This is a genomic window from Labrenzia sp. OB1, from assembly GCF_001624695.1.
GTDB lineage: Bacteria > Pseudomonadota > Alphaproteobacteria > Rhizobiales > Stappiaceae > Roseibium.
This window is the reverse complement of the sequence record NZ_JSEP01000004.1, coordinates 173,014-230,684: the sequence shown is the minus strand read 5'-3', so window position 1 is coordinate 230,684 and position 57,671 is coordinate 173,014. Positions and strand designations below refer to the sequence as shown.

The following is a 57,671-nucleotide window of genomic DNA, read 5'->3' as shown; positions in this document are numbered from 1 at the left end:
TCCGCTGCCGCACGGATGAAGTGCAGCAGTTCCCCCAGCGCTTCGCGCGGCCTGGAGTTGGCCAGATAGGTATCGGTGGTCACCAGAGCGCCGGCATTGATGAAGGGATTGCGGGGAATGCCCTTTTCCCGCTCCAGGAGAAGAACCGAATCGAAGGACAGTCCGGAGGGTTCCCGGCCGACACGCCGCCAGAGTTGCTCACCGACCCTGCCGAGCGCGAGGGCGAGCGCGAAAACCTTGGAAACCGACTGGATCGAAAACGGCACATCGGCCTCCCCGGCTGAAAACAGCTTTCCATCCACAGTGGCGACCGCGATTCCAAATTGGCCGGGGTCTATTCCGGCAAGTTCGGGAATATAGGTGGCGACCTTTCCCTTGTCCGCTTCGGCTGCCGCAGCCTCGGCTATTTCGTTCAACAACGCCTGCATGTGGCTCTCCGTTTGGGAGACCTTTGCAGAAAGAGGAGCGAAAAAGCTAGAGCCGGGAGACAATCAGGTCCCGGAACCACCAAACTGCCGGGCTGCCAGACGCTTGAAGAGGTGCATCATGAAGATGGTCGCGAAGATCGGTGTGATCAGGTTGAGGATCGGCACAGCCAGCAAGGCGGCAATCACCAGCCCGCCCAGAAACACGGTGCCGCCGCGCGCCTTGCGGAACGCCTTGGCCTCGGCGGGGGGCATGAAACGCATGGCGGCAAATTCGAAGAACTCACGGCCGAGCAGATAGCCGTTCACCAGAAAGAAGGCGATCAGGTTGACGCCCGGGACCAGAAGCAGCAGCAGGGCAAACAGGTTGCCGAGCACCACCACGCCCGTGAACTTGATCGTCTGACCGACAGACTGCGCCAAAGGCAGGGCTGTTCCGGGCCCGTCACCCGGATAGTCGCGGGTTTCTACGATGCCGGCAATCTCGTCCTGAAAGAAACCGGCGAAAAGAGCGGAAATCGGTGCGATCAGGAAGCCCAGCACAAAGATCGCGCCGATGCCGGTGAGAACCGACAGGGCCGTATCCATCCAGCCATAGGGAAGCTCGACGAAATTCGCGACCAGCCCCTGAAGGGCAATCCAGATCACCAGCAGAACGCCGAGGGTGAAACCGAGCAGCTTCCAGAAGATCGCCCGGAAGGGCGGCTCGAAAACCTGGGACATGGCACGGGAGGCAGCCTGGAACATGGAACCTTCAACGATCTGTGAATGACCGTGTCGACATAAGTGCGCAGCGATGGCGATGCAAGGCCGGAGCCTGCGGCGGCGAGGATCATATCGGCGTTGTCTGCCTCTTTATCCCGACGCGTGTTGTTCTGTCTCGGCTCTTATTTTGCAATTCGATCAGTCAATCGAACCGCGTCCGCGCCTTCAGCGCCTGTGTGAGCGTGCCTTCGTCGAGGTAATCGAGCTCACCGCCGACGGGAACGCCATGTGCCAGCCGGGAAACCCGGACATCAAGATGCGAGAGCTGGTCCATGATGTAGTGGGCCGTGGTCTGCCCCTCCACGGTGGCGTTGATCGCCAGGATGATCTCGTTGAAGCCCTCGGCAGCACAGCGGTCGATGAGGGAAGCCAGATTGAGGTCGTCGGGGCCGATGCCGTCGAGCGGCGACAGCGTGCCGCCGAGAACATGATAGCGGGCGTTGACCGCTCCGGCCCGTTCCAGCGCCCACAGATCGGCGACATCCTCGACCACCACCAGGACGTCCTGCTCGCGCCTGGGGTCAGAGCAGATGGTGCAAGGGTCCGAGGTATCGACCGTGCCGCAGGTGGTGCAGATACCGATCTCGGCCACAGCGACGCCCATGGCGTCCGCCAGCGGAACCAGGAGCTGGTCCTTTTTCTTGATGAGATGCAGGGCGGCGCGGCGGGCGGAGCGCGGGCCAAGACCCGGCAGCTTTGCCAGAAGCTGGATCAGCCGCTCGATTTCCGGACCAGCAACACTTTTCTGCGCCATGATGTTCTCTTCAACGAAGGTTTCAACGGCCCCGAGAGGCCTCTCCCCTCATCCCGCCTCACTGGCTCTTTCTCCCCGTGAGAGAAGGAAACGCGGCAGCTGCCGGCAAGAACCGTCAGAACGGCAGTTTCATGCCTTCAGGCAGGCCAAGTCCGCCCATGAGTTCCTGGGTTTTTTCCTGGATCGCCAGATCGATTTTCACCCGGCCATCGGCGTGGGCCGCGATGATCAGATCCTCCAGAATTTCAACCTCGTCCTCCTTCAGGAGCGAAGGGTCGATATTCAGGCTCTTCAGATCGCCCTTGCCGTTGAGACTGAGCTTCACCAGCCCGCCACCGGAAGTTCCCTCGGCCTCGATCTCGACGATCTGGTCCTGCAGGGAGCCCATCTGGGACTGCATTTCCTTGGCCTGCTTCATCATCTTCAGGAAATCCACGGAACTTCTCCTTTTAACACCTGATCTCGCCAGCACCCGCCGCATGCCGTTTGTCTTGGGGTCAGCATTTAGAAGAACAATGATCGCAGATCAATCGTCTTCGTCATCACCGAGCGCTTCGTTCAGCAGTGGATCGTTCAAAAGCGGGTCCGCAAGGGCCGCTTCATCTTCCTCGCTGGCCTGCACCTTCACGTCGACGACCTTCGCTCCGGGAAACTGGCTGAGCAATGCGGCGACAGTCGGATGAGATCTGGCATCGGACAGAAGCTGCTGCTGGTTGGCTTCCTGTTCCTCGTGAATGGTCGGGCGCCCCTGGGTGCGTGAAACCGCCACGAACCAGCGCTGGCCCGTCCATTCCGTCAGCTTGCGGCCGAACTCTCCGGCGATATCGGCCGGCGCGTCCTCGGTCGGCTGGATCTCGATCTTGCCGGGCTCGAATTTCACCAGCCGCATCTGCCGCTGGATTTTGACCTTGAGCGGAATGTCGCCCTTTTCAGAGGCAAGAGCGACGCAATCCTGAAGGCTTCGCAGAGTATGGGCCGGTGGCGCACTCTCCTGCGGTTGCGGCACGGCCTGTTGTTGCGGCATCCCGCCCTGAATGGTCGAGAGCTGAGGTCTTGCCCCACGCTCCTGCGAATCTGCCCCTTGCATGGTGGGGCCGTCGCCCTGCATGCCGGAACCGCGTGGCATGCCGACGGCGATGGCCTGCGCCCCGCCGCCATGGGGCGCTCCTCCGCCTGCCGGAGCGCCGGATGACGGAGCGCCGCCCTGGGGCGCGCCTCCCTCAAGCGGATTCCTGCCATTGCGGATCTGCTCCATCAGATCGCCCGGGTCGGGCAGATCGGCGGCATAGGCAAGCCGGACCAGAACCATGTCGGCGGCGGCCAGAGGCTTGGCGGCGGCGTGAACTTCCTGCACGCCTTTCAGAAGGATCTGCCAGGCACGGGAGAGCAGCCGGACGGAGAGCTTTTCGGCAAATTCCCGGCCACGGCTGCGTTCCGCCTCGGTCACGGACGCCTCGTCCGCCGATTTCGGCGCCACCTTCATGCGCGTCACAAGGTGGGTGAAATCCGCCAGATCGGTCAGCACGATGGCGGGATCGGCCCCGACCTCGTACTGTGCCTGCAGTTCGCCCAGCGCCTCGTCGATACGGCCGGCCATCAGATGCCCGAACAGATCGATCACCCGGGCGCGGTCGGCAAGACCCAGCATCTGGCGCAGGTCTTCCGCCTCGATCGCGCCGCCCCCGTGCGCCATCGCCTGGTCGAGAAGGGAGAGCGAATCGCGCGCCGAGCCTTCGCCTGCACGGGCGATCAGCATCAGGGCGTCGTCGGAGATCCGGATGTTTTCCGCATCCGAGATGCGGCGCAGCAGTGAAATCAGCTTCGATTGCTCTATCCGGCGCAGATCGAAGCGCTGGCAACGGGAGAGAACCGTGATCGGAACCTTGCGGATTTCCGTTGTGGCGAAAATGAACTTCACATGTTCGGGCGGCTCTTCCAGCGTCTTCAGGAGACCGTTGAAGGCAGCATTGGAGAGCATGTGCACTTCGTCGATGATATAGACCTTGTAACGCGCTGTCGCCGGGCGGTAGCGCGCCGCATCGATGATCTCGCGGATGTCGCCGATGCCTGTGTGGGAGGCGGCGTCCATCTCGATGACATCGACATGGCGGCCTTCCATGATCGCCCGGCAGTGCGTGCCTTCCTGCTCGAGCCTGACGGTCGGCTTGTCGGCCGTGCCGGGAACCTCGTAGTTGAGGCCGCGGGCGAGGATACGGGCGGTTGTGGTCTTGCCGACCCCGCGCACACCGGTCAGCATCCACGCCTGGGCGATGCGTCCGGTGTCGAACGCGTTTTCCAGCGTTTGCACCATCGGTTCCTGGCCAACCAGATCCTCGAAGGTTTTCGGGCGGTACTTGCGCGCAAGAACGCGGTAAGCTCCATCCTTCGAAGCCGGTTTGGCAGTGTCGTGATCGCTCATCGGACCGGGCGCTGCTGCGGCGCCGTCCTGCGGAAAGCCTGTGTCATCCATGGGCTGCACCATAGCGATTTTTTTGCAAAGTGGGACGGGCCTGCGAAAGTTTTTCTGTGAATCGCGGCACGGGTTCTCCACAATGCAACCGGTTATGCAGCGTTCTTTTAACCCAGTCCTTATTTTCTCAAGGCACACGGCCATATGTAGAGTATTCTTTATAACTTTACCGCATCATGCGGGCCGTGGTGGTTCCCGTTTATCGCCGCCAGGCATTCCTCTCACGGAGACACCGTCATAACCAGAAAATCAAGTCTTGCGAACGACATGTTCAGCCTGTGGTTTCACGCGCCGATGGTCATCGCAAAACGCTGCGAATCCATGGCGGCATCCGCTTTTGCGGGTGAGGCCCACGATGTCACCGAGATGAACCGCATGGTGTTTGAAAAAGCCGAGGCTTCCATCGAAAGCGCCCTGGCCATCAACAGCACCATGGCGCTCCAGGGGCTGGCCTTCCTGAAAACCATGAGCATCGGCGGACAGCCGGACTTTTCCAGCCGGCATGGCGAAGCCATCGCGGCGGCGGCCGTCAAACCCTATGCAAAGCGTGTGCGTTCCAACGAACGCCGTCTGAATGGCGGCAAGGTCTGAAACACACGATTCAGACCGCAGAAGGCCCAAACAAAAAAAGCACCGCTGGTTTCCGGCGGTGCTTCGACAATCAGAAACCGGGTGCATCCGGTTTTTGGGTGGGAGGCTGGCACGGCGACCCGTGCCGAGGCTCGTTAGGGCTGCTTCCTTCCGGACCTGACCCGGTTGGCGAGTGGCTCGTCCACCACCAACCTCCCGAGCGCCTTATATCAGAAGCCCCATGGGGTTTGGCAAGAGGCAGCGCGGTTTTTTATTTACCGGTGGACCCGCCGTCCGCGGCAACCGCCTCCGGCCTTCCATTCGAATGACGGCAAGAGGTGTGAAAACCATTTCACTTCGCGTGCTATCTCCACCTATGCTGGGTTGAACTGACCGGGAAACCTTGACCCGGTTGTCCCGTACCGCTTTTCCTGAACGCCCTGGATCAAAGAGACATGTCCTTTTTCAATATCAATCCGCGCCTTGAGGGCGACAGCTATTTCGTCATGGATCTGCCGCTTTGCGCCGTGCGCCTGATGAAGGATGCCACCTACCCCTGGCTGATGCTCATCCCGCGCAAGCAGGATCTCGTCGAAATCATCGATCTCGACGACCAGGACCAACTGCAGCTCATCAGAGAAATCGCTCACGCCAGCAAGGTGCTGCGCTCCGTGATCAACTGCGAAAAACTGAATGTCGCCGCGCTTGGCAACCAGGTGTCCCAGTTGCATGTGCATGTCATCGCCCGTCTCCGCGACGACGCGGCCTGGCCGGGACCCGTCTGGGGTGCGGTTCCCGCACAGCCATACGAGCCGGAGAAGGCGGACGACCTGATAGAGCAACTGCGGGACGCCTTCTCATCGGAGGACGATTAGCAACTGCGCTCTGGCTTGCCGGGGAGGGCCGTCTGGACACCCTCCCCCTGTCGCCCTAGGTTAAGTCTTTGCCGTATTCGATGCACAGCCAGCACACCTCCTTTCAGAAACTCTCCAAGGATCAGAACATGCAAGCCAGCGCCGCCGGTCTCCTGCCGATGGAGATGAGCTTTCTCGGCAACACCCTCGACCGGCAATCGACGCGGCGCGGCGACCGGAGCTACCTCTCCGGACTTTTAAACAAGCCGGACACGCAAGTGGTGCTGTCAACCGACACGACTCTGGTCTTTCAAGCCGCCGAGACGCCTGGTATCGGACATGAACTTTCCGCTGCCAAGGCGCTGGGAGCCGACCCTGACGAACTGGTTTTCCTGGGAGTGCGCCCTGAAACCGGCCAGGCACTCTTCGCGGCAACGCTGCCGCACACCGATGAGAATCTGGAGACGCGGCCGGATCTGCGGCTGGTCAACCTGAGGACGCTGGCGCTGCAACACCTGTTTCCACCGCAGGATCTGGGGCCGCTGGCCCAGGCCCGCGCGTTGGTGCACTGGCACCGGACCCACCAATTCTGCTCGCGCTGCGGCGAAAAATCCGTCATGGCCGAAGCCGGCTACCGGCGCGACTGCCCTGTCTGCGGCGGTCAGCATTTCCCGCGCACGGACCCTTGTGTGATCATGCTGATCACCGATGGCGACCGCGCGCTGCTGGGCCGGCCGGCGCGGTTGCCGGAAGGCATTTACACGACGCTTGCCGGTTTCATGGAGCCTGGAGAAACCGTTGAACAGGCCGTGCGCCGCGAAACCCTGGAGGAATCGGGTATCAGGGTCGGAGATGTCCGGCTCATCGCCAACCAGCCCTGGCCGTTTCCGGCCAATCTGATGATAGGCTGCACCGGCACGGCGATATCTTCGGACATCGAGATCGAGGACGACGAACTGGAGGCGTGCAAATGGTGTGACCGGGAGGAGGTCCGCCAGATGATGTCCGACACGCATCCGGAAGATCACAGGATCCCGCCGTCGATCTCCATCGCCTATGAACTGATCACTGGCTGGCTGGACGAGCGGATTTAGAACCCGGCCGAAAAAACGAGGAGGAAACGGCATGACTTGGTGCGTGTATCTGACCCATCCGGAGGTCGTGATCGACCCCGAAGTGCCTGTACCGGAATGGGGGCTGTCGGATGCCGGCAGGCAGCGGGCCGCGAAGGCAGCCTTCCTGCCGTTTGCCGTGGAAATCCGCAACGTGATTTCGAGCGGTGAAACCAAGGCGGTGGAAACCGCGCAGACCTTTGCCGCGCGCCTGAATGTCTCTCAGCGAACCCTGCCTTTCCTTCACGAGAACGACCGCAGCGCGACGGGCTTTCTCCCGCCCGAGGAGTTCGAGGAAACCGCCGACGCGTTTTTCGCGAACCCTCACAAGTCGGTCCGTGGCTGGGAGCGGGCGATCGATGCGCAGAACCGGATCGTCACAGGTATCAGGAGTGCCATGCGCCACGTTCCGGAAGCGGACCACGTCCTCTTTACCGGACATGGCGGCGTCGGCACGCTGTTGATGTGCCACCTTATGGGCGTGCCGATCGCCAGAGCGCACGACCAGAAGCGTTGCGGAAGCTGGTTCCGTTTCGAAAAGACCTGGCTGACGGACCAGACGGGCCGCAATTTGAGCTGGACAGAGCTTTAGGTGAGCTCCAACTCAGGCTTCTGACGTGTTAGGCTCACCGCAGAGAGTCAACTTCCGGAGCCTGTCTTGATCCGCCGATTTGCAACACTTTGCTCAGCCGTCCTCGCCGCTTTCGTCTTTTCCGGATTTCAGCTTCAGGCCGGTCAGTACGACGCGCAGTTCCGGCAGTTCCTGAAGACCGAAATCACACCCGCCGCACGGCAGGCGGGGATTTCCCAGGCAACGCTCGACCGGGAGCTTGCCGGCCTCACGCCGGACACCTCCCTGCCCGGCCTCGTCGGCCCGGGCGGCAAGGGCGCGCCGCCGAAAATCAACTTTCAGGCCGAGTTCAAGTCACCCGCCCGCTATTTCCGTGACAGCCAGTTCAACGCGCTGGTGCCGCGCGGACGCAGCCTGATGCAAAAGCATGCCGGAGCGCTTCAAAAGATCGAGGCCCGCTATGGTGTTCCGAAGCGTATTATCCTGGCTATCTGGGCCCGGGAGAGCGGCTATGGCGGGGCCAAGATCCCCCATGACGCATTGCGCGTTGTCGCGACACAGGCCTTCATGGGACAGCGGCCGGAATTCTTCAAAGGCGAAGTGATCGCCGCGCTGAAAATCCTGCAGAACGGTGACGTCTCGCGGCAGGCGATGAAAAGTTCCTGGGGCGGGGCGATGGGCCAGCCGCAATTCCTGCCCTCGTCCTACCTGAAATATGCCGTCGATTTCGACGGCGACGGCAAGCGCAACATCTGGACATCGGAGGTCGACACCATGGCCTCGATCGCGCACTACCTGTCCGAACATGGCTGGGTCAAGGACCGGGACTGGGGCTATGAGGTGATTTTGCCCGACGCCGTTTCATGCACCCGCGAAGGGCCGGACAATCGCCAGAAGATCTCCGCCTTTGCCCGCGAAGGCGTCAGGCGGGTCAGCGGCAAACCTTTTCCGGCTCACGAACAGAACCGGCCGGGCAACATTCTCCTGCCCGCCGGCCGGTATGGCCCGGCCTTCGTCGCCACGGAAAATTTCTACGTGATCAAGGACTACAACGAAAGCGACACCTATGCGCTCTTCATCGGCCATCTGGCCGACCGCTACGGCAGCAACAAGCGCTTTGCCGGAGAGTGGAAACCGATGAAGGAAACCACGCGCGGCGCGGTGCGCAACCTGCAGCAGCGGCTTGAAGGCCTCGGCCATGACGTCGGCGGCGCGGACGGGCTGATCGGCTTCAAGACCCGGCGCTCCATCGGCAAGGACCAGGAAAAGAACGGCTTCTTCGCCACCTGCTGGGTGGGGTAAAGCAGCATTTCGCGCGGATCTCTGCGTATCGACTTTTCGGCAATTCCATAAACGCCGCGATTACTGATCCGGTCGCGTTTCGTCTTCGGTCCTGAGCTGGCGCAGCGCCGCTTCAATCGTTGCCTTGTAGCGCACCTTGGGCGGGCGGACATTGTGCGTGACCAGCATGCGGCGCGTCTGCTCGGAGGCGCCGGTTATAAAGAAACGCACCCCGGCGCGATGGGCCTTGCGGACGGTGCCCTCGATGACGCTGGCGGCGGTTGAATCCAGAAAGGGAACCGCCGAACAGTCGAGGATGAAGTTGCGCCTCTGGTCGGCGATCCGGTCCAGCACCGAGCCGACAGTGGCGGCGGCGCCGAAGAAAAACGCTCCCGAGATCCGGTAGATGACCGTATGAGGATCGCTGGCGCTCTCCGCACGATAGGCATAGCGGTCGCCATTCGTCCTGTCGGTTACATCGTCGAGCGGTACCGGAATGTGTGCTTCAACGGCAATCGTCTTCGACATCCGGTTGATGAAGAGAACAGCACCCAGCGCGAAGCCGACGACGATGCCTTCCGTCAGATCTCGGAGGACGACCAGCAGAAAGGTGACGAGCAGAACAAGCGCGTCGCCGCGCGACGAGCGGATGAGGGCAGTGAACGCCTGCTTTTCGACCATGTTCCAGGCAACGACCGCCAGAACGCCGGCAAGAGCGGCCAGCGGGATGTAGCTGGCCAGCGGCGCGGCCACCAGCATGAAGCCAAGCAGGAACAGCGCATGCAACATACCGGCGACCGGGCCGTGTGCACCTGCGCGCACATTGGTCGCCGTGCGCGCGATGGTGCCGGTCGCGCAGATGCCTCCGAACAGCGCCGAGACAATATTGGCAACGCCCTGGGCGACAAGCTCGCAATTGGACCGATGGCGGCGCCCGGTCATGCCGTCGGCGACGACGGCGGACAGCAGGGATTCAATCGACCCCAGCAAGGCGAAGGCAATCGCATCCGGCAGGACGGCAAGCATGAGTTCGCCATCGAATACCGGCAGCGAGGGCAGCGGCAGGCTGCGGGGAATGCCGCCGAAGCGAGTGCCGATTGTCTCCACCGGCAGCGCGAACAGCGTTGCCGCCAGAGACGCGGCGGCCACCGCGATCAGCATGCCCGGCCAGCCCGGCCGCAGGCGTTTCAGGATCAGGATCGCACCGATCGTGAGCGCGGCCACCGTCACGGCAGCCGCATTGACCGTTGGCGCCGCAGCCGAAAACATAGCCAGTTTCTCGAAGAACTCGCCGGGCTCCGCACCCTCCAGGGACAGCCCGAACAGTTCCTTGAGCTGGCTGGCGAAGATGATCACGGCGATGCCGGCGGTAAAGCCGACGGTCACCGGATAGGGAATGAACTTGATATAGGTGCCGAGCCGCAGGTAACCGCCGACAAGCATGAAGACGCCGGACATCATGGTGGCCAGCAGCAGGCCCTCGATGCCGTGGAGGTGCGCTGTCGCGGCGACCAGCACAATGAAAGCACCCGCCGGTCCGCCGATCTGGAAGCGGCTGCCGCCAAGGGCGGAAATCAGGAAACCGCCGATGATGGCGGTGAACAGACCCCGTTCCGGCGAGACACCGGACGCGATGGCAATCGCCATCGACAGGGGCAAGGCGACAATGGCAACGGTCAGCCCGGCAATTGCATCGGCGCGGAACTGTGGCCCGTGGTAGCCTTCCCGGAAAACGGTCACCAGCTTGGGCGTGAAGAGTTCGAGAAAGGTCGGCCTGGGAAAACGATCCCTCCCCGGTCCGCCGGCTATCGACCCGGTTTGCACCTGCCGAGAAGCGTCCATCCTGTCGGTCCAGTCTACTTGAATGCGACGGGACCGCCCCTGCTAACGCGAGGGATCGCCGTCACCTGGAAAATTTCCGCACATCACTTTGCCGGAGTGCCGGTGGAGCCCGGCTGCATCAGCCGGACGCCACGCCCGCCGCCGGTGCTTGGCTGATTGTCGCCGAGGATTTCGACCCCACAGGCATTGAGCGCATCGATAACCTTCGTCAGTGTCTCGATGACCCCGCGCACATTGCCTTCGCTCGCTTCCATGCGCTGGATCGTCGGCACCGAGACACCGGCCTTTTCGGCGAGTGTCTTCTGGTCGATACCGGCAAGGGCGCGGGCGGCGCGCATTTGTGCGGCTGTGATCATTCGAACTTATCCTTTTCCCCTTAGGTTGACTATCTTGCATATCTATAGTCATGTTTCAAATATTAATTCTATGGCTCGAAACACATAGCCGGTCCTTTGTAAAATGGAAAACCGGCAATGCGCCGCGATACCCCGGCCTGGCGTGGAGTTCGAGTCTCACGGAGGATCCCGGTTCAAGACCGGGATCGCGTGGTCCGTACGGATGGCGACCGAAAAAGAGAAAGAGTCGATAGATGACCAGCCCCGGCAGGCGGCGGCAGCCATTGTTGCGAGTCACACGCTGACGATGCCTTCCGGCGCTGCCTCGAGACGGAACGCCGCCGCCATCAGGGCCCTGGTGTAATCGGTCCGCGGGGCGTCGAAAATCTGTTCCGAGGATCCGGATTCCACCACTTTGCCCTGACGCATGACAACGACCTCGTTGGCGAGCGCCCGCACAACCTTCAGGTCGTGGGAAATGAACAGATAGGCCAGACCATGGGCTTTTTGCAGGTCGCGCAGCAGGTCGACCACCTGGGCCTGCACGCTCATGTCGAGCGCGGACGTCGGCTCATCCAGCATGACGAATTTCGGCTCAAGCACCATAGCGCGTGCAATGGAGATCCGCTGACGCTGGCCGCCGGAAAACTCGTGCGGATAGCGGTGCCGGGTCGCGGCATCGAGCCCGACCTCCTCCAGCGCCTTCGCCACCTTGCGGTCGCGCTCCTGCGCAGTGATCCCGGGGAAATGCACCTTCAGACCCTCGCCGATGATTTCGGCGACCGACATGCGCGGACTGAGCGCACCGAAAGGATCCTGGAAAACGATCTGCATGTCCCGCCGCAGAGGACGCATTTCCTTCCAGGAATGAGTCTGGATTTCCTGTCCGTTAAAGGCGATGCGTCCGGTGGAGGAAATCATCCGCAGGATCGCGAGACCGAGCGTCGTCTTGCCAGACCCACTCTCGCCGACGATGCCGAGCGTCTGACCCTGGCGGACGGTGACGTCGATACCATCGACCGCCTTTATGTGATCGACGGTCTTGCGCAGGAAGCCCCGTTTGACCGGGAACCAGACCTTGAGGTCGTCGGCCTGCACCACGATGGGTTTGCGCGTGTCGGTCGCGGGCGGCTGGCCCTTGGGTGCCGCGGCAAGCAGATGTCTGGTGTACTCATGTTGCGGATTGTCGAAGATCTCGGCGACAGGCCCTTGCTCTACGATCTTGCCGTCCGTCATCACGCAGACCCTGTCTGCGAATTTTCGCACGATACCGAGATCGTGGGTGATGAACAGCATGGCCATGCCGTGCTTGCGCTTCAGATCCTTCAACAGTTCCAGAATCTGCGCCTGCACCGTCACATCCAGAGCCGTGGTCGGTTCGTCCGCGATCAGAAGGTCAGGCTCGTTGGCAAGCGCCATCGCGATCATAACCCGCTGGCGCTGCCCGCCGGACAACTGATGAGGATAGGAGTTCAACCGTTGCTCCGGGTCGTGGATGCCGACCCGATTGAGCAATTCCAGGACGCGCGCCCTTGCCTGGGTTTCACCCATGCCCCGATGGATCTTGAGGATTTCCGCAATCTGCTTTTCCACCGGATGCAGCGGATTGAGCGAGGTCATCGGTTCCTGAAAGATCATCGAGACATCGTTGCCGCGCACTTTGCGGATCTCGCTGTCATCGGCCTGCAGGAGATCGCGGCCGTTCATGAGGATCCGCCCGGAAGGATGCGACGCGGTGGGATAAGGCAGCAGCTTGAGGACCGACAGCGCAGAAACGGACTTGCCGGAGCCGCTCTCACCCACCAGGGCAACGGTCTCCCCCTTGCGGACGTCGAAGGAAATCCTGTCGACGGCAAGGGTTTCTCGGCCGCTCTGCGTGAAGGCGACAGACAGGTCTTCAACAGACAGGAGAGGCTCTTTCGTCATGGTGTTTTCACTCATGTTGCCCGCCTCACAAGAAGCTCTTGCGCGGATCGAAGGCGTCGCGCACGGCCTCGCCGATGAAGATCAGAAGACTCAGCATCAGCGAGATGACGATGAAGCCGGTGATGCCGAGCCAGGGCGCCTCGATATTGTTCTTGCCCTGCGCCAGCAACTCGCCAAGCGAGGCGGAGCCGGGAGGCATACCGAAGCCGAGAAAATCCAGGGCAGTCAGCGTCGAGATGGAACCGTTCAGAATGAACGGCATGAAGGTAAGCGTCGCGACCATCGCATTGGGCAGCAGGTGCCGCCACATGATGACCGGGTTGGAGACGCCGAGCGCACGTGCCGCCGAAATATATTCGAAATTCCGGCCGCGCAGGAATTCCGCCCGCACCACCCCCACCAGCGCCACCCACGAAAAGGCGAGCAGGATCGTGAACAGGGTCCAGAAACCCGGCACCAGAAACGAGGAGACGATCAGAATCAGATACAGCGTCGGTATCGCCGTCCAGACCTCGATGAAGCGCTGGAACAGCAGATCCACCCAGCCGCCGTAGTAACCCTGCACGGCGCCCGCGGCGATGCCGATGACGGAAGAAGCCAATGTCAGCGCCAGGCCGAACAGCACCGAAATCCGGAAGCCGTAGACAAGGCGGGCCAGCACGTCCCGGCCCTGATCGTCCGTGCCGAGCCAGTTCCAGTTCCCCATGTTGCAATTGGGGTCCTCCGCGCCGAGCGGATAGCGCTGGCAGCGTTTCTCCTTGTCCATCGTCCAGGATGGCGGGGCCGGGGCCGGGATCGGAATGTCGTGGTTCACGGAGCGGTACGAATAGCGGACCGGCGGCCACAGCATCCAGCCGTTGGCGGCAATCTCTTCCTGTATGAAGGGGTCGCGATAGTCGGTCACCGCCAGGAAGCCGCCGAATTTTTCTTCCGGGTAATCGACGAACACCGGCGCCAGCAATTCACCGTTGTAAACCGCGATGATCGGCCGGTCGTTGGTGACGAACTCGGCGAGCATTGCCAGAACGAACAGCACCAGAAATATCCAGAGCGCCCAGAAACCGCGTCTGTTGGCCTTGAAATTCGTCAGCCTGCGCTGGTTGATCGGCGAAAGGCGCATCTTCCGTGGCGGCGGGGCGGTTTCTTCCGCCAGGGGATTGAGCACGTCGTAGCCCGCGTCTTCCATATCCTTGGTGAGCCGTGAATCCATCGTTCAGACCTCCCTGCTCTCGAAATCGATGCGCGGATCGATCCAGGTGTAGGTGAGGTCGGAAATCAGGTTCACCAGAAGCCCCATCAGCGAGAAGATATAGAGTGTTGCAAAGACCACGGCATAATCGCGGTTGATGACAGATTCAAAGCTGAGCAGGCCCAGCCCGTCGAGATTGAAGATCGTTTCGATCAGAAGAGATCCCGCGAAGAAGGATGAGATGAACGCCCCCGGAAATCCGGCGACGACAATCAGCATGGCGTTGCGGAAAACATGCCCGTAAAGCACCTGGCGTTCGGTCAGGCCCTTGGCCCGCGCCGTGGTCACATACTGTTTCCGGATCTCGTCGAGGAAGGAGTTCTTCGTCAGCAAGGTGGTGGTGGCGAAGGCGGAGAGCACCATCGCGGTGAGCGGCAAGGCAAGGTGCCAGAAATAATCGGCGATACGTTCGGGCCAGGAGAGCTGCTCCCAGTTTTCCGACACGAGGCCGACCAGCGGGAAGAAGTCCCAGAAGGACCCGCCTGCAAACAGCACAATCAGCAACACCGCGAACAGGAACCCGGGAATGGCGTATGCCACCACGATCACGCCGGAAGTCCATACGTCGAACCGGGAGCCGTCGGTCACCGCCTTGCGGATGCCGAGCGGGATGGACACCAGATAGGAGATCAGGGTCATCCATAACCCCAGAGAAATCGAGACGGGAAGCTTTTCGGCGATCAGATCCAGGATGCGGATGTCGCGGAAATAGCTTTCGCCGAAATCGAACCTTGCATAGTTCCAGAGCATGTTCAGAAAGCGTTCCAGCGGCGGTTTGTCAAAGCCGAACTGGACTTCGAGTTCCTTGATGAACTCCGGATCGAGGCCCCGCGCCCCGCGGTACTTCGAAGTGACGCTGTCCGCTCCGCCGCCACTTCCGCCCGAGGCATCGTTGCCGGCGCCCATCATGTCGCTGCTGCCGCCGCTTATGCGCGCTGTTGCCGATACATCGGTACCGGAAAGCTGGGCAATGACCCGCTCGACCGGCCCGCCCGGCGCAAACTGAATGATGAAGAAGTTGATGGCCATGATCCCGACCAGCGTCGGTATCATCAGCAGCAAACGGCGAAGGATATAAGCGCCCATGGAAGCTGTGCAGTCCCTTTATCAACCGGCCTTCTGAAGCGGGCCCGAGGTGTCACTTGTCGAGCTTAACCGGCTTTGCCGAGTTTTGCGGCCTTTTCCTGGTCTATCCACCAGAGTTCCTCGACGGGGAAAAAATATCGTGGCGTCTTTTCCGGATGGCCGTAGACATCCCACATGGCAACAGTGTGGGTGTTCTTGTACCACTGAGGTATCCAGTAAAATCCGGAGCGCAGAACCCGGTCCAGCGCCCGGGCAGCGGTGTCCATCTCCTCACGGCTCCGCGACGCGATGACCTTGTCGATCAAGGCATCGACCACGGGGTCGGCAACGCCGGCAATGTTGTAGGCGCCCGGTATTTCCGCCGCGCGCGCCCCCCACAGATCGCGCACGTCATCGGATAGCGTCGCAGAGGAAGAGACCCTTTGACTGGCGACGTCGAAATCGAAGTCGTTGAGGCGGGACTGGTACTGAGCCGGATCGACGACGCGCAGGCTGGCCTTGATGCCCAGCCTTTGCATATTGTTGATCATCGGGTTTGTGATCCGCTCGAATGCGGTGGTGTTGTTCAGGAACTCGATTTCCAGCGGTTTGCCATCCGGTCCGACAAGTTCTGTCCCGTCGCGCGTGTAGCCCGCTTCGCTCAGCAGATCGCTCGCCCTGCGCAACAGGGACCGGTCGTTGCCGGAACCGTCGCTCACAGGCGGGACGACCGCTTCGCCAAAGACCGCTTCGGGCAGTTGATCACGGAACGGTTCGAGCAGGGCGAGTTCTTCAGCAGACGGAAGACCCTCGGCCTTCATTTCGGAATTCTCGAAATACGACACGGTCCGGTCGTAAAGTCCGTAGAAGAGGTTCTTGTTGGACCATTCGAAATCAAAGGCATATCCAAGCGCCTGGCGAACCCTCGGATCCCTGAACTTTTCGCGGCGCGTGTTGAAATACCAGCCCTGCGCTCCCGAAGGCCGTCCGTCGGGAAATTCCTTCCGGATCACTTCGCCGTTCTTAATCGCCGGAAAATTATATTCCGTCGCCCAGTTCTTGGAGGTGAACTCCTCGCGATAGAGGAGATTGCCTTTCTTGAACGCCTCGAAAGCGATTTGCCGTTCGCGAAAAAACTCAAGCCGGATGATCGCAAAATTGGACTGGCCCGTCATCACCGGCAGGTCCCGGCCCCAGTAGTTTTCTACCCTGTGATACTCGACATACCGGCCAACCGCATGCTTGCCGACCTTGTATGGGCCGGAGGAAAGCGGTGGTGTCAGCGTGGACTGCTTGAAGTCGTAGGCGGTGTAATAGCGCTTGGAAAAGATAGGATAGTCGGTGGCGATAAGCAGTGCCAGCTGCAGGGCCTGGGTCCCGTCGAATTGCAGGGCCACCCGGTTCTCGCTCAGGATCTCGGCATCCTTCAGGGCGGCCAGGGGCTGGCTCAGAAGCGGATGCCCGTCCGCCTTCAGCAACAACAACGAGAATGCGACATCTTCCGCCGTCAGCTTTGAACCGTCATGGAACTTCGCTTCGGGACGCAGATTGAAGAAATAGCGGTTTCCGTCTTCCGATACCTCGACCGTTTCCGCCACCAGACCGTAGACCGCATCCGGTTCGTCGTGAGCGCGGACCATGAGCGTGTCGAAACACAGTTCCATGCGCGGCGGCGCGTCCCCCTTCAGGATGAAGGAATTGAAGGTGTTGTAGGTCTGCGGGTTCTGGTTGAAGTACCAGTAAGGGGCGGTAAAGGAGAACGTGCCCCCCTTGGGCGCATTCGGATTGACATAGTCGAAATGGGTGAAACCGGGCCCGTATTTGAGATCCCCGAACACGGACAGGCCATGCTGGGGACCCTTTCCGGCCGCACTCGGCGCGGCAGCACCGCTACCTGCGGACCACGGCCCCAGGCCCGCCACAGCCGCGGCACCGGTCAGTTGCAGCAGCCGCCGGCGCGACGGGCAGGACAACCCGATCATCTTGCCGCTCCAGTCTCTTCCGCCAGCTCCGCATCATACCACCAGATGGACGGGAAACCGGTGCTGTATTCGGGCATCCGGTCCGGATGCCCGAACCGGTTCCAGCGGGCGGTCCTGGTTTCGTCGGAATAGAACTGCGGCACCACATAGTGGTTCCACAGGAGCACCCGGTCGAGCGCATGGGTCGCCGCGACAAGCGTTTCCCGGTCCTGCGCGAAAATCACCTTGTCGATCAGGTGATCGATCGCCGGGTTCTTGATGCCGCTGTAGTTCGCCGAACTCGGATTGTCGGCCGACTCAGATCCCCAGTATTCGCGCTGTTCGTTGCCCGGCGACAGCGACTGGCCGATCGCCAGCACGACGGTGTCGAAGTCCCTGCTGCGAACCCGGTTGACGAACTGGGACACGTCCACCAGGCGCAGGACAGGCTTGATGCCGATACTTTCCAGGTTCTTGGCATAAGGCAGCAACGTGCGTTCGCTGGCCTTGTCCCGGTAGAGGAACTCCACAGCAAACTGCTCGCCGGTCGCCGGATCGATCATCTTCCTGTCCTTGAGCTCGAAACCGGCCCCGCGGAGCAGCTTCACGGCCTCGCGAAGGTTGGCCCGCACATTTTGCGGGTTCCCGCCGACAGGATTGGTGTATTCCTCGGTGAACACCTCGGGCGGCACCTGATCGCGCACTTCCTCGAGAATTTCCAGTTCCTTGCCCTTCGGCAATCCTGAGGAAGCAAGCTCGGTTCCCGCGAAGTAGGAATTGACCCGCTTCAGCAGGTTTGCCGAGACGATCTCGTTGGTCGTTTCGAAATCATAAGCGTAGTTGAGCGCCCTGCGCACATCCGGATTCTGGAATTTTTCCCGGCGCAGGTTCAAAAAGAATCCCTGCATGACGCCGACGGACTTGTCCTGGAATATTTCCTTCACGACCCTGCCGTCCCTGACAGCCGGAAAATCATACCTTTTCGCCCATTGGCTGGAACTGCGCTCGACGTGAAAGTCGTATTGGTCTCCCTTGAACGCCTCGAACTGGACGGAGTCGTCAAGGAAGGCGATGTAGCGGATCTCGTCGAAATTGTTGGTGCCTACCCGGAACGGCAGATCCTTGCCCCAATAGTCCTCGACACGCTCGTAGATCACCTGACGGCTTGGCGAGAAGTCCCTGATCCGGTAAGGGCCCGACCCGAGCGGCGGTTCCAGGGTCGCCCTGGTAATGTCACGGGCCTCGCCCTTGGCGTTTTTGCCTTCCCACCAGTGTTTCGGCAGAATGGTAAGCTGTCCCATGATTTTCGGCAGCTCGCGGTTGCCCGCTGAATCGAAGGTGAACCGGACAGTGTTGTCCGCGACAATCTCGGTCGACACGACGTTCTGGTAGTAGAATTTCCGGCGTGGATCGAGTTCGATCGCCTTTTCGAAGGACCAGACCACATCTTCCGCGGTTACCGGCTCGCCATCGTGCCATCTTGCATTCGGGTCGATCCTGTATTCGACCCAGGAATAGTCATCGGGGAACCGGACGGCATTCGCAAGAACGGCATATTGCGCGCTGATGTCGTCTTCATCCAGCGACGGTTCCATGAGGCTTTCATACACCTCCAGAATACCCGGCGCGATATTGCCCTTCTGGGCAAGGATATTGAACGTGTCGAAGCTGCTGCTGCTCGCCAGTCTGACAACGCCGCCTTTCGGTGCATCCGGATTGACATAATCGAAATGGGAAACGTCCGGGCCGTATTTCGGTGTCCCGTTGAGCGCGGATGCATGGTGCCACTCGGGCTCATCGGCAATTGCCGTCCCGCTTGCAAGGCTCCCGATCGTCACGCCGGCCAATGTGAGGCCTGTAACGGACATCGCACCTGCAAACGCGATCCGCGCCGCGGCCATCTTCAAAACACGCCATGTGACCACCATCAGCTTCTGTGTCCCTCTCCCGTTTCTGAGCCCGGATGAATTGGGCTGACATGAACCAGTTTAGGGATCAGCCGGCAAAACGTCACCTGCCAGATGGCCAAATGACAGAAATTTAACCTGTCTGGGGAACGCCCTTTCCGGATAGCGTCGCTTCGTTCTGCTTGGATTTCGCCTTTTGGGCATACATGCGCCCGTCGGCAACCCTGAGAAGATCGTCGACCGACGCCGCATCTCCCGGGTAACTCGCACTGCCGATACTGGCTTTGACGTCAATCCTGATACTGGCGAAGGTGAAGGCCTGTTCGACACGGTCCGACAAGCGGTTCAGAAAGGCATCCTTTTCCTGAAAACGCATATTCCCGGGGGTCAGGACAATGAATTCATCGCCGCCGACACGGGCGACCGTATCACTCTGGCGGGTCTGGTGCTGCAGCCTCTGGCCGATTTCGATCAGCAACTGATCCCCGACCGAATGGCCGTAATTGTCATTGACCGGCTTGAAGGCATCGAGGTCCACGTAGAAAATCTCAAAACCGGCTCCCGAGCGCTCGCACATGGTGGCAAGCTGATACATGCGCTCTTCCAGAAGACGCCGGTTCGCCAGCCCGGTCAGGGCATCGTGCAGCGCCATCGAGCGCACCTTGTAGACCTCGTTGATCAGAAGAAAAGCCATGGTGCCGAAGACGAGGGAGATCAGGCTGCCGATCAGCTGGGTCATCCAGACTTCATCGCCGTAGTTCGACCAGCCGTCGCGCGGAAAGCCGAGCAACTGCCAATTCAGACCGCCCGGAAGGTGGACAGGAAGAGCGACGAAGTCGGCTTCCAGCACGGACTGACTGCCGAAGATGACGCTGTTTGCCGTGCCGGCGGAATTTTTGTTGACCACGGCGGTGTTGATACCGTTCACGACATCCTTCATGCCTGCAGCCGCCATCATGCCCGCCTCGTCGACAACAAGCGTCACGACGCCCCAGTATGACCGGTCTTTCAGGGGCTGGCTGGAAAAGGCGGGCGGGAAAACCGGTATCCTTACCACCAGCGACCGACCTCCCTGAACGAGTTCAAGCGGACCTGCGATCACCACCTCACGGCTTATCATCGCATCGCGGATCGCCGGCCATTGAGCGCTGCTCATCCGATAGTTCAGTCCGATAGCCGGCTGGTTGGGCTCCAGGGGGTACACGGCGCGCAGGACGTTGTTGGGAGCAAACCCGATTGACCGTATTGCAGGGTTTTCCCCGATCAGATCGCTGGAGATCTCCCGATAGCGCTCCATCTCGAACGGTTGGTCGGCGAATTGTGTCACATAGGCCCGGATACCGAATCCATGGGCCACCGTCCGGCTGATCTCACCTTCAAGGCGCGCGCGCGCCTCCGACAGGTCAGAGACAGCATCCTTCTTGTGCTGCGCGACAAGTTCGCTTCGCACCAACTGTCCGACATGGGCCGTGACCGCGATTCCTGCGAGGAAACACACGATCGCCACGATGAAAGCGGTAAACGCCCCACTCGAACTGAAAAATAAATTTCGCGCCAGATGCAAATCCATACGGCTCTTGCCTAATCCCTACCCGTTCTGACAATACACTACGTAACGGAAGATGTGTTAAATTTTCATATAATTCAAATAAAAAAGCCGGATTTTTCATCCGGCTTTTTTCTATATTCATTAAGATAACGTGTTCTTTTCTGAGAATTACTCAGAAGCCACCGGTACAGGTGAGTCAGACTGCTGATTGAGATACGCAATCATATCCGCGCGATCTTCAGGCTTACGCAGACCGGCGAATCCCATCGACGTTCCGGCAACATGCTTTTTCGGGGCAAGCAGGAAATGATCGAGTTCTTCGAAGGACCATTCCGGATGCTCTTCAGCGTAGGCGACCATCGCCGAGGAATAGCGGAAGCCTTCATGACTGGCGGGCTTGCGGCCGACAACCGCCCAAAGAGCCGGTCCGACCTTGTTGGCGCCGCCTTGATTGAAGTCGTGGCAGGCCGCGCATTTCTTTGCGACTTTCGCACCGTCTTCAGCCGAAGCTTCCACAAGTCGTTCGGAAATCGGTACCACTTCCGGAACCGCTTCCACTTCCGAGGTTGCATCTTCCGCCGAGGCAACGACGATTTCGTAGCCGGGTTTTCCCGGAATCGTCGGATGGAAGATGATGTCGGAGACAATGCCGACGCCCATAGTCAGGATAAGAACCATCAGAACCGCACCTGCGGCCTTGTTCAGCGTGAAGGAATCCATTCTCTCCGGCTCCAAGCTCATACGCGTCCGAGCCCGCAGCATGAGGCAGCGGACCCTATCAGCTTTTTAAAATTTGCCGGAACCTACAAATTTTTTGACCTTGCTGTCCATAGCTTTAAAAGGACATCTGATATGACAAACGGACGCGGCAGGTAATTTTAACAATCCGGTCGAAGCATCCGGCCCGATGGAGACCCTTTTTGACCACAGCACTCGTCATCATTCCCTCTCGCCTTGCCGCGTCCCGTCTGCCGCGCAAGCCGCTGGCCGATATTTGCGGAAAACCCATGATCGTCAGGGTACTTGAACAGGCACAGAACGCCGATATTGGCCCTGTCGCCGTTGCCTGCGACGACAAGGATATCGCCGACGCGGTTCACGATCACGGCGGAAGGGCAATCATGACCCGGCCCGATCATCCCTCCGGTTCGGACCGCATTCAGGAAGCCGCCGGATTGGCGGACCCGGACGGCCGCTACGAAATCATCCTGAATGTCCAGGGCGACGTGCCGCTTATCGAGCCCAAAGCGATTCGCGCGGCCTTCGCTCCACTGACCCTGCCCGAGGTGGCGATTGGCACGATCATGACGGAACTGACCGACCCGCAATTTCGCGACGATCCAAGTTTCGTCAAGGCTGTCACGACGCCCAACGGCCACGGCCATCACCGCGCGCTCTATTTCACCCGCGCGACCGCCCCGAGCGGAAATGGTCCTATTTTCCAACACATCGGCATCTATGCATACCGCCGCGCCGCGCTGGCCAGCTTTGTAAAGCTGTCTCCCTCTCCCCTGGAGATGCGCGAAAAGCTGGAGCAATTGCGCGCGCTGGAAGCCGGAATGCGGATCGACGTGTCGATCATCGACAGCGCACCCATGGATGTGAACACCCCTGAGGATCTGGAGCGCGCCCGCGAGGCGTATCAGGCCTCCTAAGACAAGCCGCTTTCGCGCGGTCCATGCCGCGGACAAGCGGAATACCTTCAAAGTGTCAGGGCACCCCGCCCGGAGACGGAAAGAACCATGAACGACAGAAAAAAAATAGTATTCCAGGGAGAAACCGGGGCCAATTCGCATATGGCATGCCGGAGTGTCTATCCCGACTACGAAGCGATTCCCTGCCCGACCTTCGAGGATTGCTTCTCGGCCATGGCCGACGGCACGGCCGACCTTGCCATGATCCCGATCGAGAATTCGGTGGCAGGCCGTGTCGCCGACATCCATCATCTGCTGCCGAAATCCGGCCTGCATATCATTGGCGAGTATTTCATGCCGATCCGCTTCCAGCTCATGGCGCCCAAAGGCGCTGCGCTGGACGGCCTGAAGAAGGTGCAAAGCCACATCCACGCGCTCGGCCAATGCCGTAATGTCATCCGCGAATTCGGCCTGACCGCCGTCGTCGGCGGCGACACGGCAGGCTCCGCCCGCCAGATCGCGGAACTCGACGATCCGAGCGTTGGCGCCATCGCACCGGAGATGGCGGCCGAAATTTACGGACTGGATATTTTGCGCCGCGATGTCGAGGACGCCGCCCACAACACGACCCGCTTCGTCATTCTTTCGCGGGACAAGATGGAAGCCGCCTATAACGGCCAGCCGGTCATCACCACGTTCATCTTCCGGGTCCGCAACGTGCCGGCGGCCCTCTACAAGGCCCTTGGCGGCTTTGCCACCAACGGCGTCAACATGACGAAGCTGGAATCCTATCAGCTCGAAGGCCAGTTCTTCGCATCCATGTTCTACGCGGATGTGGAAGGCCACCCCGAGGATCCCTCCGTCGCCCTGGCGCTTGAGGAACTCGCCTTTTTCTGCGCGGAGCTGAACATGCTCGGCGTTTACCGTGCCAGCCCTTTCCGGGACAAGATCAAGGAGCCGGAAGCCAACCGCGCCCTGAGGCCCAACCCCCATTCCTGAAGCCGCCCCGCAGGCACCACCAGAGGACCTTATGACAGAAACCAGATTTGACACCTTGTGTATCGGCAACGCCATTTGCGACGTATTTGCGCATGTAGAGGAAGACTTCCTGCTTCAGGAGGGTCTTATCAAGGGCTCCATGCGCCTGATCGACACGGAAGAAGCTGTCCGCCTGTTCGACAAGATGGGCCAGACAGTGCGCATATCGGGCGGCAGCGCCGGCAATACGGCAGCCGGAATCGCGTCACTCGGCGGCAGACCCGCCTATTTCGGCAAAGTCGCCGAAGACGAACTGGGTGACAGCTACTCGCACGACATGAACGGCACCGGCGTTTACTTCAACACGCCCCGCCTGCGCGACGGCAAGCCGACCGCGCGATCGATGATCCTGATCACGCCGGATGGCGAGCGGACGATGAATACCTATCTCGGAGCCTGTACCGAGTTCTCTCCGTCCGATGTCGACGAGACGGTGGTTGCGGCCTCGGCGGTCACCTACATGGAAGGATACCTCTGGGATCCGGAAGAGGCCAAGAAAGCCTTCCTGAAGGCAGCCGAAGTCGCGCATGCGCACGGACGCCAGGTGGCTCTCACTCTTTCGGATTCCTTTTGTGTCGACCGGTACCGCGGCGAGTTCCAGTCGCTGTTGACCGACGGAGTGGTCGATCTTCTGTTTGCCAACGAACACGAGCTGAAAGCGCTCTATGAAACGTCCGATCTCGGCACGGCCATTTCCGCCGCCCAGGAGACCGGCGCTCTGACCGCGCTCACGCTGGGAGCGGAAGGCGCGATGGTCCTCACGAAGGACGAGACGTTGAAGGTCAGCGCCCGCCCGGTGGACAATGTTGTGGACCTTACAGGCGCGGGCGATCTGTTTGCCGCCGGCTTCCTGTTTGGCCTTGCCCGCGAATACAAGCTTTCCGATGCCGCCGAACTCGGCTGCATATGCGCCGCAAGCGTGATCAGCCACGTGGGTGCCCGCCCTGAATGGCCGCTGAAAACGACAGCCGCACAGAGCGGTTTCGAAGTCTGATGACACTTAAAAAGGGGCGAAAAACGCCCCTTTTTCTTTTCCCTGACAGCATGTCTTTTCAGTCAGTTCAGTCCGCCAGATCCTGAACGCTCAGGACTTTGCCGTTCTCGTCGAGACGATAGATGATCGGCGTTCCGGTACCGAGTTCCCGCTTCAGGATTTCTTCGGGGCTGAGATCTTCCAGTTCCATGATCAGCGCGCGCAGGGAATTGCCGTGCGCGGCCACGATCGTCCGCTTTCCGGATAGGACCCTCGGCAGGATTTCAGATTTGTAATACGGCAGAACGCGTTCGGCGGTCATCTTCAGGCTTTCGCCGCCAGGGGGCGGGACATCAAAAGACCGGCGCCAGATGTGAACCTGATCCTCGCCGAACTGCTGGCGGGCCTCGTCCTTGTTCATGCCGGTCAGGTCACCGTAGTCGCGTTCGTTGAGAGCCTGGTCCCTGATCGTTTCAAGACCGGTCTGGCCGAGTTCTCCCAGGATAATATCCAGGGTTTTCTGCGCGCGGGACAGAACGGAGGTAAAAGCCAGATCAAATGTCAGCTTCAGATCCCGAAGCTGCTCCCCTGCCTGATGGGCTTCCCCGATGCCCTGTTCAGTCAGGCCGGGATCCTTCCAGCCGGTGAAAAGGTTCTTCAAATTCCATTCGCTTTGTCCGTGACGGACAAGCACAAGAAGGCGATCCATGCCAGTCTCCCTAAACTAGGTCTGCCTGCTTCCATAATGCCATTTGAAAGCAGAAAGGTAATTATCCTAATATGTTGACGCTGTCTTCCCGTATTCGTTTCAACCCAGGATGCTGCAGCATTTCCTCATGTTCAATTCTCAAGGCCCAGCACATCTGCCATGGAATAAAATCCCGGCTTCTGGTCATAACCCCAAAGAGCGGCTTTCACGGCACCGCGTGCAAACAGCTGACGGTCTTCCGCGTGGTGGGTCAGTTCGATGCGCTCGCCTTCACCGGCGAATATCACCGAATGCTCGCCGATGACGGATCCTCCGCGCAAAGTTGCAAAACCGATATCACCGGTTTTGCGGGGATCCATGATGCCGTCTCGCGAGCGCACCGAATGCGCCTGCAGATCGATGCCTCTTCCGTCCGCTGCTGACTGACCAAGCAGCAGGGCGGTTCCGGACGGCGCGTCGACCTTGTGCTTGTGATGCATTTCGAGCACTTCGATGTCAAAATCTGTATCGAGAGCAGCGGCGGCCTTGCGGACGAGATTTGCAAGAAGATTGACCCCAAGGCTCATGTTACCGGACTTGACGATCCTGGCATGACGCGCCGCCGCATGCAGCGGCTCGTCCTCGCCCTCGGCCCAGCCGGTGGTGCCGATCACATGGACGATACGCGCCTGAGCTGCCAGCTCGGCAAACCACAGGCTTGCAGCAGGAGCCGTGAAATCCAGAACGCCGTCAGCCTTGGCAAAGGCGGTCAGGGGATCGTCGGTCACGGGAACACCCAGCGCGCCGACGCCGGCCAGATCTCCAATATCCTGGCCAAGGACCTCGGCGCCTTCCCTGGCGACAGCCGCGACGATTTCCGTGCCTGCGTTTTCGGTCGCAGCGCGCGTCAAGGCGCGGCCCATCCGGCCCCCAGCTCCAACGACAACCAATCGAATCTGCCGCATCCCGTTCCTCTCATTCAGATATCGCAAGGGGGTATATCAGTTTCGCGGTGGGAGGAAAACGCCTGATCGCAAGCGTGCAGCAACACTTACCAGGCGCGCGCATTGTAAAATATATCTATATAAAACCTGCCTCGATCAATGTATAATATTAGTTGAAATACCCATACTTCTCAATTATTTTCGGCCTCTCCTACCCTGCAAACAAACTATACGATGATATGCTGACAATTCAGACACGTTATTCATATATTTGGAATTCTCAGTCAAAATTTCATGTTACTCTCTTTGAAATGCACGCAATGCATACAAAAAAACCTTTTTGGAAAATTCGCTGGCTCAAACCAATTTCGGCCTGCACGGGAGCTTGGAGTTTTCAAAAGGTCGCTGTACAGCACGTTTCACATGCCCCGTCGACAGGGACGGTCCGCGATGGAACGCATGGAGTGCCTAGTTGAAAGAAGGTTTTTCCATACCGTTCAACCGGCTTGTCATGGCTCTGTTCATCTTCGGGTTGATCGGAACGGCGATTGCCCTTTTCTGGATCACCTATCTGGGTAGCCTTTCGATCGCGGAACATGAAATCGCCCGCAGCGCCAGATCCAGTGCCACGCTTTCCAGGCTGGTTTTTACCCAGCATCTGGAGAAGCTGGAAGGTCATATCCGCGCCGTCGCCGTCAGTCCGGAAATACGCAACGCGCTTGAAACGGATGACAAGGCCACAGCCCAGAAGGTTATCGAACGGGCGACGGAGGGAATGACCAGCGCAGTTCTCGACCTCCTGCTGATCGACCGTCCCGATGAGGAAAACTGGGTCAACGGCAGTCTTGGTCTCATCGACCTGAGTCAGCAACTGCCGGCCGCCATCCGCTCCGCCATGCCTCCCGATATCTGGGTGACCTACACGGATCACGAGTCGGAGCGGGAAATCGTAACCGCCGCTCTGTCGATCCTGGTTCTGGATCCGGAAACCGGTGAGGCGATTGCACGAATATACGGCGGAACAACGGTCACCGATTCCTTTACCCTGCCCGGTGAACTGGCAAAAACGCTTCGCGCTCAGGATCTTGCTTTTTATCACGACGATACCCTGATTGCCGGCATCGGCGGCCTGACGACCGAGGCGCTGCCGGACGGCCTCCTCCCTGCCCGCGACGAGGTGGGCTACCATCTGCGTGACGACAACCTCTATGTCTTCACCCCGCTCATGAAAAACATGGACGGACATCTGCTCTCAACCGTGACCAAACAGCCGATCGACACGCTGCAGAATGTCAAGGAAACCTACGCCCGGATGTTCACGCCTTTCCTGATTTATACGGCAGTCCTGGCCATCGGTGCCGCCCTGCTGGTCAACCGGATCACGAGTGCGGGGCTTGGGCGCCTTGTCAATTACGCAATGAGCCTGCGGCAAACTCAGCAGGTCACGCCGCCAAAGACCGGGCTTATTTCCGAGTTCAACAAACTGGCCGGGATGTTCCAGACCGCATTTGAATCCATGCGCGTCCGCGATGCCCAGTTCAAGGAAATGATCGACGGGTCCCTGCACGGAGTTCTGGTGCATGCCGACAACCGCATTCTTTATGTGAATGACGCTCTGCTGAAGATGCTCGGCTACGACCCCGGCTTTCCGGAGCAACTCGTTGGAGCGCCATCGCCGGCGATCTACGCGCAGGAGGAACACAACCGCCTGAGCAGCTACTACGCCGCGAGCGAAAACAACGACACGCCCAGAGCGCATGAAATCAAGGGAATACGCAAGGATGGGCAAGCAATCTGGCTGGAGCAGCATGTGCGCATCACCGACTGGAACGGCGCGCCCGCCTTTTACGCCACGATCACGGATATCAGCGAGCGCAAGCGTCAGGAACAGCTCGCAACCAGAAATGCCAATTTTGATATCCTGACAGGGCTCCCGAACCGCCGCCTGCTGATGGATCGTCTTCGGCAGACCCTGCAACGCAACAAGCAGCTCGGCGAGCTGACCGCCCTGATGATGCTCGATCTCGACCGGTTCAAGACCGTCAACGAAACCTACGGCACGAACGCCGGAGACCATGTAATCAGGACCGTGGCAACGCGCTTGACTGAAGTTCTCGGGCCGGATCAAACAGTTGCCCGCATGGGCGGTGATGAGTTCGCCATCCTATTGACCGACCCGGAAGACCGCTGGCAGATAGAGCAAACCGTACGCGATATCATGATCGAGGTCGAAAAGCCGATCTCGCTGGAAACCGACACACGCGTCGTCCTGTCCGGCAGCCTGGGCATCACGCTGTCGCCCAACGATGGTCTGGAGGGCGAAGCCCTGCTGCAGCAGGCGGATACCAGCATGTACCAGGCGAAATCGGAGAGCGGTTCCAGCTACAGTTTCTACGCCAGCCGGATGAACGAGCAGACCGCGCGCACCGGTCAGATCGAGATCTCCTTGCGGGCGGCCATCGAACAGGGAAACCTGCATCTGAATTTCCAGCCGATCATGGATTTTCCAAATGGCAGGATCGTCTCCTGCGAGGTGCTGGCAAGATGGTCGGACCCGGACCTGGGTGTCGTTCACCCGGCCGAGTTCATCCAGATCGCGGAAGAAAGCGGGCTGATCGTTCCTCTGGGCGAATGGGTGCTGCGCGAAACCTGCGCCTTCTTCCAGTCCTGCAACAGGAACGGACTGCAGCTCGACAGCATCAGCGCCAATATTTCACCGCGGCAATGCCGCGAAACGGGGTTCGTCAGTCTGCTTCAGAATATACTCAGCGAAACCGGAACGGAGCCGTCACGCCTTCAGCTCGAAATCACGGAAAGCATCAAATTCGACGACCTGCGTGTCAATCCGGTCGATATCCTGGAGGCGATCAGCGCGTTGGGCGTCAGGATCTCCCTGGACGATTTCGGCACCGGCTATTCCTCCCTGAGCTACCTGAAACGCCTGCCCGTGGACACGCTCAAGATCGACCGGGCTTTCATCAAGGACATTGAACGGGATTCGGAGGGGCAGGCACTCGTCGAGGCGATGGTCGCCATGGCCCGATCACTTGGTATTTCGGTCATTTGCGAAGGGGCGGAAACACATGAGCAATGCACCCTGGTCTCATCCTTCGGCTGCGCCCTCATTCAGGGTTTCGGCATTGCCAGACCGATGTCCGCGGAGGACTTCCGCCAATATCTCGGCCGCATAAACGGCCTGGACAAGAGCGCGGCGAGAACCGGTTGAACAAGACCGACCGCAGTTGAGGGAAATCTCTTCGGCACGAACGTACTGCAGACACAAAAAACGGGGGCCATGGAGGCCCCCGCTTCGATTTCAGGTTCCAGGATAAAGCGGCTTATTCCCCGCCATCCTTCGGAATTTCCTTGCCGGTTTCCTGATCGACAACCTTCATCGACAGGCGCACCTTGCCACGTTCGTCAAAGCCCATGAGCTTGACCCAGACCTTGTCGCCTTCCTTGATCACATCGGTGACCTTGGCGACCTTCTGGGGAGCAAGCTGGGAAATGTGGACCAGACCGTCCTTGGCGCCGAAGAAGTTCACGAACGCGCCGAAATCGACGCATTTCACAACCGTGCCTTCGTAGATCACACCTACTTCCGGTTCAGCGGCAATGGAGTTGATCCAGTTTATCGCAGCCTTGATCGCCTTGCCGTCGGACGAAGCGATCTTGACGGTGCCATCGTCCTCGATATTGACCTTCGCACCGGTCTTCTCGACGATTTCCCGGATGACCTTGCCACCGGAGCCGATGACTTCACGGATCTTGTCGACCGGGATCTTCATCACTTCGATGCGCGGCGCATGTTCGCCGAGTTCGGCACGGGCTTCGGTAATTTCGTTCGACATTTCCTTGAGAATGTGAACGCGGCCGTCCTTCGCCTGTCCCAAGGCAACCTTCATGATCTCTTCGGTAATACCGTCGATCTTGATGTCCATCTGCAGGGACGTGATGCCGTTTTCGGTTCCCGCAACCTTGAAGTCCATGTCGCCAAGGTGATCCTCGTCGCCGAGAATGTCGGACAGAACCGCGAAGCGCTCGCCTTCCTTGATCAGACCCATGGCGATACCGGCGACCGGAGCCTTCAGCGGAACGCCTGCGTCCATCAGTGCCAGAGAGGTACCGCAGACGGTTGCCATCGAGGACGAACCGTTGGATTCGGTGACTTCGGACACGACGCGGACAGTGTAGGGGAAGTCGTGGTGCGGCGGCATCATCGGATTGATGGCGCGCCAGGCCAGCTTGCCGTGGCCGATTTCACGGCGTCCAGGGGAGCCCATCCGGCCGGTCTCGCCCACGGAATAGGGCGGGAAGTTGTAATGCAGCATGAAGTGCGCCTTCACGGTGCCTTCCAGAAGATCGACGAACTGCTCGTCTTCGCCGGTGCCGAGGGTGGCAACCGCGAGAGCCTGGGTTTCACCACGTGTGAACAGGGCAGAGCCGTGCGCGCGCGGCAGGATGCCGACTTCGGAGGAAATCGAACGCACGGTGGACAGGTCACGTCCGTCGATACGGGTGCCCGTGTCGAGGATGCCGCCACGAACGATTTCGGCTTCCAGTTTCTTGAACTGATCGCCGAGCACGATGGCTTCCACCGCTTCACCTTCAGCGGCGTTGGTGACCAGCGCTTCCACGACCTTTGCCTTGGCGGCGTCGACAGCATTCTTGCGCTCGGTCTTGGAGGTGATCTTGTAGGCGGCCGTCAGATCGTCAGCGGCCATGGACTTGATTTTTTCAAACAGGTCCGAGTGATCCGGGATGACCAGATCGCGCGGTTCCTTTGCAGCCGTTTCAGCGAGCTTGATGATCGCGTCGATAACCGGCTGGAAGCCCTTGTGACCGAACATGACGGCACCGAGCATGATGTCTTCGTCAAGTTCCTTGGCTTCGGATTCCACCATCAGAACCGCATCGCCGGTTCCGGCGACAATCAGGTCCAGGGCCGATTCCGGCATGTCGTCGACCAGCGGGTTCAGCACATATTCGCCGTCGATGTAGCCGACGCGCGCGCCGCCGATCGGTCCCATGAAGGGAACGCCGGACAGCGTGAGAGCCGCAGAAGAAGCGACCAGCGCCAGCATGTCCGGCGCATTCTCCAAATCGTGGGAGAGCACGGTGATGACGATCTGGGTGTCGTTCTTGTAGCCCTTGGCGAACAGCGGGCGGATCGGACGGTCGATCAGGCGCGACGTCAGCGTTTCATGCTCAGACGGGCGGCCTTCGCGCTTGAAGAAGCCACCCGGGATCTTACCGGCGGCAAATGCCTTTTCCTGGTAGTTCACGGTGAGCGGAAAGAAATCCTGACCCGGCTTCGGCTGCTTGGCGGACACGACTGTCGCCAGAACCTTGGTTTCGCCGTAGGTCGCCATCACGGCGCCATCGGCCTGGCGGGCAACCTTGCCCGTTTCGAGCACGAGCGGACGACCGCCCCACTCGACTTCTACACGATGAACATCAAACATAATCTGTCCTTACAGATTTGCCCGTTCCCCCGCTGTTCGGTACAGCACACACTGGGAACAGACACTTTCCCGGTCGGCCCCGGATGGGCCGGTTACCGGCGGACATGTCACGGGCAAGACAACGGGCTGCTTTCTGATTTGAACCTGGAAAGAAGCCGGTAATCCTGCCCCATGACGTGTCACGAGGTTTCTATAGAGCGTTTGCCGGAAAAATGGAAACGCTCAAGAACAAAACCCGGTCCGCAGATCCGCAAGGGATCGACGACATGGATGGCTCTGCTCGCAGTTCGGCGCATGGGGCGTTCACGTCCAACAGACCGGTTTGCCTGCGCAAGCGATCCGGGAGGAGTGCCCGATGCAAAAAAACGCGGCGTTTTTTCCCACCGCGTTTTTTTATTTGGGATTTTAGCGGCGAATGCCGAGACGCTCGATGAGTGTCTTGTAACGCTCTTCGCTCTTGCCACGCGCATAGTCCAGAAGGGACCGGCGCTGCGCAACCATCTTCAGGAGACCCCGGCGGGAGTGATTGTCCTTGCCATGTTCCTTGAAGTGCTCGGTCAGATTGTTGATCCGCTCGGTCAGGATGGCTACCTGTACTTCAGGAGACCCGGTGTCGCCTTCCTTGGTGGCGAATTCCTTCATGAGCTCAGCTTTACGCTCTGTTGTAATCGACATCGCTCTTTTCCTTTCAAAGAGTGGTGGTCCGTTGACCGGACACGTTGAACTGCCGGAAACCCGGCCTGATCCGCGAGTTTCCAGAGCCGAGATGTCGTTCAGCAAAGGAGACTTACGGACGAATTGAGCTGAAATGCCCAATGGCGGCGATATATGGCGGAAAACGTCAGGAAAAGCTAGTGGTATCTTTCACACGGTTGCATTCGGCGGGCCGCAGGTAAAGTCGGCTTGAGAACTTCGTCCGGCATTCTCAGTCGCGCAGATGCGAAACATCGAGCCCGAGCTTCAAGTTCAAGTTGCTCAAAGTCACTTGTTCAAATCTTTCCGGCCACGGAATTGCGTAACGGTCCGCCAATTTACGTGCACGCGGAAGATAGGCAGCCGCGTAGGCAAGGTGTGCTTCAATTGCGATCTCCCGGCCGGGAACAAGCGCTGGCAAAGAGCCCAGGAGCTCTTTCTGCTCGTCCGTGATCAACCTGTTGAGGTGCAGCGCTCCGCCCCTGTGAGGCGCCCGTGTCTCCTCGATGAGAAGATTGACGAGCAAATTTCGAAGATGGGTCACTCCTGTGACCGCATTGAAATATTCCTGCCGCCCCATGGCGACAGGCATCAGCCCGAGGATGCGAATGAACTCCTCAAACTGGTATTGCATCTGTATTGGATCGGGGCCGGCATCTTTCAGGACTTCAGGCAGCGCTTCCACAAGCCCCGCATGGTCAAAGAGAACCTCAAGACCGTTCCGGGCACGGCCAATATTGATCCGGTCAGCGTTGACGCAAAGCAGATCGATCCTGAGCCAGTCCGCTGTGACAGCATTGACAAGGAGATCTGTCCTTTTGAATTCTCTCCAAAGAACAATTTCACCAACGGTCGACAGGGTTTTGCGCCAGGTTTGCGTGAAAGTGTCAAATGCCCGGTCGTCCAGAACGGCAAGAAAATCGATGTCACTGAAACCGTCTTCCAGACCGGCACCGTAGCTTCCACTCAAACAGAGCGCCTGCAAGTACTGTTCCGACCTAAGCTTTCCGGCAATAAGCTCGATAACTTTGCGGCTCTCCATCAGGACTGCTCCGAATTGTTACCGGAAACTACCATTCCCGCCTGAAGGGTCAATATCGGTGCATTGGCGTCCATTAAGCCGGCGTCCAGACGCCTGCGCAGTTCAAATACCGCTTACAGGTTGAACACCCGCGTCGGCTGGAACCGGCCTTTTTCTATCGAACCGATCGCCACCGGAACATTGGCGTGACTGGCGAAGGCGATGTCCGTGTTGAGCGGGGCATCGCGGCCGCGCAGAAGCACCGCCATGCCCTTGCGGATCTTGGCCGCATCGTCGCCGGAAACCGGAAGTTCAACCAAATCGTCCATCGCCTCGCGCACCGGCAGAACGAATTCGGAGACAAGCGCCTCGACGCTCTCACCGTCCGCCAGTTCTTCGGCCGCTTCCAGGATCTCGTCCAGTGCGACCAGATCGTTCTCGCCGAACGGGCCGACGAGCAGACGGCGGAGTTCGGTGACATGGCCACGGGTGCCAAGCCGGCGACCGAGATCGCGCGCAAGCGCGCGCACATAGGTGCCCTTGCCACATTCCGCTTCAAACACGGCGCGATCGGCATCGGGACATTCAACGAGATCCAGGCGATGAACATCGATGGGACGGGCGGCAAGTTCAACGTCTTCGCCGTCGCGCGCTAGGTCATAGGCCCGCTCTCCAGCCACCTTGATGGCCGAGAATTTCGGCGGCACCTGCTGGATGGTTCCTACAAATTCGCCGAGTACGGCTGTGATCGCGTCAGGCTCAGGGCGCAAATCGGAGCTCGCCACTTCCTTGCCCTCGGTATCATCGGTATCGGTTTCAACGCCCCAGGTCACCTCGAAGCGATAAACCTTGCGGCCATCCATGACGAAAGGCACCGTCTTGGTTGCCTCTCCAAAGGCCACAGGCAGCAGACCGGACGCGCGCGGGTCGAGCGTTCCGGCATGGCCAACCTTCTGCGGCGAAAAGATCCGCTTCAGCTTACCGAGAGCTTCGTTCGAGGTGATGCCGAAAGGCTTGTCGAGCACAAGCCAGCCGTTGATGGCATTCTTTTTTCTTTTGACTTGTTGTTGCCGTGCCATATCGGCTCCGTTTGAGAGTGCTGTGGCCCTTGGAGAGAAGCATGACCTCTCCTTGTCATCCCGGTTCGAGTCGCGAGAAACCTGGATCAAGTCCCCCCGCGCGCCGATCGCCCGGCATTCAAGCCACTCGCCGGTGTTTACCGGCCCCCTGCCTGCGCCGGGGCGACGCAGCGAAAGTGGTCGAGACCGGCCAGTCCTATTCGTCTTCGTCCTTACCGAGATCCTTCGCAACGTCAGGCGAATGAAGCAGCGTGTCGATGCGGTCGTCGTCATCGAAGCGTGTGTCGAGGACGAAGCGCAGATCGGGCATGTATTTCATGGTCAGCCGCCGGGACACCTGGCCGCGCAGAAACTTTGCGCTTCGGTTGAGGGCCTTTTCCACCTTGTCGGCATTCTTCCCGCCGAGCGGCATGACGAGGCAGGTCGCCAGGCGCAGGTCCGGCGTCATGCGGACCTCGGGAATGGTGACGATGACCCCGTCCAGATCCGGATCGGAGAATTCACCGCGGGTCAGAATGTCCGACAGCTCCTTGCGCACGGTTTCGCCGACGCGCAACTGCCGCTGGGACGGGCCACGGCTGTCTTGTCCGTGATGTCTTGCCATTGTAGTTGTCCTGACCGCCGTCATTGCGGACATGCGCAGCGTCAATCTGCGCACCCATCGGCAATCCGGCGCTTATGCCGCGCCGTTGGCGCGGTCCAATTGTAAAAAGAGCGCGCTTTCGCGCGCCCTCATATCTGATACTGGATCTATGTGATCCTAACTTGCGATCAAAGCGATCTGGCGATCTGCTCGACGCGGAAACACTCGATGATGTCGCCTGCTCGCATGTCCTGATACTTGACGAAATTCATGCCGCATTCCTGACCGGACTCGACCGATTTGACTTCATCCTTGAAGCGCTTGAGCGTTCCAAGTTCGCCTTCGTGGATGACCACGTCGTCACGGATGAGGCGGACATTCGCGCCACGTTCCACAACGCCTTCGGTAACCAGACACCCGGCGACCTTGCCGACCTTGGAGATGTGGAAGACTTCCTTGATCTCCGCATTGCCCAGGAAGGTTTCGCGGCGTTCCGGCGACAGAAGGCCGGACATGGCCGCCTTGATGTCGTCGACGAGATCGTAAATCACGTTGTAGTACCGGATTTCGATTCCGTCACGGGACGCAGCTTCGCGGGCCTGCTTGTTCGCACGCACGTTAAAGCCGATGATCGGAGCCTTGGAAGCCGCCGCCAGGGTGATGTCGCTTTCGGTGATACCACCCACGCCGGAGAGCAGGATACGTGCCCCGACCTCGTCGGTGCCAAGCTCGTTGAGCGCATGGACGATCGCCTCTGCGGACCCCTGCACGTCTGCCTTGAGAACCAGCGGGAATTCCTTCTTGCCGGTCTCCTGCAGCCTGTTCATCATCTGCTCGAGCGAGCCACGGGCGCCGGAGGCGACCACGGATGCCTTTTCGCGGACCTGACGCTGACGGTAATCGGTGATCTCACGGGCACGGGCTTCGTTTTCGACGACCGCGACCATGTCACCGGCTTCCGGCGTGCCCTGGAAGCCCAGAACCGCGACCGGTTTGGCCGGGCCGGCTTCCTTCACCTGCTTGCCGTTTTCATCGAGCATGGCGCGGACACGGCCCCATTCGGCCCCTGCGACCACAATATCGCCCGGCTTGAGCGTGCCTTTCTGAACCAGAACGGTTGCCACCGGACCACGGCCGCGATCCAGCTGCGCCTCGATGACGATGCCTTCCGCCGTGCGGTCCGGGTTGGCCTGAAGCTCGAGAACTTCCGCCTGAAGCAGGATCATTTCCAGAAGCTTGTCGAGGCCCTGACCGGTTTTCGCCGACACTTCCACGTCAATGACATCACCACCCATGGATTCCACGACAAGTTCGTCGCTCAGCAGCTCGGTGCGAACCCGGTTGGGATCGGCTTCCGGCTTGTCCATCTTGTTGATGGCGACAATGATCGGAGCACCCGAGGCCTTGGCATGCGCAATCGCTTCCTTGGTCTGCGGCATGACACCGTCATCGGCCGCAACGACCAGGATCACGATATCGGTCGACTTGGCGCCGCGGGCACGCATCTGCGAGAACGCAGCGTGACCCGGCGTATCGATGAAGGTGATTTTCTGACCGTCCTGGTCGACCTGATAAGCGCCGATATGCTGGGTGATGCCGCCGGCTTCGCCGGTGACAACCTTGGACTTGCGCAGCGCATCGAGCAGGGACGTCTTGCCGTGATCGACATGGCCCATGATGGTCACGACAGGCGGACGCGCCTGTTTGGTGGACGCATCGTCTTCCTGGGTGAACAGGCCTTCTTCAACATCCGACTCGGAAACGCGTTTGACCGTGTGGCCCATTTCCTGAGCAATCAGCTCGGCCGTGTCGGCGTCGATGACGTCGTTCATCTTGAGCATCTGGCCCTGCTTCATCAGCAGCTTGATCACATCCACAGCACGCTCGGCCATACGGTTGGCCAGCTCCTGGATGGTGATTGCCTCCGGCAGCACGACTTCACGGGAAATCTTCTCGCGCACCACCTGTTGCTGGCCGCGTTTGGCTTTTTCCTGACGCCGGCGCATGGACGCGAGCGAACGTGCGCGCTGACCGTCATCGCCACCGGTGGCGGCGGAAATCGTCAATTTCGAGCGGCGGCGGTCGTCTCCACCGCGCGGACGTGCCGCGGGCGCCGGAGCCTGTTTCGGACGTTTGACCGCGCGCACATCCTTTTTGCCGCGATCTTCCTCTTCAGGACCTGGACCAGCCGGCTGACGCGCAGCCGGTGCAGAACGATCCTCGGCAGGCGCTTTCCGCCGGCCCATCTCGTTCAGGTTGCGCGGACGCCCACTGTCGGCAGGCGCCGCCTGACGGGCGCCGGCTGGCTGTGCGGCTTCGGCGGGGGCAGCGGGTTCCGGCGCAGCCTCGGCTTCCTTGGCCTTGGCTTCAGCAAGATGGGCGTTTTCCGCTTCGAACTTCGCGCGGGCTTCCGCTTCCGCCTTGGCACGGGCTTCATCTTCAATCTTGCGCTTGGCGGCTTCGGCAGCACGGCGCGCTTCGTCTTCCTGACGGCGCTTGCTTTCCTCGACCTCACGCACCTTGGCCATCTCAAGCGCAGCCGAACGGGCCGCCGCTTCTTCCTTGGTCAAGGTTCGCAGAACGTTGCCATTGCCCTTCTGACGCTGACCCGAGGCGGACTGGCGGGCCTGCTTGGCGGCCTGCGAATCCGGCTGCTGCGGCTTGCGCGGCGCTTCGGACGGCGTTTCCAGACGCTGGGTCGCCGTTGCCGGCGCTTCCGGCTTGGGCTCCTGCCCCGGAACTACGAGACGGCGCTTTTTCTTTTCCACGACGACGGCTTTCGTCCGGCCATGCGAGAACGATTGCCGAACAGTTCCCTGATCGCCACCGCCGCGCTTGAGGCCAAGCGTCTTGCCACGCTCAACGCTGATTGTCTTGTCGCCTGGAGTTTTCGTATCGCTCATATTGCCTTCAGTCCTGCGCAACTGCCTTTTCAGCGTTGCTATTAGTGCCGTCTGCGTTGGAATAGCTGCGAAATCTCTCCAAGTCACGCACTCGTGCCAGGAAATTTTCGCTCGCCTGCCCCGCAAGCAGTGCAGCATGTATCACATTAGACCGGCCCAATGCCAAATCCAATTGAGCCGAATCGAACAAACGGACGATTTCGCAGCCATTTGCCGGTTCTTCTCTGCCCGCGGCCACCGCCGCAAGCTTTCTTACCCCATCTTCAGCGGCGTCCGAGGCATGCAACAACCCGATGACCGGGTCACGCCGCAGCGCCGCGTCAACCTTTGCGTACCCGGTAACCAGCCCGCCCGCCTTGCGCGTCATGGAGAGCGCCTGCAACGCAGACCGCTCCATGAGCGCATCGACACGATCCGCCAGTCCGGGCTCGACACGGGCTTCACCCTTGAAGCCCCTGCCGAATACTTTCTTCCGGTCCTTCTCGGCGACAGCGACAACATCGCCTGACGCCGATACCCAGACGCCGCGTCCGGGCAGCACCCGCTTCAGGTCCGGAACGACCTCCCCCACAGGGTCAAGGACGAACCGGATCAGCGAACTCACGGGCAGAACCTCCCGGGTGACGGCACATTGCCGTTCGGTTGGTTCGTTCTTCCTGGGCACGCGGCCACTCCCCCGGATCAACCTGCTCTCAGCCAACTCCACTTGAAAGCGGAAAAGCTGATCAATCTTAATTCGTCAGGGCTCGCGCCCCGCCCGCTTGCAGCCGCGGGAGGCTCCCGCCGGGGCTTTCGCCCCGAGCGTTATCCGTTCAGGATCGCGCCACCGGCCACTTCTTCCTGGGCAACCTCGACAGGCTCGGCATCGACATCCTCGTCGTCTTCCGCCTCAGCTGCCTGGGCCGCCAGTTCCTCTTCGGTGACCCAGCCTGCCGCCAGACGTGCCGACATCACCATGTTCTCCGCATCGGCGCGTGAAACGTCGAATTCGGACAATGCCCCCTCAAAGCGCTTGGTTTCACCATCCCTGCGCTCGACCCAGCCGATAAGATCGTCGGCGGCACATCCGGCCAGATCTTCCATATTCTTGACGCCCTCCTTGCCGAGGGCAACCAGCATGGCGGTGGTCAGGCCGTCAATCGACCGGAGCTCATCGGAAACGCCCAGCGAGAGGCGCTCCTCGTCCTGCTTGGCTTCAAGTTCACCAAGGAAATCACGGGCACGGGCCTGGATCTCGACAGCCGTATCGTCATCGAAGCCCTCGATCATCGAGATTTCCTCAGGCTCCACATAGGCCACTTCCTCAACAGAAGAGAACCCTTCGGTCGCCAGCAGCTGGCCGACCATCTCGTCGACGTTCAGGGCTTCCATGAACAACTGCGAGCGTTCCTGGAATTCCTTCTGACGGCGGTCGGATTCCTCCTGCTCCGTCATGATGTCGATAGCCCAGCCGGTCAGCTGGGAGGCGAGACGCACGTTCTGTCCGCGACGTCCAATCGCCAGAGACAATTGGTCATCCGGAACGACGACTTCAATACGTTCGGCATCCTCATCCAGAACAACCTTGGCGACTTCCGCCGGCTGCAGCGCGTTGACGATGAAGGTTGCCGCTTCCTCGTTCCACGGGATGATGTCGATTTTTTCACCCTGCAACTCGCCGACGACCGCCTGAACGCGGCTGCCGCGCATACCGACACAGGCACCGACCGGGTCGATGGAGCTGTCTTTTGAGATCACGGCGATCTTGGCGCGCGAGCCCGGGTCACGGGCAACCGACTTGATCTCGATGACGCCGTCATAGATTTCCGGCACTTCCTGGGCAAACAGCTTGGCCATGAACTGCGGATGAGTACGCGACAGGAAGATCTGCGGACCGCGCTGCTCGCGGCGGACATCATAGATAAAGGCGCGGATCCGATCGCCGGTGCGGAAGATTTCGCGCGGGATCAGTTCGTCGCGGCGGACGATGCCCTCGCCGCGGCCGAGATCGACGATGACATTGCCGTATTCCGCACGCTTGACGACGCCGTTGATGACTTCGCCGACACGATCCTTGAATTCATCGTACTGGCGGTCGCGCTCGGCCTCGCGCACTTTCTGCACGATGACCTGCTTCGCGGACTGCGCGGCGATGCGGCCGAAGTCGAGCGGCGGCAGCGGTTCGGCGATGAAGTCGCCAAGGCTTGCTTCCGGGTTGCGCGCCAGGGCATCGGCCAGCGAAATATCGGTCGAGACGTTCTCGACTGTTTCGACAACCTGCAAAAGACGCTGCAGACGGATCTCACCGGTTTTCGGATTGATCTCGGCGCGAACTTCCGTTTCCGTGCCGTACCGGGAGCGGGCCGCCTTCTGGATCGCATCTTCCATCGCGTTGATGACGATCATCCGGTCGATCGATTTTTCCCGTGCGACCGCGTCAGCGATTTGCAGCAGTTCCAGCCGGTTCGCGCTGATTGCCATATTCCACTCCTCTTGCGCCTTTTTAGTGTCGGGTCCGTACCGGGCGCTTTATCTTCCTGCCGCCAAGCCGTGTGCTTAGTTGGGCGTGTTGTCCTGAGTCAGCTCATCCTGCGGATCGCGGGCGGCCAGAGCCGCCTTTTCCGCCTGAAGAGCCGCGGTAATCAAATCGTCGGTGAGCACAAGCTTGGCTTCGCCGATATTCTCGAGCGGCAAGGCCACCGTGTCTTCCTCGCCCTTGCTCGTATCGGGAATGCGGATCCTGGCAGCGCCGTTTTCCACGCCGAGAAGGGTGCCCCGGAACCGTTTGCGGCCTTCGAGCATGACGGCCATTTCGACCTTCAGATCATGGCCGGCCCAGCGCTCAAAATCACCGGAGCGCACCAGAGGCCGGTCGATGCCGGGAGAGGAAACTTCAAGATGATATGCCCGGTTGATCGGGTCTTCAACGTCAAGGGCGGGAGACACCGCACGGCTGACGGTTTCGCAGTCTTCGACAGTCATGGTGCCATCGGGGCGTTCGGCCATGATCTGCAGCGTGCAGCCATTGGCCGCGCTGATCCTGGTGCGCACCAAGCGGTAGCCCAGGTCTTCGATGACCGGCTCCACTATCGCGGCAACACGGGCGTCGACACCCTGTTCCGTCACAATTCTTGGTTCGTGTGCGCTCACACTTGGCTCCCGTTTACAGCCGCTTCCGGCCCAGAGCATCAGATGCCTGACTGTCAGTTTACATAGGGCAATCCTGCTCGAATTCTTCAGTTTCCGGTTTAAGTAAGCGAAAAAGAGCGGGTCCCCGGCGGGCCCACTCTCAAATGCCCAGAAAAGCCGTTGAGGTGAAACACGGGCTGTATAACGCCAAAGACCGTAAAAAGGCAAGAGCCGCAGGCAGGAATCCCGGAAAGAAGTCTATTCAGACGCAAAAGCTGACCGCCGGAGCATGTCGCCTTGAATTGAATTCAGGAAATCTCCTGAACGCATTTGCGATGCGAACACTGCCTCGGGCATCTTCCCGAACCCGGGAAGCCGCTTCAAAGCGACGGGCGCTAAACCCGCCGGAACGTAAGATAGCGGCCAATACGGCCCTCGCGGATCGCCTTGGCTTCATATCGTGTGCCCGGCCACCCCTCCCAGGGCGTCTTCCAGTCGGCTGCGGTTTCGGCCGTCCATTCAAATGCCGGATGATCGCGGCAATGGCGCAGGGTCCAGTCGACATAAGTGTCGATGTCGCTGGCGAAGCGGAACTCGCACCCCGGCTTTATCACACGGGCATAGCGGGACAGGTTGAGCTGATTGATGAAACGACGCTTCCAGTGGCGCGCCTTCGGCCAGGGATCGGGATAAAGCTGATAGGCCAGATCGACGGAAGCCTCCGGGAGCCAGTCGAGCAGATTGACCGCATCGTCATCAAAGAGGCGGACGTTTTGCAGTCCCTCTTCCACGATTGCGGCAAGGGCCTTGGCCATGCTGCCGACAAAGGGTTCGACACCGATGAAGCCGGTTTGGGGATTGGTTCTCGCCCTGTGCAGCAGATGCTCGCCGCCACCGAAACCGACCTCCAGGCAGATATCCCGGACGTCCGCGTCAAAAAGATCGCCAGGATCGGCTGGCGCAGGGGTTTCGAGGTCCAGCCCGAGGCGCGGCAGCTCCCTTTTCATCATCGCCTCACGGCGTGGTGTCAGCGGCTTGCCTATGCGGCGGCCAAAAAAGGAACCTTCGTAGCGGTCAGCCATCTTGTAACAACTTCAAACAGCGGATCGCCGGCGACTGGCCGGCGATCCTTTTCTTTCAGAACGCTCTGGCGACGTTATCCGGCAAGCGGGCGAAGCTGGTCGACCAGATCGGTCTTTTCCCAGGAAAATCCGCCTTCCGCATCCGGCTCACGGCCGAAGTGGCCATAGGCCGCCGTGCGCTCGTAGATCGGCTTGTTCAGCTTCAGATGTTCACGGATGCCTCGCGGGCTCAGGCCCATGACATCACGAAGCGCCGTTTCCAGCCGGGCTTCGTCACACCGGCCCGTTCCATGCAGATCGACATAGACGGACAGGGGGTCGGAAACACCGATCGCATAGGAAAGCTGGATGGTGCAGCGGTCCGCGAGGTCAGCGGCCACGACGTTCTTGGCAAGATAGCGGGCCGCGTAGGCCGCCGAGCGATCGACCTTGGTCGGATCCTTGCCCGAAAAGGCACCGCCACCATGGGGCGCGGCGCCGCCATAGGTGTCGACAATGATCTTGCGGCCGGTCAAACCGGCGTCGCCGTCCGGGCCGCCAATGACGAAGGCGCCGGTCGGGTTCACGTGCCAGACGGTTTCAGCGGAAATCCAGCCGTCGGGAAGCGCGGTGCGAATGTAAGGTTCGACGATCGACTGAATATCCTGCGACGAGAGCGCCGGATCCAGGTGCTGGGTCGACAGGACAATGGAGGTCGCACCGACAGGCTTGCCGTCTTCATAGCGCACGGTGACCTGGCTTTTCGCGTCCGGTCCGAGCACCGGCTCCTTGCCGGACTTGCGGGCTTCCGCAAGCAGATGAAGGATCCTGTGGGAGTAAAGGATCGGCGCCGGCATGAGTTCTTCGGTTTCACGGCAGGCGTAGCCGAACATGATGCCCTGGTCGCCCGCGCCCTCGTCCTTGTTGCCACCGGCATCCACGCCCTGGGCAATGTGCGCGGACTGCGCGTGCAGATGAACGGCCACGTCGCAGTTTTCCCAATGGAAACCGTCCTGCTCGTAACCGATGTCCCTGACGGCGAGACGCGCCAGGTGAGCGATATATTCGTTGGTGATGGTCGCCGGACCGCGGGTTTCACCCGCAATAACGATACGGTTGGTCGTCGCGAGCGTTTCGCAGGCTACGCGAGCTTCCGGCATTTCCCTGAGATAGGCATCCACGACCGCATCTGAAATTCGGTCACAGACCTTATCCGGGTGTCCTTCGGACACGGATTCGGAGGTAAAGAGGTAATTCTGACGTGCCATTGGCGATCGTCCTTCTGGGAATGAATATGACGGAAGCGGCGAATGACCTCGCCGCTTCCAGAAGCATCAATCTTAGAAGTTTTTCGCCACGTCAAGCGCGAGATGAATTTTTGTCACTCATCGCCGGCGAGAGAGCGGACAAGATCAACGATCCGCCGACGCACTTTCGGATCTTCAATCCGCACGAATGCCTTGTTGAGCGAAAGCCCTTCGGAAGACGACAGAAAATCCACCACATAAGAGGTAGGCTGCGTTTCCCCGAAGCCTTCGGCTTCATCCGGAGTGCCTGGAGCATCTTCGAAGAAGAAAGCTACCGGCACCTTCAGTACAGTCGCAATATGCTGCAAGCGGCTGGCACCGATCCGGTTGGTGCCTTTTTCGTATTTTTGAATCTGCTGAAAGGTGATGCCAAGGGCTTCGCCCAGCTTTTCCTGGCTCATGCCAAGCATCATGCGGCGGAGCCGGACACGGCTACCAACATGAATATCAATCGGATTCGGAGACTTCTTACTGGGCATCTACGTCGCTCTTTCTTTTTCTCGCGGCGAATGTCCGCTCGTTGTCGTTTGCACAAGCTCCCCCAGTGTCCTCCCACAAGGCCCAAGAGATCGAAGTTTGCCCGCAACCCTTCACTTGTACATGAAGCAGCCCTCAATCGGCTATTTCACGGTTGTATCACACTTCCTTCACTCAACTCAAACAAAAAATATCAATTTACGCGCGAACGTCGGTTGTATATGAATGCACCCGCAAATAATACAAGCAAAATCGCTACTATGAGAAAAGTTGCGTCGCCAAATCTGCCGTAGATTGTTTTACCGATGCTTTGCGGCAATCTTCCGTCTATCACGCCCTTTTCGAATACTGAAAGAGCATCAATCACTTCGCCCGTCCCGTCAACAATCGCAGAAATGCCTGTGTTCGCTGCTCTAATGAGAGGCAAACCCGTTTCGATTGCCCGCATACGGGCCTGCGCGAAATGCTGGTAGGGTCCTGGCGTGCGTCCGAACCAGGCATCATTGGTCACATTCAGCAGGAAAGCCGGCGCACCGGTTTTTCCCGGTAAATCGACAGGGAAAATTGCCTCATAGCAAATCAGGGGTAGAAAACCTAAACCCCCGGCAGTGGACAGCTCGCGCCGCTGGAATCCCGCTTCAAAGCCTTCCAGGGGGCCGGCCAGATTGGAAATTCCCAGCCCGTCGAGCACGGATCGAAGGGGAACGAATTCGCCAAACGGCACCAGGCGGACCTTGTCGTATATGCCGCGCACGGTGCCATCGTCGCCGATCAGATAGACGCTGTTGAAGTATACCGCGCCCTCGGCTCCAGCCTCGGCACGAATGGCGCCGGTCACCAGTTCGCTCGCTTCGCCAAGGGCGCCTGCCACCCGGTAAAGGGCATCCGGCTCCTGCGTCAGAAGAAAGGGCACGGCCGATTCCGGCCAGACCACGAGCCTCGGCATGCCGACCCGGGCGGTGCCGCCAAGGGGCGCCTCGGTCATATCCAGGTATGTCTGAAAAATCGTGTCCCTGAATTCCGGCCGCCACTTGTCCTTCTGGCTGATCGACGGTTGAACGATGCGGATATCCAGCGCGGCGTCCTGCGTCTCCACCGAGGCGATCCGGACCGCCCCATAGACCGCGACCACGACCAACACCGTGATTGCGGCGCCCAACGCCGCGAGGCGTTGCCGCAAGGGCCTCGCATCGGCGAGAACAGCCGGAGACGCTGCAAGCGCCAGGGTCAGGAACGTCAGGCCGTAAATGCCAACCAGGCTGGCGGTCTGCGACAGGGTGAGCGACCCGGACACGCCGTAGCCGAAAGCATTCCAGGGAAAGCCCGTCAGCACGTGGCCGCGCAGCCAGTCCGACAGGGACAGGCAGGCCGCCAGAAGCACAATCCGGTAGAACCTGTCCGACCAAAGGAGCGCGGCAAGCGCAACACCAAGCCCGGTGAACAGCGCCAGGCCGACAGGCATCGCCAGAACCGCGAAGGGCATCAACCAGGCAAAGCGCTCCGCCTCAACGAGAAAAGCCGCCCCTATCCACCACAAGCCGGACAGAAAATAGCCGAAGCCGAACAGCCAACCGAGGACGAAACCGGTGCGCAGCCGGCTCCGAACCTTTCCCGGTCCCGGCTCCACAGCGCCGTCCAGTATCCATACAAGACAGGGAAAGGTTATCGCCAGAACAGGTATCAGCCCGTATGGCGGCAGCGCGAAGGCGGTCGCCGCTCCGCACAGCACACACACCATGCGGCGCTGCCATCCCCAGGACAGAAGGAAGAAGTTCGGCAGAACGGCCAGGCGTTGAGACAACCAGTGCATTCGGGACTTCTCTCCTGTTTCACAAGGCAGGAGAATTGTCGTCTTGCCGCAAGGCGGTCAAGGCCTATTCAAGGCTGGTCATGAAAGTTTGTCGGCCTGCCCGGCTTCCCCGGGAACGACAGATCGATCCGGGCCGGCGCCCTTCTCGGGGCTGACCTCGCTCACGGGCACGTCGCTGCGTTTCGGGCGGCGGCGCAATTCCTGCTGACGGGGCTCCGCGCGGCGGCGGCGGATCTTCAGGCGTTTGATGCGCCGCGGATCCGCATCCATGATCTCGAATTCGAATCCGGGCATCTCGTCGGGCACGAACAGCAGCTCTCCGCGAACCGGAACCCGGCCGACCGAGACGTAGAGCAGACCGCCCAGGGTATCGACATCCTCCGAGATTTCACCGCTTGTCAGATCGGTGCCGAGCGCCTCGTCCAGATCCTCAAGGGGCAGGCGCGGATCAGCGATCCATACACCCTCTCCCTCAGGGGTCAGCATGGCTTCCTCGGCCTCGTCATGCTCGTCCTCGATGTCGCCGACGACCTCTTCGACCAGATCTTCCAGGGAAACGAGACCGTCCGTGCCGCCATATTCGTCTATCACCAGCGCCATCTGAATCCGGTCGGCCTGCATTTTCGCCATCAGGTCGGTCGCGGGCATGGAAGGTGGCGCGAACAGCAGATCCCTCAAAAGTTCGGTTTCCTTGAGGGTGACCGACAGGTCGACACCGGACAGATCCAGGTCCGGTCTGTTGTGGCCATTGCGCGTCGAACCGTTGGAAGAAAGGTCCTCACCGTCGGTTTCATCGGCATTTTTGTCCACAGCAGTTGCAGACCTTGCGGTTGCAGCACGCTCGGCGATAAAGGCCATCAGGTCCTTGATGTGAACCATGCCGCGAGGATCGTCGAGCGTATCCTCGTAGACAGGCATGCGGGAATGGCCGCTCTTCTGGAACAGTTCCATCACCCTGCTCAGGCTGGTGTCCACATCGACCGCCTCGATATCGGCGCGCGGGATCATCACATCGTCGACGCGCAGTTCCCTGAGACGCAGAATATTTCCGAGCAGCATGCGCTCTTCGGGAGAGAACGACGCATTGTCGCTGCCTTCCCGCGCCAGCTCGTCTTCAAGATTTTCGCGCAGCGACGAAGACTGGCGGCCCAAGCGCAACACGCGTTTGAGATTTTCGAGAAAGGCCGCAGATCGCTGCGGCCTGGTCTGTTGCGGGTCTTCCCCGTCCTGAGATTGCCCTGACGTGGCGGCCTTCGGCTCGCCTGCCGGACTTTGCGGTTCAACTGCGTTCATCATCCATCAATACAAAACAACGTGCCTCATGATGCCACTTAACCGCTGTCAGCCACAAGAGGGCTGTCCACGTAAGGGTCATCGATCCCCAGAGATGCCAGTATGGCTTTCTCAAGGCTCTCCATCAGCTCCGCTTCCTCATTATCCTGATGATCATAGTCGAAAAGATGAAGCAAACCATGAACAATCAGATGGGAAAGGTGGTCGCCGAATTCAATTCCCAATTCTTCCGCTTCCCGGAAAACGGTCTCGTATCCGAATACGATATCCCCCAGCAGCGGTCCATATATGTCTCCATCCGGTTCACCGGCGGGAAACGACAGAACATTGGTCGCCTTGTCCTTGTCCCGCCACTTGGCGTTCAATTTCCGGATCCCGGCATCGTCGGTGAAAAGAAGCGAGACTTCCGAATTTTCAGACACTTGCAGACCGGCTTCTGCAAATGCCGCCGAAATCGCCCGGCCCGCCATCTGGAACAGGACGGCTTCCCCGGGCCATTCCCCCGCCTCTATCGCGAGATCTGTCACAAGTCCATCTGGCAAAGGGCCTGGCATCAAGGATCCAATAGTCTTCAGGTGGCCGCGGCTTCACGGGAGCGGGGTTTGGCGCCCTCAAGCGCTGCACCCTGCCGGCGCTCGGAATAACGCTTTTCGCGCGCTTCCGATTCCTCACGGGAGGCATTGTCGTAGGCGGTGACGATCCGGCCGACCAGTTCATGACGAACCACATCCGTTTCATTGAAGCGGATGTGGGAGACTTCCCGTATGTCCGTCAAAAGCCCAAGAGCCTCCCGCAAACCGGATTTCTGTCCGGGAGGAAGATCGATCTGACTGGGGTCGCCGGTCACGATCATCTTGGACCCCTCGCCAAGCCGGGTCAGGAACATCTTCATCTGCATGGACGTGGTGTTCTGAGCCTCATCAAGCAGAACGACGGCGTTCGACAGCGTACGGCCGCGCATGAAGGCGAGCGGGGCGACCTCGATCATTCCGGACTGCAGACCGCGATCCACCTTTTCCGCCGGCATCATTTCATAAAGCGCGTCATAGATCGGGCGCAGATAGGGGTCGACCTTGTCCTTCATTTCACCGGGCAGAAAGCCGAGCCGTTCGCCGGCCTCGACAGCCGGGCGCGACAGGATCAGCCGGGCGACATCGCCGCGTTCCAGAAGCGCCGCGGCATAGGCGACGGCCAGAAACGTCTTGCCGGTGCCGGCCGGGCCGGTACCGAAGATCAGATCGGCGCGGTCCATCGCACGGATATAGGCATCCTGCGTCGGTGTCCGGGCGACGATGGTCTTGCGGCGGGTGGCGATCTGCGCGAAAGCCAGCCGGGACTTGGGCTCAAGCGTCGGCAAGGGCAGCTGCGCTTCCGCGGCAGCGGCCATCCGCAGCGCACCATCCACATCGCCGGGATGAAGCTCCTGGCCCTGCAGCAACCGCTGGTACATGGATTCCAGTGCCGTACGCGCCTGCGCACAGCCTGCCTGGGACCCTTTCAGGGTGACCTGATTGCCGCGTGCGATCGCATCTATGCCGAGCCGTTGCTCGATCAGAGCCAGGTTCTGATCGAATTGGCCAAAGAGATCTCCAATCAGCCGGTTGTCTTCAAAAGCAAGGACGATGTGGGTCATATCTGAGGCCGACGCGGCGGCGGAAGAAGACTGGTCCGTGGACTTGCGGGGAGAAGAGTGGCTGTCTCGCGTCAAACGACGTCTCCTGTAGTCATCCGGCCTGAGCCGCCGAAGCCGGGATGGCCCCGGAAAAGTCAGTTTCATCTTGCCCGTCTATCAGGCGTCCGAACAGCGAATTAGATCCCGTGTCTACGATTTCCACCGCTTGTATGCTGCCGATCAGGGCCTCCGGGGCATCAAGTTGCACCGGCTGAAGCCACGGGGACTTGCCGACAAGCTGACCTGGATTGCGGCCGACCTTTTCCAGCAGCACGTCACAGGTCATGCCGAGCCGGGACAGGTTAAAGGCCTTCTGCTGTTCGCTCACCAGATCCTGCAAGGCGGCCAGGCGCGTCGACTTCACGTCTTCCGGCACCTGATCGTGCATGCCCGCACCCGGCGTTCCGGGCCGGGGGCTGTATTTGAACGAAAAGGCGGAGCCGTAACCGACGCGCCGGATCAGATCCATCGTATCCTCGAAGTCGCGATCCGTTTCGCCCGGAAATCCGATGATGAAATCGCCGGAAAGCGCAATGCCGGGCGCGGCGTCGCGAATGCGGTCGATCAGACGGAAATATTCCTCACGCGTGTGCCGGCGGTTCATGGCCTTGAGGATCGCGTCGGACCCGGACTGAACCGGCAGATGCAGATAGGGCATCAGGGTTTTCAGTTCCCGGTGAGCGTCGATGAGATCGTCGTCCATATCGCGCGGGTGACTGGTCGTGTAGCGCAGCCGGTCCAGACCGTCGATCTCCGAGAGCCGGCGCAGCAGGCGGCCGAGCCCCCAGGTCGCGCCATCGGGCGCAACGCCGTGGTAGGCGTTGACATTCTGGCCAAGCAGCGTGACCTCCCGGACGCCGGAAGCGGCCATACGCTCCGCCTCGGTCACGATCTGCGTCACTGAGCGCGACACTTCCGCGCCGCGCGTATAAGGCACCACGCAGAAGGTGCAGAACTTGTCGCAACCTTCCTGGACCGTCAGAAAGGCGGATGGAGGACGCTTTTTCACCGGCGTCTCGGCACGTGCGGACAAGTGGTCGAACTTCGCGTCGATGTCGAATTCCGTTTCGACAACCTTGTTGCCCTGACGAACCTTGTCCAGCAGCGCCGGAAGCTTGTGGTAGCTCTGGGGACCGACGACGAGATCGACAATCGGCGCGCGCCTGGAGATCTCCTCGCCTTCCGCCTGGGCCACACAGCCGGCGACGCCGACCATCATCTCCCTGCCGGATCTGGCGCGCTCTTCCTTCACCTTGCGGATGCGGCCGAGCTCGGAATAGACCTTCTCGGCGGCCTTTTCGCGGATATGGCAGGTGTTGAGAATGACCAGATCCGCGTCTTCCATATTGTCCGTCGCCTGGAACCCTTCCGGCGCCAGGACATCGGTCATGCGGTCGCTGTCATAAACATTCATCTGGCAGCCGTAAGTGCGCACAAATACCTTGCGCATGTTTCCTGCCACTGCTGCTGTCTTTTCTGCGGTCACGGAACCGGCGGATGCGGTCGTTTCCTGGTCTGCTTCCGGGCGGCTTGTCATTCGCTCCTCATGGCCTGCGTCACGCGGCCGGCATGTCGTGAGTGTAAGCGCCGTCGGGCGGGATCCTAAAATCCTTCGCGCCCATCGTTTCCGCTCAGGCATGGCTGCGGGCGGCACTCGTAAATTCAGACGCCAGCTTTACCGGGTTTTTCCGCGTTTGAGAAGAACTCGAACGGCTCGATTTCATCCGAATCGCCGCTTTCGCCGGAATCTTCGTGTTCAATCGGCTTTTGATGCAGTGAAGCGGCCGTCATCGCCCGCACTTCCCGCTCCAACTGACGGGTCAGCGCCTTGCGATCCGTGTCGCCGTCAACCAGAACCGGGTCCCCCCAGCGCACGATCACGTCGAAGGATCCGCGCGCGAAAACACCCCACAGGTGACCGGCAAGTTCCATGTCGCCATACCAGGCGACATGCGGACGGTGCGCCCGGCCCATCGGCAGACCATAAAAACCCTGATAGGCCACCGACAGGGGCTGTACCCAGACCTTCTGGCCGCCATTGCCGACCGCGCGCGTTGCCGCGCCCAAAAGCGCCGAGCGGAAGGGCAGGACTCGGTTGCCGTCATTGGACGTGCCTTCGGCAAACAGCACCATGGCATCGCCCGCCCCCATGCGACCGGCAATCGTATCGGTCACCTCGGCTGTGCGTGACCGTTTTGTCCGGTCGACGAACACCGTGCGCTGCAGTTTTGCCAGCAGACCGAACACCGGCCAGCGGGACACCTCCGATTTGGCGATGAAGGACAACGGCATGAGCGAGCCGATGACCGTGATATCCACCCAGGAGGCATGATTGGAGGTGATCAGCAAAGGCCTGTCTGGCGATGGACCGCCGATCTGCTGGATGCGGATGCCGACCAGCCGTGTGGCGATCAGATGCCAGATCTGCGGCAACTTTCTGCATATGGGAATCTGCAGCCGGATCGCAATCCATTGCAGCGGAATGAGGATCAACGAGACCATCGTCAAGACGAGTATGATGAGAACGGCCTTGATTTCAGCCATCGTCCTTTTCGTCCTTCGAAGGATCGAGGGGAACGCCATAAAGTTCCAGCCGGTGGTCGACCAGCTTGTAGCCTAGTTTCCGGGCGATGAACTCCTGCAGGGCCTCGATGTCCTCGTTGCGGAACTCGATCACCTGACCGCTGCGCAGGTCGATCAGATGATCGTGGTGCTCATCGGGAACGGTTTCATAGCGCGAGCGGCCGTCCCGGAAATCGTGGCGCTCGATCATGCCCGCATCCTCGAACAGTTTCACCGTCCGATACACTGTTGAAATGGAGATCCTCGAATCGATCGACACCGAACGGCGGTAAAGCTCCTCGACATCCGGATGTTCGTCCGAAGCCTCCTCAATGACCGTGGCAATAACACGCCGCTGCTCGGTCATGCGCATGCCCTTTGCGATACACATATCCGCTAGCGTTAGTTGCTGGTCGTCCGCCATTGAGTTGCCGCCCGCTGGTATTTCATCTTCGCCGGAGCTTCCCGCGTTCCCTTGAACGCCAACCGGGTGCTCCACCACTTCAAAATCGATCAGCAATCAGACCTTCAACCGATCCCGATCGCAGGTCTGTCGATCCTGCTACAGCGCTTACCGAAGATCGATGCGCATGACAAGCGCCGTGCCGTCCCCGCCACTGTCGCTGTAATATCCCTTGCGCTGGCCAACCTCCTTGAAACCAAGTCCCCGGTAAAGCAGCAAGGCGCTTTCGTTGGCCGCGTCGACTTCAAGAAACAAATGCTCGCAACGCTCCGCATACAGGCGAAAAAGGCCTGCTTCCATGAGCTTCTTGCCGATTCCCCGGCCACGTTGACGGGCGTTCACCGCAATGGTGATGACCTCCGCCTCGTCGGCGACCGTTCTGAGGATCAGGAAACCGAGCGGCGTCCGTGTCCCGTAGGGACTGGCCCGCCGTGCGACCAGGAAGGTGACCCCGTCCTGGGCCTTCATCCGCCCCAGCTCATCCACATTCCAGTTGTGTGCGAAGCAGGCTGCGTGAATTTCGGCTATCTTCGGCAGATCCTCGTCCAGCGCCTCTTCCACGACAGGCGGCTGAGTCCAGAACCACCAAAAACTCATTGCCGTTCAATCCTTCCCTTGGTCTGCGGCGTCGCATCGGGCGGCCGCAGATACAGCGGTGAGGGCGATGATGTCGCCGGATCCGCAACGAGCCCCAACTCGGCCACCTCCCGGATACCCGGAAAACCACTGCGAGACAAAATCCGCTCCACCGGTATGGCCAGCGCCTCCGCGACGTTGTCAGCCGCGGATCCGGCCAATCTTATTCCCTCCGGCAATGTTGCCGCAAGATCCTTCAAGCTGCGCACTCCGGCCTCCCCGGCGGCGGTTCCGGAAGACGCGAATTCCTGACAGTAGACCTCGTCAGCCTTGCCCGTCAGCGCCACAAGCACCGATGCCCCCCCATCCTGCGGTGCGGCCTCCCGGGCGATGGCGGCGAGCGTGGTAACACCGACAACGGGCTTGCCAAGGACCAGACCGAACCCGCGGGCAACGGCAAGGCCGACACGCAGTCCGGTGAAACTTCCCGGGCCGACGGTGACGACGACCCGGTCCAGATCGTTGAAGGCAGTGGAGGTCTCGGCCATCACTTCGCCGATCATGTCCATCAGCCGCTCCGCATGACCGCGGCCGATTTCCTCGCCGCAGGCTTCGAAACAGGCTGTCCCTGCACCGTTGTCGAGAACAGCGGCGGCACAATTGGCAAGTGCGGTATCGATGGCCAGGACACGCATTTCAGGTCAATCGTTGTTCGTTCGGCCTGCGGATGTCGCATGCCGTAACAAGCCACTAACCCGATGGGCCTGCAGAGTCGAGCCGCGCTTTGGACCTAAGTCCAAAGGGGGGCTTGCCTTCCACAGAGATCGGGCGTCGGAAATAAAAAAGGCCCGGCATATCGGCCGGACCTTTGAAATCAAAAAGAAATTTCGCTCAAATCGGGCGAACTTCCTCAACCTCGGGCACGAAATGCCGCAAAAGATTCTGAATTCCGTGCTGCAGTGTCGCAGTGGATGAAGGGCAACCGGCGCAGGCACCGCGCATCGACAGATAAACAATGCCTTCCTTGAAGCCCTTGAAGGTGATGTCGCCGCCATCCTGGGCAACTGCGGGGCGAACCCGCGTTTCCAGAAGTTCCTTGATGGTGCTGACGGTCTCGGAATCGCTTTCCTCGAAGAACTCGCCTTCTTCCGTGTCTTCGCTCTCGCCCGAGGACATGACCGGCTGACCGGACATGAACTGCTCCATGATGACACCGAGGATCGCCGGTTTCATGTGCTGCCAGTCGGTGTCGTCCTTGGTCACCGTCACGAAGTCATGGCCGAAAAACACGGCAAGAACACCGGGAACATCGAACAGCTTCTGCGCCAGGGGAGACCCTCCGGCGTCCGCCCTGGAGCGGAAGTCATAGGTGCCTTCCGGCTGAACCACTCGGCCCGGCAGAAACTTCAGTGTGGCCGGATTCGGCGTTGCTTCTGTTTGAATGAACATCTTGTGTTGTCCTCGCGTTGTTTCAACGCGTCCCGTTGTCGGTCATGCCTTGCGTCTCTCCATCGCAAAACACCGATGAAAGCTTCTAACGTATATTCGATCAGTTTGGAACTATTAAAAACTAGATAGGAAGAGATCCCGTCCGGTCAAGTTCCCCGCCCGATATCTTTCCTCGCTTCCGCTGCCGCGGTCATGCCAGCGCCGAGATGGAATCGTCATCCAGATTGCCCGGTACGATCGTCACCGGGATGGGAAACGGGCTTCCCGACTTCCCGGCAATGGACGAAACGAGCGGCCCCGGCCCTTCCGATCCCGTGCCTGCCGCAAGGACCAGGATTGCGATATCGGCATCCGATTCGATCAGTTCCAGAATCTCATCGGCCTTGCTGCCTTCGCGCACCACTGTTTCCGGTTCCGTCCGGGCGACGGAGCGGACTCGCTCGGCGGCTTTGGCAAGTGTCGCCTCGGCTTCTTCCTGCGCTTCCGCCCGCATGATGTCCTCAACTCCCAGCCAATGCTGGAAGTCGCCCGGAGCGATGATATAGACCAGCGTGACGACGCCGCCGGTGCGCGCCGCACGCTTGGCGGCGTAAACGATCGCCCGGTCGCATTCCGGCGTATCGTCGATCACCACCAGAAATTTCCGGCGGTGACCTTCCTCATTGCTTTTTCGAATAGCTACCATTGGCGCATGCTGCCACCAGTGCGTGCGCATCGCAAGCGGCGAAATTGCCGCTGGCGATGGGGCCGTTCGTTAAAGGATAAACCTCGAAAGATCGACGTTCTTGGCGAGATCGCCAATATTGTCCCGGACAAATTCGCCGGTGATCTCAATGGTTTCCCCAGGCCGATCCGGAGCGGTGAAGGAGATTTCGTCAAGTATCCGCTCCATCACCGTCTGCAGCCGGCGCGCGCCGATGTTCTCAACCGAGGCATTCAGATCAACCGCAACGGAGGCAATTTCCTCGATAGCGTCCTCGGAGAAGGACAGCGAGACCTGCTCGGTGTCCATCAACGCCACATACTGTTTTATGAGGCTGGCTTCCGGTTCCGTCAGGATGGCCCGGAAATCTTCCTTCGTCAGGGCGCGCAGCTCCACCCGGATCGGCAGACGTCCCTGCAGTTCGGGCAGAAGGTCGGACGGTTTGGCCACATGGAACGCGCCGGAAGCAATGAACAGGATGTGGTCGGTTTTCACGGGACCGTGCTTGGTGGAAACAACCGTTCCCTCGATCAGCGGCAACAGATCACGCTGCACCCCCTCTCGGGAGACATCGCCCCCCGCCCGGCCTTCGCGCGCGCAGATCTTGTCGATCTCGTCCAGGAACACGATGCCGGAATTCTCCACCAGGGAAATGGCCTCCGCAACGACCTTGTCCTCATCGAGGAGCTTGTCGGACTCCTCGTTGATCAGCAGCTCGTAGGATTCGATCACGGTGGTCCGTTTGGTCTTGGTCTGGCCGCCGAAGGCTTTTCCGAGCAGATCGGACATATTCATGACCCCGACACTCGCACCGGGCATGCCCGGCATTTCAAAACTCGGCATTTGCGCCTGGGCGCGAACCTCGACCTCGATTTCCTTGTCGTCCATCTCGCCGGCGCGCAGTTTCGTGCGGAAACTGTCGCGGGTCGCGGGACTGGCGTTCTTGCCGACAAGGGCGTCGAGAACCCGTTCCTCGGCAAGGATATGCGCCTTGGCCTTCACTGCCTCGCGCTTCTGCTCGCGTATCAGTGTGATACCGGTTTCCACCAGATCGCGGATAATCTGTTCGACGTCACGGCCGACATAACCGACTTCGGTGAATTTCGTCGCTTCCACCTTGGTGAAAGGCGCATTGGCCAGCTTTGCCAGACGGCGGGAAATTTCGGTCTTGCCGACACCGGTCGGCCCGATCATCAGGATGTTCTTCGGCAGAACCTCCTCACGCATCTGACCCTGAAGCTGTTGCCGGCGCCAGCGGTTGCGCAGCGCAATCGCGACCGCGCGTTTGGCGTCCTTCTGGCCGACAATGTAGCGGTCGAGTTCTGAAACAATCTCACGCGGAGAAAAATCGGACATTTTTTAAGACACGCCTTTCGTGTTTACGAGTTCCATAAGCAGGTTGTCGCCCGTACGGCCCAGGAGATTTCCGATCTCCCGGAACCCGGCCTTGCGATAGGCCTTCACGGCCCGCAGGTTGGCCGGGTCCGGATCGATGACGATCCGCTCGTGGCCTTCCCGCCGCAATTTCCGGACGAACGCCCGCAAAACTTCAGTCCCAAGTCCCCGGGACAAATCCCGCTCCTCGGCCAGCGCCAGATCGACACCGGCCGCGTCTTGGGGAAGCCATTTCAGCCAGGGATAATCCTCAACGAATTCCGTTTCCTGCTGATCCCCGACATACCAGACCTGGCAATAGCCCTTGTCGACGCCCTCCAGCCGGAAGATGAAGGGGCAGGTGGTGTCCCGTCCTTCGATCATGTCGCGAATATAGCCAAGCTCGGTCTCCGGCTCGCCCCACCATTCGCGCCAGTGAGGCCGCGCCATCCAGTCCGCGAGGATAGGCAGATCTTCCCTTGTGACCGGACGAAACGAGACCATGGCCGTCTACTCGGCCGTATCCAGGGATTCGACGGTGACGCTTTCATTGGTGTAGACGCAGATTTCGGCAGCCACGGCCATGGCCTTGCGGGCAATGGTTTCCGCGTCATGATCCGAGTCCACCAGCGCACGGCCGGCCGCCAACGCGTAGTTACCGCCGGAGCCGATACCCATGACGCCACCTTCCGGTTCCAGAACATCGCCCGTACCCGTGAGCACCAGGGACACGTTCTTGTCGGCCACCAGCATCATCGCCTCCAGACGGCGCAGATAGCGGTCCGTCCGCCAGTCCTTGGCAAGTTCCACGCAGGCGCGCATGAGCTGCCCCGGATATTGCTCCAGTTTGGCCTCAAGGCGTTCAAACAACGTGAAGGCATCGGCGGTGGCGCCTGCAAATCCGGCAATCACCTCGCCTTTGGCCAGAGGCCGGACCTTGCGGGCGGTATGCTTGATCACCGTCTGGCCAAGAGAGACCTGGCCGTCTCCGGCAATCACGACCTTGCCGCCCTTGCGCACCATCATGATCGTCGTACCGTGCCATACGGCCGGTTCGCGCGTTTCGCTCATTCAATCCTCTTGAGTCATGTGTCGTTGAAGCCCTATGTAGGCGGCAATCGCGGCTTTTCCAAGCAATCAATGGACGTTGTGCGCGGATGCCTGCACAGCTGCGCCCGCGCTCATCCCGCAATCGCCGTGTCAGACATGACTTTCCGTGCCGGAAAAACCGCAAGCTGTTCACGGCCTCCCCAGTGCCTGAGTGTCGACACTCCACCCGCAAGGCCGAGCAGGGACTTATTTATTGAGATTGTTATAGGATCTGGAGACCCGCAGCAGTGCTTCCACCAGCTTGTCGAGCTGGCCATCCGACCGCTCGTCAACCAGATCGCCGGTCTCGTCAAACGCGCTTGCGGCCTTTGCAACGGAGATCATCTGCGGAAGAACCATGGCGCCAAGGCCAACCTCGAGTATCGTCCGTGTGCCGATCAGTCCGCGCATACCACCAAAGGCTCCGGGAGAGGCCGCGCCCAACGCGAAGACCTTGTTGGTGAAGGCTTCACCCGGTTCCTTCACACGGCTGATCCAGTCCAGCGTGTTTTTCATGAGCGGAGTTATGCCGGCATTGTATTCCGGGCAGGCCAGGAACACACCTTCCTGCGCCTCAAACAGCCGCTTCAGTTTTCTGGCGCTCTCCGGAATGCCATTCGCGGTTTCCAGATCGCCGTCATAGATCGGCAACGGATAGTCCTTCAGTGACAGCAAGGTGACGTCCGCGTCGAGGATCGCCAGCCGCTTTGCCGCCAGTGCGGCAAGCTTGCCGTTGAAGGAGCCACTCCGGATGGATCCGGAACAGACAAGTATTCTGGGATGTCTCATGAACAGCTCCAATCCGAAGTTCAGAACGGGGCAGGTTGAACGGCAATCGCGCCACTCGGGACCTTCACCTCATGCGCAAAAGGCGATGGATCCCTTCGCTTCAGTGCCCCTTGCGGTAGACCCAGACGCGCGCTGGCGGAAGATTTTTCCAGACCCATTCGGAGGACTCCACCGACACTCCGCGACCGTAAAGTCTGACTGGTGCTGCAAGACCGTAGGAAAACTGTATGAACGGCGCTCCGGGCTTGAGAAGACCCAGGGCCTCCTCCAGCAGCGCCTGC

General features: G+C 60.1%; 53 protein-coding genes and 1 other RNA gene (2 of these 54 only partly in view). 9 read left to right on the top strand and 45 right to left on the bottom strand.

The genetic code is table 11. The features are described 5' to 3' along the window. The 5 genes from OA90_RS07555 to OA90_RS07535 all read right to left on the bottom strand — a co-directional run. Positions 1-428: the 5' end (the start) of a glutaminase gene (locus OA90_RS07555; RefSeq protein WP_068409046.1), read on the bottom strand. The gene continues 520 nt to the left of window position 1, outside the view; only the first 428 of its 948 coding nucleotides appear in the window; its start codon is at positions 426-428; its stop codon lies off the left edge, out of view. Between the two features lie 63 nt (positions 429-491). Then, entirely contained in the window at positions 492-1,172 is a 681-nt protein-coding gene (locus OA90_RS07550) for a sulfate transporter family protein (RefSeq protein ID WP_068409044.1), read from the bottom strand. Positions 1,173-1,332: 160 nt separating this feature from the next. Then, positions 1,333-1,944 carry a recombination mediator RecR gene (recR, locus tag OA90_RS07545; protein ID WP_068409042.1) on the bottom strand — a complete coding sequence of 204 codons (612 nt, stop codon included), beginning with the start codon at positions 1,942-1,944 and terminating at the stop codon, positions 1,333-1,335. Positions 1,945-2,059: 115 nt separating this feature from the next. Continuing rightward, a complete protein-coding gene (locus OA90_RS07540; protein WP_068409041.1) occupies positions 2,060-2,425 on the bottom strand; it encodes a YbaB/EbfC family nucleoid-associated protein in 366 nt (121 codons plus the stop codon). A 45-nt stretch (positions 2,426-2,470) separates the two neighbouring features. After that, positions 2,471-4,363, bottom strand: coding sequence for a DNA polymerase III subunit gamma/tau (locus OA90_RS07535; RefSeq protein WP_208986032.1), 1,893 nt, complete (start codon positions 4,361-4,363; stop codon positions 2,471-2,473). Positions 4,364-4,681: 318 nt separating this feature from the next. Here OA90_RS07535 and OA90_RS07530 point away from each other — a divergent pair, with 318 nt between their 5' ends. Continuing rightward, positions 4,682-5,005, top strand: a complete 324-nt coding sequence (locus OA90_RS07530) for a hypothetical protein (RefSeq protein WP_068409037.1) — start codon at positions 4,682-4,684, stop codon at positions 5,003-5,005. A gap of 98 nt (positions 5,006-5,103) precedes the next feature. On the opposite strand, the gene ffs is transcribed toward OA90_RS07530, so the two are convergent. Next, positions 5,104-5,201, bottom strand: an RNA gene (ffs, locus tag OA90_RS07525) — signal recognition particle sRNA small type. A gap of 238 nt (positions 5,202-5,439) precedes the next feature. Between ffs and OA90_RS07520 the strand changes: the two genes are divergently transcribed. The 4 genes from OA90_RS07520 (at position 5,440) to OA90_RS07505 (ending at position 8,823) form a co-directional block, all read left to right on the top strand. Then, entirely contained in the window at positions 5,440-5,859 is a 420-nt protein-coding gene (locus tag OA90_RS07520) for an HIT family protein (RefSeq protein ID WP_068409036.1), read from the top strand. Between the two features lie 128 nt (positions 5,860-5,987). Beyond that, positions 5,988-6,932: an NAD(+) diphosphatase gene (nudC, locus tag OA90_RS07515; protein ID WP_068409236.1), complete on the top strand. Its 945-nt coding sequence runs from the start codon at positions 5,988-5,990 to the stop codon at positions 6,930-6,932. A gap of 31 nt (positions 6,933-6,963) precedes the next feature. Then, entirely contained in the window at positions 6,964-7,542 is a 579-nt protein-coding gene (locus OA90_RS07510) for a histidine phosphatase family protein (RefSeq protein ID WP_068409034.1), read from the top strand. A gap of 66 nt (positions 7,543-7,608) precedes the next feature. Then, positions 7,609-8,823: a lytic murein transglycosylase gene (locus tag OA90_RS07505; RefSeq protein WP_068409032.1), complete on the top strand. Its 1,215-nt coding sequence runs from the start codon at positions 7,609-7,611 to the stop codon at positions 8,821-8,823. A gap of 60 nt (positions 8,824-8,883) precedes the next feature. Here OA90_RS07505 and OA90_RS07500 read toward each other — a convergent pair whose 3' ends face one another. From OA90_RS07500 to OA90_RS07460, 9 genes are all read right to left on the bottom strand, one after another. Further along, positions 8,884-10,644: a SulP family inorganic anion transporter gene (locus OA90_RS07500; RefSeq protein ID WP_068409030.1), complete on the bottom strand. Its 1,761-nt coding sequence runs from the start codon at positions 10,642-10,644 to the stop codon at positions 8,884-8,886. Positions 10,645-10,727: 83 nt separating this feature from the next. Beyond that, the gene (locus tag OA90_RS07495) at positions 10,728-11,000 is read right to left on the bottom strand and encodes a helix-turn-helix transcriptional regulator (RefSeq protein WP_068409028.1); all 273 of its coding nucleotides are present in this window, start codon (positions 10,998-11,000) and stop codon (positions 10,728-10,730) included. 273 nt (positions 11,001-11,273) lie between these two features. Next, a complete protein-coding gene (locus tag OA90_RS07490) occupies positions 11,274-12,905 on the bottom strand; it encodes an ABC transporter ATP-binding protein (protein WP_068409027.1) in 1,632 nt (543 codons plus the stop codon). A gap of 25 nt (positions 12,906-12,930) precedes the next feature. Continuing rightward, a complete protein-coding gene (locus tag OA90_RS07485) occupies positions 12,931-14,115 on the bottom strand; it encodes an ABC transporter permease (RefSeq protein ID WP_068409024.1) in 1,185 nt (394 codons plus the stop codon). A gap of 3 nt (positions 14,116-14,118) precedes the next feature. Continuing rightward, entirely contained in the window at positions 14,119-15,240 is a 1,122-nt protein-coding gene (locus tag OA90_RS07480; protein WP_068409023.1) for a microcin C ABC transporter permease YejB, read from the bottom strand. Positions 15,241-15,305: 65 nt separating this feature from the next. Next, positions 15,306-17,201, bottom strand: a complete 1,896-nt coding sequence (locus tag OA90_RS07475; protein WP_068409022.1) for an extracellular solute-binding protein — start codon at positions 17,199-17,201, stop codon at positions 15,306-15,308. Further along, positions 17,198-19,108, bottom strand: coding sequence for an extracellular solute-binding protein (locus tag OA90_RS07470; RefSeq protein ID WP_082836901.1), 1,911 nt, complete (start codon positions 19,106-19,108; stop codon positions 17,198-17,200). Before OA90_RS07470 ends, OA90_RS07475 begins: the two co-directional genes overlap by 4 nt. 112 nt (positions 19,109-19,220) lie before the next feature. After that, on the bottom strand, positions 19,221-20,657 hold the full coding sequence (locus OA90_RS07465; protein WP_068409021.1) for a diguanylate cyclase: 1,437 nt from the start codon (positions 20,655-20,657) through the stop codon (positions 19,221-19,223). A 147-nt stretch (positions 20,658-20,804) separates the two neighbouring features. Continuing rightward, positions 20,805-21,356: a cytochrome c family protein gene (locus OA90_RS07460; RefSeq protein WP_068409020.1), complete on the bottom strand. Its 552-nt coding sequence runs from the start codon at positions 21,354-21,356 to the stop codon at positions 20,805-20,807. Positions 21,357-21,556: 200 nt separating this feature from the next. On the opposite strand from OA90_RS07460, the gene OA90_RS07455 reads away from it, so the two are divergent. From OA90_RS07455 to OA90_RS07445, 3 genes are all read left to right on the top strand, one after another. Next, positions 21,557-22,291 carry a 3-deoxy-manno-octulosonate cytidylyltransferase gene (locus OA90_RS07455; protein ID WP_068409019.1) on the top strand — a complete coding sequence of 245 codons (735 nt, stop codon included), beginning with the start codon at positions 21,557-21,559 and terminating at the stop codon, positions 22,289-22,291. 87 nt (positions 22,292-22,378) lie between these two features. Continuing rightward, entirely contained in the window at positions 22,379-23,269 is an 891-nt protein-coding gene (locus tag OA90_RS07450; RefSeq protein WP_068409018.1) for a prephenate dehydratase, read from the top strand. Between the two features lie 31 nt (positions 23,270-23,300). Then, positions 23,301-24,302, top strand: coding sequence for an adenosine kinase (locus OA90_RS07445; RefSeq protein WP_068409017.1), 1,002 nt, complete (start codon positions 23,301-23,303; stop codon positions 24,300-24,302). A gap of 67 nt (positions 24,303-24,369) precedes the next feature. Here the strand turns inward: OA90_RS07445 and OA90_RS07440 are convergent, their stop codons facing one another. Next, positions 24,370-24,990: a 2,3-bisphosphoglycerate-dependent phosphoglycerate mutase gene (locus OA90_RS07440; protein WP_068409016.1), complete on the bottom strand. Its 621-nt coding sequence runs from the start codon at positions 24,988-24,990 to the stop codon at positions 24,370-24,372. Positions 24,991-25,121: 131 nt separating this feature from the next. Next, the gene (dapB, locus tag OA90_RS07435) at positions 25,122-25,934 is read right to left on the bottom strand and encodes a 4-hydroxy-tetrahydrodipicolinate reductase (protein ID WP_068409015.1); all 813 of its coding nucleotides are present in this window, start codon (positions 25,932-25,934) and stop codon (positions 25,122-25,124) included. Positions 25,935-26,385: 451 nt separating this feature from the next. On the opposite strand from dapB, the gene OA90_RS07430 reads away from it, so the two are divergent. Next, positions 26,386-29,139 carry an EAL domain-containing protein gene (locus OA90_RS07430; protein WP_068409014.1) on the top strand — a complete coding sequence of 918 codons (2,754 nt, stop codon included), beginning with the start codon at positions 26,386-26,388 and terminating at the stop codon, positions 29,137-29,139. 112 nt (positions 29,140-29,251) lie between these two features. Here the strand turns inward: OA90_RS07430 and pnp are convergent, their stop codons facing one another. The 28 genes from pnp to OA90_RS07290 all read right to left on the bottom strand — a co-directional run. After that, complete coding sequence (gene pnp / locus OA90_RS07425) at positions 29,252-31,378, bottom strand: polyribonucleotide nucleotidyltransferase (protein ID WP_068409013.1); 2,127 nt, start codon at positions 31,376-31,378, stop codon at positions 29,252-29,254. A 405-nt stretch (positions 31,379-31,783) separates the two neighbouring features. Continuing rightward, positions 31,784-32,053, bottom strand: coding sequence for a 30S ribosomal protein S15 (gene rpsO, locus OA90_RS07420; RefSeq protein ID WP_068409012.1), 270 nt, complete (start codon positions 32,051-32,053; stop codon positions 31,784-31,786). A gap of 250 nt (positions 32,054-32,303) precedes the next feature. Continuing rightward, positions 32,304-33,113 carry a hypothetical protein gene (locus OA90_RS07415; RefSeq protein WP_068409011.1) on the bottom strand — a complete coding sequence of 270 codons (810 nt, stop codon included), beginning with the start codon at positions 33,111-33,113 and terminating at the stop codon, positions 32,304-32,306. 113 nt (positions 33,114-33,226) lie between these two features. Beyond that, positions 33,227-34,171 (bottom strand): tRNA pseudouridine(55) synthase TruB, encoded by a 945-nt coding sequence (gene truB / locus OA90_RS07410; protein ID WP_068409010.1) that lies wholly within the window; start codon positions 34,169-34,171, stop codon positions 33,227-33,229. Positions 34,172-34,367: 196 nt separating this feature from the next. After that, complete coding sequence (gene rbfA, locus OA90_RS07405; protein WP_068409009.1) at positions 34,368-34,775, bottom strand: 30S ribosome-binding factor RbfA; 408 nt, start codon at positions 34,773-34,775, stop codon at positions 34,368-34,370. Between the two features lie 167 nt (positions 34,776-34,942). Continuing rightward, the gene (gene infB, locus OA90_RS07400; protein ID WP_068409008.1) at positions 34,943-37,657 is read right to left on the bottom strand and encodes a translation initiation factor IF-2; all 2,715 of its coding nucleotides are present in this window, start codon (positions 37,655-37,657) and stop codon (positions 34,943-34,945) included. Between the two features lie 7 nt (positions 37,658-37,664). Further along, the gene (locus OA90_RS07395) at positions 37,665-38,321 is read right to left on the bottom strand and encodes an RNA-binding protein (RefSeq protein WP_082836900.1); all 657 of its coding nucleotides are present in this window, start codon (positions 38,319-38,321) and stop codon (positions 37,665-37,667) included. 140 nt (positions 38,322-38,461) lie between these two features. Further along, positions 38,462-40,117: a transcription termination factor NusA gene (gene nusA, locus OA90_RS07390; protein ID WP_068409006.1), complete on the bottom strand. Its 1,656-nt coding sequence runs from the start codon at positions 40,115-40,117 to the stop codon at positions 38,462-38,464. Between the two features lie 75 nt (positions 40,118-40,192). Continuing rightward, positions 40,193-40,786 (bottom strand): ribosome maturation factor RimP, encoded by a 594-nt coding sequence (gene rimP / locus OA90_RS07385; RefSeq protein WP_156510419.1) that lies wholly within the window; start codon positions 40,784-40,786, stop codon positions 40,193-40,195. Between the two features lie 374 nt (positions 40,787-41,160). Beyond that, entirely contained in the window at positions 41,161-41,847 is a 687-nt protein-coding gene (locus tag OA90_RS07380; RefSeq protein WP_068409004.1) for a tRNA (guanine(46)-N(7))-methyltransferase TrmB, read from the bottom strand. A 74-nt stretch (positions 41,848-41,921) separates the two neighbouring features. Continuing rightward, positions 41,922-43,094: a methionine adenosyltransferase gene (gene metK / locus OA90_RS07375; RefSeq protein ID WP_068409003.1), complete on the bottom strand. Its 1,173-nt coding sequence runs from the start codon at positions 43,092-43,094 to the stop codon at positions 41,922-41,924. Between the two features lie 113 nt (positions 43,095-43,207). After that, complete coding sequence (locus OA90_RS07370) at positions 43,208-43,612, bottom strand: helix-turn-helix transcriptional regulator (RefSeq protein ID WP_068409002.1); 405 nt, start codon at positions 43,610-43,612, stop codon at positions 43,208-43,210. A 191-nt stretch (positions 43,613-43,803) separates the two neighbouring features. Next, on the bottom strand, positions 43,804-45,420 hold the full coding sequence (gene lnt / locus OA90_RS07365) for an apolipoprotein N-acyltransferase (protein WP_068409001.1): 1,617 nt from the start codon (positions 45,418-45,420) through the stop codon (positions 43,804-43,806). Positions 45,421-45,498: 78 nt separating this feature from the next. After that, positions 45,499-46,713, bottom strand: a complete 1,215-nt coding sequence (locus tag OA90_RS07360; RefSeq protein WP_244274559.1) for a hemolysin family protein — start codon at positions 46,711-46,713, stop codon at positions 45,499-45,501. Positions 46,714-46,751: 38 nt separating this feature from the next. After that, on the bottom strand, positions 46,752-47,267 hold the full coding sequence (gene ybeY, locus OA90_RS07355; RefSeq protein WP_068408999.1) for an rRNA maturation RNase YbeY: 516 nt from the start codon (positions 47,265-47,267) through the stop codon (positions 46,752-46,754). Between the two features lie 17 nt (positions 47,268-47,284). Continuing rightward, positions 47,285-48,346 (bottom strand): PhoH family protein, encoded by a 1,062-nt coding sequence (locus OA90_RS07350; RefSeq protein ID WP_068408998.1) that lies wholly within the window; start codon positions 48,344-48,346, stop codon positions 47,285-47,287. 91 nt (positions 48,347-48,437) lie between these two features. Beyond that, positions 48,438-49,835 (bottom strand): tRNA (N6-isopentenyl adenosine(37)-C2)-methylthiotransferase MiaB, encoded by a 1,398-nt coding sequence (gene miaB / locus OA90_RS07345; RefSeq protein WP_156510427.1) that lies wholly within the window; start codon positions 49,833-49,835, stop codon positions 48,438-48,440. 212 nt (positions 49,836-50,047) lie between these two features. Beyond that, positions 50,048-50,929, bottom strand: a complete 882-nt coding sequence (locus OA90_RS07340; protein WP_068408996.1) for a lysophospholipid acyltransferase family protein — start codon at positions 50,927-50,929, stop codon at positions 50,048-50,050. Then, positions 50,922-51,371, bottom strand: a complete 450-nt coding sequence (locus OA90_RS07335; protein WP_068409232.1) for a Fur family transcriptional regulator — start codon at positions 51,369-51,371, stop codon at positions 50,922-50,924. Before OA90_RS07335 ends, OA90_RS07340 begins: the two co-directional genes overlap by 8 nt. 147 nt (positions 51,372-51,518) lie before the next feature. After that, on the bottom strand, positions 51,519-52,007 hold the full coding sequence (gene rimI / locus OA90_RS07330; RefSeq protein WP_068408995.1) for a ribosomal protein S18-alanine N-acetyltransferase: 489 nt from the start codon (positions 52,005-52,007) through the stop codon (positions 51,519-51,521). Next, a complete protein-coding gene (gene tsaB / locus OA90_RS07325) occupies positions 52,004-52,681 on the bottom strand; it encodes a tRNA (adenosine(37)-N6)-threonylcarbamoyltransferase complex dimerization subunit type 1 TsaB (protein WP_068408994.1) in 678 nt (225 codons plus the stop codon). The genes rimI and tsaB overlap by 4 nt, the downstream gene beginning before the upstream one ends. Positions 52,682-52,877: 196 nt before the next feature. After that, positions 52,878-53,435 (bottom strand): NifU family protein, encoded by a 558-nt coding sequence (locus OA90_RS07320; RefSeq protein ID WP_068408993.1) that lies wholly within the window; start codon positions 53,433-53,435, stop codon positions 52,878-52,880. A gap of 190 nt (positions 53,436-53,625) precedes the next feature. Beyond that, the gene (locus tag OA90_RS07315) at positions 53,626-54,120 is read right to left on the bottom strand and encodes a universal stress protein (protein ID WP_068408992.1); all 495 of its coding nucleotides are present in this window, start codon (positions 54,118-54,120) and stop codon (positions 53,626-53,628) included. 69 nt (positions 54,121-54,189) lie between these two features. Further along, the gene (hslU, locus tag OA90_RS07310; RefSeq protein WP_068408991.1) at positions 54,190-55,494 is read right to left on the bottom strand and encodes an ATP-dependent protease ATPase subunit HslU; all 1,305 of its coding nucleotides are present in this window, start codon (positions 55,492-55,494) and stop codon (positions 54,190-54,192) included. A gap of 3 nt (positions 55,495-55,497) precedes the next feature. Next, complete coding sequence (locus OA90_RS07305; protein ID WP_068408990.1) at positions 55,498-56,016, bottom strand: GNAT family N-acetyltransferase; 519 nt, start codon at positions 56,014-56,016, stop codon at positions 55,498-55,500. Between the two features lie 6 nt (positions 56,017-56,022). After that, complete coding sequence (gene hslV, locus OA90_RS07300; protein WP_068408989.1) at positions 56,023-56,583, bottom strand: ATP-dependent protease subunit HslV; 561 nt, start codon at positions 56,581-56,583, stop codon at positions 56,023-56,025. Positions 56,584-56,808: 225 nt separating this feature from the next. Beyond that, a complete protein-coding gene (locus tag OA90_RS07295) occupies positions 56,809-57,390 on the bottom strand; it encodes an NAD(P)H-dependent oxidoreductase (RefSeq protein ID WP_068409231.1) in 582 nt (193 codons plus the stop codon). Positions 57,391-57,490: 100 nt separating this feature from the next. Then, on the bottom strand, positions 57,491-57,671 hold the 3' end of the coding sequence (locus tag OA90_RS07290) for an rRNA adenine N-6-methyltransferase family protein (protein WP_068408988.1). 482 nt of this gene lie beyond the right edge of the window; the window shows 181 of its 663 coding nt (coding positions 483-663); its start codon lies off the right edge, out of view — the gene reads right to left on this strand; its stop codon occupies positions 57,491-57,493.

Bases quoted from the DNA above. Each gene is read 5' to 3' on its own strand.
- OA90_RS07550 (WP_068409044.1), bottom strand. From the start codon at position 1,172: ATGTTCCAGGCTGCCTCCCGTGCCATGTCCCAGGTTTTCGAGCCGCCC.
- recR (WP_068409042.1), bottom strand. From the start codon at position 1,944: ATGGCGCAGAAAAGTGTTGCTGGTCCGGAAATCGAGCGGCTGATCCAG.
- OA90_RS07540 (WP_068409041.1), bottom strand. From the start codon at position 2,425: ATGCGGCGGGTGCTGGCGAGATCAGGTGTTAAAAGGAGAAGTTCCGTG.
- OA90_RS07535 (WP_208986032.1), bottom strand. From the start codon at position 4,363: ATGAGCGATCACGACACTGCCAAACCGGCTTCGAAGGATGGAGCTTAC.
- OA90_RS07530 (WP_068409037.1), top strand. From the start codon at position 4,682: ATGTTCAGCCTGTGGTTTCACGCGCCGATGGTCATCGCAAAACGCTGC.
- OA90_RS07520 (WP_068409036.1), top strand. From the start codon at position 5,440: ATGTCCTTTTTCAATATCAATCCGCGCCTTGAGGGCGACAGCTATTTC.
- nudC (WP_068409236.1), top strand. From the start codon at position 5,988: ATGCAAGCCAGCGCCGCCGGTCTCCTGCCGATGGAGATGAGCTTTCTC.
- OA90_RS07510 (WP_068409034.1), top strand. From the start codon at position 6,964: ATGACTTGGTGCGTGTATCTGACCCATCCGGAGGTCGTGATCGACCCC.
- OA90_RS07500 (WP_068409030.1), bottom strand. From the start codon at position 10,644: ATGGACGCTTCTCGGCAGGTGCAAACCGGGTCGATAGCCGGCGGACCG.
- OA90_RS07495 (WP_068409028.1), bottom strand. From the start codon at position 11,000: ATGATCACAGCCGCACAAATGCGCGCCGCCCGCGCCCTTGCCGGTATC.
- OA90_RS07490 (WP_068409027.1), bottom strand. From the start codon at position 12,905: ATGACGAAAGAGCCTCTCCTGTCTGTTGAAGACCTGTCTGTCGCCTTC.
- OA90_RS07485 (WP_068409024.1), bottom strand. From the start codon at position 14,115: ATGGATTCACGGCTCACCAAGGATATGGAAGACGCGGGCTACGACGTG.
- OA90_RS07480 (WP_068409023.1), bottom strand. From the start codon at position 15,240: ATGGGCGCTTATATCCTTCGCCGTTTGCTGCTGATGATACCGACGCTG.
- OA90_RS07475 (WP_068409022.1), bottom strand. From the start codon at position 17,201: ATGATCGGGTTGTCCTGCCCGTCGCGCCGGCGGCTGCTGCAACTGACC.
- OA90_RS07470 (WP_082836901.1), bottom strand. From the start codon at position 19,108: ATGGTGGTCACATGGCGTGTTTTGAAGATGGCCGCGGCGCGGATCGCG.
- OA90_RS07465 (WP_068409021.1), bottom strand. From the start codon at position 20,657: ATGGATTTGCATCTGGCGCGAAATTTATTTTTCAGTTCGAGTGGGGCG.
- OA90_RS07460 (WP_068409020.1), bottom strand. From the start codon at position 21,356: ATGGATTCCTTCACGCTGAACAAGGCCGCAGGTGCGGTTCTGATGGTT.
- OA90_RS07450 (WP_068409018.1), top strand. From the start codon at position 22,379: ATGAACGACAGAAAAAAAATAGTATTCCAGGGAGAAACCGGGGCCAAT.
- OA90_RS07445 (WP_068409017.1), top strand. From the start codon at position 23,301: ATGACAGAAACCAGATTTGACACCTTGTGTATCGGCAACGCCATTTGC.
- OA90_RS07440 (WP_068409016.1), bottom strand. From the start codon at position 24,990: ATGGATCGCCTTCTTGTGCTTGTCCGTCACGGACAAAGCGAATGGAAT.
- dapB (WP_068409015.1), bottom strand. From the start codon at position 25,934: ATGCGGCAGATTCGATTGGTTGTCGTTGGAGCTGGGGGCCGGATGGGC.
- pnp (WP_068409013.1), bottom strand. From the start codon at position 31,378: ATGTTTGATGTTCATCGTGTAGAAGTCGAGTGGGGCGGTCGTCCGCTC.
- rpsO (WP_068409012.1), bottom strand. From the start codon at position 32,053: ATGTCGATTACAACAGAGCGTAAAGCTGAGCTCATGAAGGAATTCGCC.
- OA90_RS07415 (WP_068409011.1), bottom strand. From the start codon at position 33,113: ATGGAGAGCCGCAAAGTTATCGAGCTTATTGCCGGAAAGCTTAGGTCG.
- truB (WP_068409010.1), bottom strand. From the start codon at position 34,171: ATGGCACGGCAACAACAAGTCAAAAGAAAAAAGAATGCCATCAACGGC.
- rbfA (WP_068409009.1), bottom strand. From the start codon at position 34,775: ATGGCAAGACATCACGGACAAGACAGCCGTGGCCCGTCCCAGCGGCAG.
- infB (WP_068409008.1), bottom strand. From the start codon at position 37,657: ATGAGCGATACGAAAACTCCAGGCGACAAGACAATCAGCGTTGAGCGT.
- nusA (WP_068409006.1), bottom strand. From the start codon at position 40,117: ATGGCAATCAGCGCGAACCGGCTGGAACTGCTGCAAATCGCTGACGCG.
- OA90_RS07380 (WP_068409004.1), bottom strand. From the start codon at position 41,847: ATGGCTGACCGCTACGAAGGTTCCTTTTTTGGCCGCCGCATAGGCAAG.
- metK (WP_068409003.1), bottom strand. From the start codon at position 43,094: ATGGCACGTCAGAATTACCTCTTTACCTCCGAATCCGTGTCCGAAGGA.
- OA90_RS07370 (WP_068409002.1), bottom strand. From the start codon at position 43,612: ATGCCCAGTAAGAAGTCTCCGAATCCGATTGATATTCATGTTGGTAGC.
- lnt (WP_068409001.1), bottom strand. From the start codon at position 45,420: ATGCACTGGTTGTCTCAACGCCTGGCCGTTCTGCCGAACTTCTTCCTT.
- OA90_RS07360 (WP_244274559.1), bottom strand. From the start codon at position 46,713: ATGAACGCAGTTGAACCGCAAAGTCCGGCAGGCGAGCCGAAGGCCGCC.
- ybeY (WP_068408999.1), bottom strand. From the start codon at position 47,267: ATGCCAGGCCCTTTGCCAGATGGACTTGTGACAGATCTCGCGATAGAG.
- OA90_RS07350 (WP_068408998.1), bottom strand. From the start codon at position 48,346: ATGACCCACATCGTCCTTGCTTTTGAAGACAACCGGCTGATTGGAGAT.
- miaB (WP_156510427.1), bottom strand. From the start codon at position 49,835: ATGCGCAAGGTATTTGTGCGCACTTACGGCTGCCAGATGAATGTTTAT.
- OA90_RS07340 (WP_068408996.1), bottom strand. From the start codon at position 50,929: ATGGCTGAAATCAAGGCCGTTCTCATCATACTCGTCTTGACGATGGTC.
- OA90_RS07335 (WP_068409232.1), bottom strand. From the start codon at position 51,371: ATGGCGGACGACCAGCAACTAACGCTAGCGGATATGTGTATCGCAAAG.
- rimI (WP_068408995.1), bottom strand. From the start codon at position 52,007: ATGAGTTTTTGGTGGTTCTGGACTCAGCCGCCTGTCGTGGAAGAGGCG.
- tsaB (WP_068408994.1), bottom strand. From the start codon at position 52,681: ATGCGTGTCCTGGCCATCGATACCGCACTTGCCAATTGTGCCGCCGCT.
- OA90_RS07320 (WP_068408993.1), bottom strand. From the start codon at position 53,435: ATGTTCATTCAAACAGAAGCAACGCCGAATCCGGCCACACTGAAGTTT.
- OA90_RS07315 (WP_068408992.1), bottom strand. From the start codon at position 54,120: ATGGTAGCTATTCGAAAAAGCAATGAGGAAGGTCACCGCCGGAAATTT.
- hslU (WP_068408991.1), bottom strand. From the start codon at position 55,494: ATGTCCGATTTTTCTCCGCGTGAGATTGTTTCAGAACTCGACCGCTAC.
- OA90_RS07305 (WP_068408990.1), bottom strand. From the start codon at position 56,016: ATGGTCTCGTTTCGTCCGGTCACAAGGGAAGATCTGCCTATCCTCGCG.
- hslV (WP_068408989.1), bottom strand. From the start codon at position 56,583: ATGAGCGAAACGCGCGAACCGGCCGTATGGCACGGTACGACGATCATG.
- OA90_RS07295 (WP_068409231.1), bottom strand. From the start codon at position 57,390: ATGAGACATCCCAGAATACTTGTCTGTTCCGGATCCATCCGGAGTGGC.